Genomic DNA, 57,338 nt, shown 5'->3' on the forward strand with positions numbered 1-57,338 from the left:
GGATCGTGCCGTGCGCCGGCATCGCGACCATGACGAGCTTTCCGCCGCGCCGCAGCCCGGTGTAGGCCGGGTTGCCGAGGCGCCCCCTTCCTCGTAAGCGCCTGTCGGGCCGCTCCTAGGCGTACGTCGCGATGTCCTTGATCATCGCGAAGCCCAGCCCGTACGCGCTCATTCCCCGGCCGTACGCGCCCACGTGGACGCCTTCCTGGGTGGAACCCGCGAGGACCCAGCCGAACTCGGACTCGCGGTAGTGGAAGGTCGTGGGGACGCCGTCCACCGGGAGGGACAGGGTGGACCAGTCCGGACCGGTCAGGTCGTCGGCAAGCACCCACGCGGTCTCGGTCTGCTGGTCCAGCCAGTCGTCGCGCCGTGTGTGGTCCATCTGGCCGGGCCAGGTGAAGGACAGCAGCCCCACACCGGCCAGCCACGCCGCCGAGGACACCGAGGTGGCCTCCAGCAGCCCCGTGCCGTCCGCGCTGCGGCGCACCGGGCTGGCGGCGACGGAGACCACCACCGCGAACCGCTCCTTGTCCTCGGTGGACTCGCCGCGCACCGTCGGCTCGTCACCGTGCCCGATCGAACCTTGCTCGACGGCACCGTCCGCCGAGGTACCCACCTGCATCAGCCAGCGCGGCCCCGTGAAGGCCTCGTCGAGGCCGTACCACGGGAAGGGCGCCAGCAGGTAGCCGTCGACCGTTCGCCGGGCGGAGGGGGCCTGTTGTCCGCCCTCCGCGGCCGGCGCCTGCGCGCCTACCCGACTTGTCGTCTCCATCTGCCGGACGCCTCCTCGCTCTCGTCGGACCGGGTGGCCCGCCCCCCTCGGGCGTCCTTGTCGGTCCGCACAACAACTGGGCAGCATAGCCATACCGCTCCGAACAGCCGCGAAAGCGCCCGGCGCGCGGGGCGTGCGCGCGGCGGAATCGAGCCGCTCGGGGCGTGTCGGCGCACCACGGACAGAGACGTTCCCAGGCCGTGCGGGACCGCGTTGCGAGGCCTGCCGCGGGCAGACGGGCCCGGCCTGCGAGGGCCGTGGATCCCTGGCCGCGCACGGTTCGTGCGGCGGCCCGCCGCGCTGCTCCGTACGGCTCAGAGGGCGTCGTACGGCTCAGGTGGCGTCGGCGTCGTAGGGCGGGCGCTCGTCCGCGTCGAGCTTCTCGCGCTTCTTCGTCATGTCGACGGAACCACCGGCCGAACCGTTGGAGGACCCGGAGGAGTCGGACTCGCGGCCGTGCACCGCGTCCGTGACGTCGGCCATCTCCTTCTTCAGGTCGAAGCCGTTACGGATCTCCTTGAGCCCCAGCTCGTCATTGTCCAGCTGCTTGCGGATGAACGTCTTGGGGTTGAGGTCCTCGAATTCGAAGTCCTTGAACCCCGGGCCGAGTTCGTCGCGGATGTCCGCCTTGGCGCTCTCCGAGAACTCACGGATCTTGCGAATCGTGCGCGTGACGTCCTGAATCATCTTCGGGAGCTTCTCGGGACCGAAGACGAGCACGGCGAGGACGACGAGCGTCACCAGCTCAAGCGGTCCTATGTCATTGAACACCTGGTAGCTCCTTGCGATGTCCTCGGTCCACGGCCCTCGGGAGTCTTCCGTGGTCCGGGCCGGGTCCAAAGGTACCCGGCGTTCCTGTCCGTCCGGAACTGTCCCGGGGCTTCCGACTTCATCTGCGCCGCTGGTTTTCCGCGTACTTTGCCGTCCGGAGCTGCGACATTGCGCTCGGCTGTGAGGTTCGTGTCACTCCCGGGCCGTGTCTCACCGGCTCTCAGTCGCCGCTCGCGGAACCGAGGACCAGGGTGACCGTCTTCTCCGCGCCGCCGCGCCGGAGCGTCAGCCGGAGCCGGTCGCCGGGCCGGTGGGCACGGGTCTTCACGATGAGTTCCTCGCCGGAGTGGACCCGTCGGCCGTCGACCTCGGTGATGACGTCGCCCGGCTTGATGCCCGCCTTCGCACCGGGACCGCCCGCGGCGACGGACGGACCGCCACCGGCGGCCTTGGCGGTGACACGCGCGCCGTCGCCGCCGTATTCCATGTCGAGCATGACACCGATCACGGGGTGGGTGGCCCTGCCGGTGTTGATCAGCTCTTCGGCGACGCGCTTGGCCTGGTTGACGGGGATGGCGAAGCCGAGCCCGATGGAACCGGCCTGGCCGCTCCCCAGGCCGGAGCCGCTGTCGGCGGAGCGGATGGCGCTGTTGATGCCGATGACCCGGGCCCGCGAGTCGAGCAGGGGCCCGCCCGAGTTCCCGGGGTTGATCGGCGCGTCCGTCTGCAGGGCGTCCACGTACGAGACGTCGGTGCCGTCGCCCTTCTCGCCGCCCGCCGTGATGGGCCTCTCCTTGGCGCTGATGATCCCGGAGGTGACGGTGTTGGCGAGGTCGAAGGGCGCGCCGATGGCGACGACGGGGTCGCCGACCTGGACGTTGTCCGAGTTGCCCAGCGGCATCGGAGCGAGACCGCGGACGCCCGAGACCTTGACCACGGCGAGGTCGTAGCCGCTGTCGTGCCCGACGACCTCGGCCTTCGCGGTCTCACCGCCGCTGAACGTCACGGATATCTCGCCGCTGCCGCCGGCCGGTTCGATCACGTGGTTGTTGGTGAGGATGTGTCCCTGGCCGTCGAGCACGAATCCGGTGCCGGTGCCCTCCTCCTTGCTTCCGCGCACATGCAGGGTGACGACGCTGGGCAGCGCGTGCGCCGCGATCCCGGCCACGCTGTCCGGGGCGCGCCCCGGGGCCTCCTTGGCGGCCTGCGGCAGCTCGACGTCCGTCAGCCCTCCGTTGCGCTCCAGATACGCCCCCGCGGCGCCGCCCACTCCCCCGGACACCAGCGCGAGCGCGACGGCCCCGAGCAGCAGGGTCTTCCTGGTCCGCTTGCGCCGCTGCGCCACGGTGGGTACGCCGACGCCGTTCTGCTGGAGGGGTCCGGGCGCGGCCCAGGGGTCGTAGTTCTGCCAGGGGTCGGGGGCGGCGGACGCGGCGGGCTCGGCAAGGCCGGTGGGGCCGGCCGATCCGATTGGGCCGGCGGGGGCCTGTGGCGCGGGAGGCCCGGATATCGGGTTCGGGGGACCGGAGGGGTCCGGTGCGTGGGGCAGGCCGTGCGCGGGGGACTCCGGTACGTGCGCGAGGCCTTGTCCGGCGGGTGCCGGGGGCGGCGCGTCCAGGGGCACGGCGTCGAAGGGCGCGCTCTGGGCCGGGATCCCCCCTGCGAGGTGTGTTCCGTGGGCGGGGGTGGCCGCCTCCGACCGGGAACCCGGCGCGTGCGAGCTCTGAGCCTGCGTGTCCCGCGTGTGCGCGGCCGTCGGGTGCTGGACCGGCGGGGCGGGCGCCCAAGGGCCTGGACGGCCGTAGGGCGGGGTGCTGTAGGGGTCGGGGGCGTGCAGGGGCCCGGGGCGGCGCGGAGCGGGCCGCTCCAGCTCGAAGTCGCCGTCACCGGCGTCATCGGCGCCGTCGTCCTCGGCGTCACCCGCACCGGCGCCGTCATCCTTGTGGAGGCCGACGGGGACAGCCGGCTCGGAGACGGTGGAGGCCGCTCCCTCGGCCGGACCGGGAATCCCCGCGGGGCGGTCCAACTCGAAGTCGCCGTCACCCTCCCCGAGCACGGGAACTCCGCCCCCGGGTCCGGAATCGGCTCCCGTGCCCTGCGGCCGGGGCCGGCTCCACCACTTCGCCTTCGTGGGCTTGCCCTCGTTCATGCTCTCCCCACACCTGGCCCGCGGCACAACTCGCCGACGGTCACCGCAGACTTGCCGACTCCGCGCCCGTGATCCCTCCCGCGGGCGCGGCCCACCCCGGATTCAACCAGGTTCACGGGCCGCGGCGCAGAGGGCGGGGTCAGCGGGCGGTACGAGAGGTGGGGGACGAGGAGGAAGTGGGGGACGGTGCGGCGGCGGGGGCGGCGAGCAGTCCCGGAGTCGTGACGTCCGGGTCGGCGGACCACGAGGTGAGTTCGAGCGGCCGGGCGTCGGTGAGCGGACGTATTAGCGGGGACATCGCGGCGGCACCGGCGACCACCGGTGTCGTCAGCGCGTGCATGGCGTCCTGGCCGCGGCCCGCCGGAGCGGGGACTCCGGGCAGCAGCGGGGCGGACACCTCGGTCGGCGCCACCGGGCCAAGGCCGAGCGCCCGCTCGCCCTGGGCGAGCAGCGGTCCGACGGACCGCCGGCGCTGCGACTCGGGAGCCGTGGCGGCCCCCGCGCCCTGGGAGCGTGACGGCGTCACATTGCTTCCGGTGCCGGATCCTCCGCGCGCGTCCGCGGTGTCCCCCGGCATCCCGGTGGACACCCCGCCGAGCGCGACGGCGGCCAGCGACACCGCGCCCGCCGCGGCGAAGGCGAACCGCAGTCCGCGCGAGGCCGACCGCTCGGCCTCGTGACGGCTGACGTCATGGATACGGAAGCCGCGCCCCGGTGAGGGGGGCAGTACGTCGGCGTGCGGTCCGGCCGGCACGTACCCGAAGGGTTCGCCCCGCATTCCGAAGACGCCGGGCATGCCGGTGCGCGCGGAACCGCCGGGAAGTCCGCCGCCGAAGCTTCCCCCGCCCAGCCGCGAGCTGTCGGAGTCACCTCCTCCGGGAAGCCCCTGGAGACGGGCCAGAAAACTTTCGGAAGGGGGCGGCGGGGCCACTTCCGCGAAGACGTTCTTCAGTCGGCGCTGCGCGTCGGCCTCGGCCTTGCACTTCGCGCAGGTGGCGAGGTGGGCCAGGACGCGGTCGCGCGACTCATGACCGAGCTCTCCGTCCACCAGGGCGGACAGCCGGTCTCCGAGGTGCTGCTCGGCGGGGGTCGGACGGGATCCACTCACGCGGTCGCGCCCCCTCCCCCCAGCACGGGCACACGGGCCGCGAACGAGCGTCGCTCGGCGCGGGCCTCGGGAGACCGGTGAGCCAGGGCTTTGCGCAGCTGGGAGCGGCCGCGGTGGATCCGGGAGCGGACCGTGCCGAGCTTGACGCCCAGGGTCGCGGCGATCTCCTCGTAGGACAGTCCCTCGATGTCGCAGAGGACGACGGCGGCGCGGAACTCGGGCGCGAGGGTGTCCAGCGCCTGCTGGACGTCGGCGTCGAAGTGCGCGTCGTTGAAGACCTGCTGCGGGGAGGGCTCCCGGCTGGGCAGGCGCTCGGCCGCGTCGTCGCCGAGGGCGTCGAAGCGGATGCGCTGCTTGCGCCGCACCATGTCGAGGAAGAGGTTCGTGGTGATGCGGTGCAGCCAGCCCTCGAAGGTTCCGGGCGTGTACGTCGACAGCGAGCGGAAGACACGGACGAAGACTTCCTGGGTGAGGTCCTCGGCGTCGTGCTGGTTGCCCGTGAGGCGATAGGCGAGGCGGTACACCCGGCCGCTGTGCGTGCTGACGATCTCCTCCCAGGTGGGCGGAGTCCACGCCTGCGACTCCGCGTCGGTGGTGAACGTCGCGGTCTGCGCCGGGGCAGCAGCGTGGAGCTGGTCAGCGTTGTCGGTCACGGATTTCGGCTCACCCGCTGATCTGAGTAGGCGCCTCAGCACCCCTCCCCGATCCACAGGCGCAGCCGCACCTCCCCTGTCGGCTCTGGTGGTGTCCAGTGGAGCCCCTACCATAGCCACCTCGCCCGTTAGCTCCGGATAAGCGGTTTTACGCGAATTTGATACAGGCTCATATGGGTGCGTCAACACCTGCCCGCGGCCCCGCTCCGTGTACTGGTCCATCGACTTCCCCCCGCTCGGTTCCCCCACCCCTCTAAACGCCCGGTCCCATCCGCGGGTTCCCAGCACCAACGGATACAGTCACGACCAGGCAACCACGGGGACAGGAGAGGGTCATTACCGGCAACCGGCAGACGAGCTGGGCGTTCGCCGACGCCTTTGTCGCCGAGGACGAGGCGGTGCGCTGGGCCCGGGACCGGGCCCGCGAGGCAGGCCTGCGCTCGGTGTCGCCCGGCACGGGCGCCGCGCTGTGCCTGCTCGCCGCCACCGTGGACGCGAAAGCGGTCGCGGAGATCGGGACCGGGACCGGCGTCTCAGGAATTCATCTTCTGCACGGCATGCGGCCGGACGGGGTACTGACCACGGTGGATCCGGAGCCGGAGCGCCAGCAGTTCGCGCGCCAGGCCTTCCGCGCCGCCGGTTTCGCCAGCAATCGCGCCCGCTTCATCCCGGGCCGCGCACTCGACGTCCTGCCCCGTCTCGCCGACGCCGGCTACGACCTCGTCTTCTGCGACGGCGACCGACTGGAGTGCCTCGACTACCTCGCTGAATCGTTGCGCCTGTTGCGTACGGGCGGGCTCGTCGTCTTCGAGGGAGTCTTCGCGGACGGCCGCACCGTGGACTCGGGACCGCAGCCCGCGGAAGTGGGCCGGCTGCGCGAACTGCTGCGCGCGGTGCGCGAGAGCCAGGAGCTGGTGCCCTCGCTCCTGCCGGTGGGCGACGGCCTGCTGTGCGCGGTCAAGCGCTGACCCGGCCACCCGGCCCGATTTCCGTCGCACGCCTCTGACCAGGCCGTACACCCCTGTCGGCCGGTGCCGAACAAGCGGCGCGGCCCTCCCGTACCCCGAAAAAACGGCTTCCCCGGCACCTGTGCGGTACCGGGGAAGCCGAAGAGGTATGGTCGCGTTCCGCGTCAGCCGACGACCTTCTTGAGGGCGTCGCCGAGCGCGTCAGCCTCGTCAGGGGTCAGCTCGACGACGAGCCGACCGCCGCCTTCGAGCGGAACGCGCATGACGATGCCCCGCCCCTCCTTTGTCACCTCGAGCGGGCCATCGCCCGTCCGCGGCTTCATGGCCGCCATGCTCGTTCCCCTTCCTGAAACCAGCTCATCGTCGCCGACGGCCCCCTCGGAGGGCACGCGCGTCCTCTCATAGGACACACGTCACCGGCATCGAACACATTGCTTCCAGGCCATTATCCCGCATCTCAGGACCCGATGACCAACATCAGTCGGCATCGCTTGCGCAACGCGCTTGAGCAAAACCACTCAATTCGGCGATGTGGCTGCGATACTGCGCCGCCGCATGGACTTCCACGGCCCGGAATTCTTTGACGCAGGTCACATGTCGGCCCCGCGCCACCGCCGGTGATCTCCGCCATGCTGTCATCTGACACAGGACGTACCGCCCGGTACGACGGAGCCGCGACACCGGAGGGGACCCACCATGGCCGACACCGTGCTCTACGAGGTGAGCGACGGACTCGCGACCATCACGCTGAACCGCCCCGAGGCGATGAACGCGATGAACACCGAGACCAAGGTCGCCTTCCGGGACGCGGCGCAGGCGGCCGCGTCGGACGACGCCGTACGGGCGATCCTGCTGACCGCCGCCGGGGACCGGGCGTTCTGCGTCGGGCAGGACCTCAAGGAGCACATCGGGCTGCTGGCGGCCGACAAGCAGTCGGGGTCGGGCCTGACCATGAGCACCGTGCGCGAGCACTACAACCCCATCGTGCGGGCGCTGACCGGCGCCGCGAAGCCCGTGGTGGCCGGGGTCAACGGCGTCGCGGCCGGGGCCGGCTTCGGTTTCGCGCTCGCCGCGGACTATCGCGTGGTCGCCGACACCGCCGCCTTCAACACGTCCTTCGCCGGCGTCGCGCTGACCGCCGACTCGGGGATCTCCTGGACGCTGCCCCGGGTCGTCGGCCCGAGCCGCGCCGCCGACCTGCTGCTCTTCCCGCGCAGCATCAGCGCGCAGCAGGCGTACGAGCTGGGTATCGCCAACCGGCTGGTTCCGCCCGCCGAACTGCACGCCGAGGCCGAGAAGGTGGCGCGGGCGCTGGCCTCGGGTCCGACGCTGGCGTACGCCGCGCTGAAGGAGTCCCTCGCTTTCGGGCTCACCCACTCGCTGGACGAGACCCTGGAGAAGGAGGACGAGCTCCAGGCGCGGGCCGGCGCCTCCGAGGACCACACCATCGCGGTCCAGGCGTTCGTGAACAAGGAGAAGCCGAAGTACCTGGGGCGGTGACGGTCCGGGAGCGGGCGCCGCGGGCCGTCCGCGGCCGGTGGCGCGGCTCCGTGTGTCCCTGGGGCCCGCGGCGTCGCCGCTGCGCCCCTCCGGCCGGGGAGCGGCTCCCGCGCGCCCCCGTGCCCGGTATCCCCGGTGTGATGTCCCCGTGGCCCTCGGCGCCGCTCCCCGCGTTTCCGGGAGGCGCCCACCGATCACGGGGCGTCGCGCACCGTGCAGTCCGCCAGATGGTCGTTGACCAGGCCGCACGCCTGCATGAGGGCGTACGCCGTCGTCGGGCCCACGAAGCGGATGCCGCGCTTCTTGAGGGCTTTGGAGAGGGCGGTCGACTCGTCCGTGACGGCCGGTACGTCGGAGAGCTTCGTCGGGGCCGGGCGGGCGGCGGGGTCGGGGGCGAAGGACCAGATCAGCTCGTCCAGCTCGCCCGGGGACCAGTCGGCCAGCACGCGCGCGTTGGCGACGGTCGCCCGGATCTTGGCGCCGTTGCGGATGATCCCCGGGTCGGCGAGCAGGCGTTCCTCGTCGGCCTCCGTGAACGTGGCGACCTTGGAGATCTCGAAGTCCGCGAAGGCCGCGCGGAAGCCGGACCGGCGGCGCAGGATGGTGATCCAGGACAGCCCCGACTGGAAGGCCTCCAGGCACAGCCGCTCATAGAGTGCGTCGTCGCCGTGGACCGCCCGGCCCCACTCCTCGTCGTGGTAGGCCACGTAGTCCTCGGTGGACAGCGCCCAGGGGCAGCGCAGGGCGCCGTCAGGTCCGGCCAGCGCGTCGCTCACCGCCCCTCCTCCGGGTGCTTGCGCAGCGAGGTGGTGTGGCTCGCCGCGCGGGCGCCGGCGAGCGCGGCCTCCAGGTCGGCGATCCGGGCGTCCCGCTCGCCGATCTCGGCGCCCAGCCGGCCGAGGGCGTCGTCGACGTCCGCCATGCGGTAGCCGCGCACGGCGACGGGGAAGCGCAGCGCGTCCACGTCACCGCGGTGCACCGGGCGGTCGTACGGCAGCGGATCCCGCAGAAGTTCGGGCTCGGCGTCGGGAAGGGGGCTGCTCTCACCGCCGCCCACCACGGACAGGGTGACCGCGGCGACCACGACGGCGAGCGCGACGACCAGGAACAAGAACATGAACATCGCTGAGGTCCCCACGCTCTGGTGCCGGCGCGGGTCGCGTCGGCGCGAAAGTACTGATGCTGACGAAAGCGGTCTGACGCTGCAAGTGTCAGGCTCCGATCGTGCCATGCGAGTCTGACAGTTAAGGTCGCAGGCGGCTCATCAGCGGCACTTACTGGGAGAGGTCATAGGGGATGCTCAGGCTGGGCAGGCGTGAATTCGACGCGCACGAACCGGTGATCATGGCGATCGTCAACCGGACCCCGGACTCCTTCTACGACCAAGGAGCCACCTTCCGCGACGAGCCCGCCCTCGCGCGCGTGGAGCAGGCGGTGTCCGAGGGCGCCGCCATCATCGACATCGGCGGGGTCAAGGCCGGGCCGGGCGAAGAGGTGACGGCCGAGGAGGAGGCGCGCCGGACGGTCGGCTTCGTCGCCGAGGTACGCCGCCGCTTCCCCGACGTGATCATCAGTGTCGACACCTGGCGGCACGAGGTCGGCGAGGCGGTCTGCGAGGCCGGTGCCGATCTGCTCAACGACGCCTGGGGCGGGGTCGATCCGCGACTGGCGGAGGTGGCCGCCCGCTACCGGGTGGGGCTGGTGTGCACGCACGCCGGGGAGTCGGAGCCGCGGACGCGCCCGCACCGGGTCGCGTACGACGACGTGATGGCCGACATCCTGCGGGTGACGCTCGACCTGGCGGAGCGCGCGGTGGCCCTCGGGGTGCCCCGCGAGTCGGTGCTGATCGATCCCGGGCACGACTTCGGGAAGAACACCCGGCACAGCCTGGAGGCGACGCGGCGGCTGGGCGAGATGGTCTCCACGGGGTGGCCGGTTCTCGTCTCCCTCTCGAACAAGGACTTCGTGGGCGAGACGCTCGACAGGCCGGTCAAGGAGCGGGTCGTCGGGACCCTGGCGACGACCGCCGTCTCGGCGTGGCTGGGGGCGCAGGTGTATCGCGTCCACGAGGTCGCGGAGACGCGACAGGTGCTGGACATGGTGACGTCGATCGCCGGCCACAGGCCGCCGGCGGTGGCCCGGCGGGGGCTGGCGTAGCGGACGGGACCGCGCGACGGCACGGGGGCGGTGCGCGGGCCGGCGCGAGGAACGCCTGGCACGTGGACACGCGGCGGAGGGGCCGACCTCTCGGCCCCTCCGCCGCCCGTCAGTCCCTGCTCGGCCCTGCGGCCACTCCCCTGCCGAGGAGAGGCCGGACCGGTCCTAGCGGCCGGCCTCCTTCGACACCAGTGCCACCGCTTCGTCCACCTCGTCGGTCAGGTGGAACAGCATCAGGTCCTTCTCGGACGCCTTGCCCTGGGCGATGAGGGTGTTCTTGAGCCAGTCGACGAGGCCGCCCCAGTACTCCGTGCCGAACAGCACGATGGGGAAGCGGGTGACCTTCTGGGTCTGGACCAGGGTGAGCGCCTCGAAGAGTTCGTCGAGGGTGCCGAGGCCGCCGGGCAGGACCACGAAGCCCTGCGCATACTTCACAAACATCATTTTCCGGACAAAGAAGTACCGGAAGTTCAGGCCGATGTCGACGTACTGGTTCAGCCCCTGCTCGAAGGGGAGCTCGATGCCGAGACCGACGGAGATGCCCTTCGCCTCGCAGGCACCCTTGTTCGCGGCCTCCATGGCGCCCGGCCCACCGCCGGTGATGACGGCCCAGCCGGCCTCCACGAGCGTGCGGCCGAGTTCTACGCCCGTCTCGTACTCCGGCGAGCCCGGCTTGGTCCTGGCCGAGCCGAACACGCTGATGGCAGGCGGCAGTTCGGCCAGGGTGCCGAAGCCCTCGATGAACTCCGACTGGATGCGCAGAACGCGCCAGGGGTCGGTGTGCACCCAGTCCGACGGGGCCCGCTCGTCCAGCAGCCGCTGATCCGTCGTGCTCGCCTGCACCTGATCCCGCCTGCGCAGCACCGGGCCCAGCCGCTGCTCCTCCGGTGGCCGCTTCTTGCCCTCCGGGTTGCCAGTAGCCATGTCCACTCCCTCCGCGTACGGATCTCCCCCGCCCCGGCCGAGGCCGGAGCGGGGGAAGGTCGTTCCGCCCCAGGGTAGATCTCCGCTGGTTACGGCGGGGGGACGTGGGCATGTCCGCCATGAACCGCCAACGGGACGCCTCAGGCGGTGAGCCAGTCGCGCAGCCGCTCCTCACCCGCGAGGATCTTGGACGTTTCCACCCTTTCGTCCCGCTTGTGCGCCAAGTGGGGATTCCCGGGGCCGTAGTTGACCGCCGGAACGCCGAGCCGGCTGAAACGGGAGACGTCCGTCCAGCCGTACTTGGGCTGCGGGGTACCCCCGACCGCCTCGATGAAGGCGGCGGCGGCCGGGTGGGAGAGGCCGGGAAGAGCGGCACCGCTGTGGTCGTCGACGACGAACTCGTCCACGCCGCAGTCGGCGAAGACCTCGCGGACGTGCTCGATCGCCTCCTCCTCGGTGCGGTCGGGCGCGTAGCGGAAATTGACCGTGACGACGCACTCGTCGGGGATGACATTGCCCGCGACACCGCCCGAGATGCCCACCGCGTTCAGGCCCTCGCGGTACTCCAGGCCGTCGATCACCGGGTAGCGCGGCTCGTACGCGGCCAGCGCGGCCAGGATCGGGGAGGCCGCGTGGATCGCGTTCGAGCCCATCCAGCTGCGGGCGGAGTGGGCCCGTTCGCCCCTGGTCTTCAGCAGCACCCGCAGCGTGCCCTGGCAGCCGCCCTCGACCTGCCCGTCCGAGGGCTCCAGGAGGACGGCGAAGTCGCCCTGCAGCCAGTCGGGGTGGGCTTCGGACACATGCTTCAGCCCGTTCAGGTGGGCCGCGACCTCTTCGTTGTCGTAGAAGACGAAGGTGAGGTCCCGGTTGGGTTCGGGGACGGTGGCCGCGATGCGGAGCTGGACCGCGACGCCCGACTTCATGTCGCAGGTGCCGCAGCCCCACAGCACGCCGTCCTCGTCGAGGCGCGAGGGCACGTTGTCCGCGATGGGCACCGTGTCGATGTGGCCGGCGAGGACGACACGCTCGGCACGGCCCAGGTTCGTGCGCGCCACGACGTTGTTGCCGTACCGGTCGACCGTCAGATGCGGCAGGGCGCGCAGGGCGGCCTCCACGGCGTCCGCGAGCGGCTTCTCGTTGCCGCTCTCCGAGGGGAAGTCGACGAGCTGCGCGGTGAGCTCGGCTGCGTCCAGGGTGAGGTCAAGCGGGGTGTCGGCCATGCCGACGACCCTAGCGCGCCCGGCCGAGGGGTCCCGAAAACAGCCGGATGCGGTCGTATCCCCCGGGCGGCACTCCCGTTGTCCACAGCCCCAGGGACCGCCCACAGCGGTCTCCAGTACCTTGTACGCGTGTCAGAGCCGTCCCCCACTCCTGTCCGGCGCCGCGGTCGCCTCCTCCGCTTCGGCGGGGCCGTCGTGGTCCTGCTCGCCCTCGCGGGCTACCTCGGCGTGCAGTACCTCACGGGCGGCACCGGCGCGCCCCGGTGCAAGGTCGTCTCCGGCAAGGGCGACGGCGCGTCGTACGAGTTCACTCCCGAGCAGGCGGTGAACGCGGCGACGATCTCGGCGGTCGGCACCTCCCGCCGGATGCCAGAGCGCGGGGTGGCCATCGCTCTCGCGACGGCTCTCCAGGAATCGGGGCTGCGCAACATCCAGCACGGCGACCGGGACTCCCTCGGCCTGTTCCAGCAGCGGCCCTCTCAGGGCTGGGGCACGAGGAAGCAGATCATGGACCCGACGTACGCGGCGGGCATCTTCTACGAGCACCTGGCCAAGGTGCCCGGCTATTCACGGCTGCCGCTCACCGTCGCCGCGCAGCGCGTGCAGCGCAGCGGCTACCCGCAGGCGTACGCGAAGCACGAGCCGGACGCCACACTGCTCGCCGCCGCCCTGACCGGCCGCGCGGCGGCCACGCTGACCTGCGAGGGGCGCCCGGACGCGACCCCGGCGGGCGGCACGGCCCCGGTGCGGGCCGCGCTCGCACGGGACTTCGGTCGCGATGTGCTCCAGGAGGCGGGCGCCACCGTGGACGCCAAGGGTTCCTCGGCGTCGCCGACAGCCGCCGCCCCGGCCTCGCCGAAGGCCGGCGACCGGACCGTGACGGTGCCCGTGCGCGAGGACTCCACCGCCGGGGCCGGGGTGCTCCGCCGCGGCTGGGAGCTGGCGCACTGGGCCGTGGCCAATTCCTCGGCCCTGCACATCGAGCGGGTGTCGTACGCGGGGCGCGAGTGGACCGCCGGGACCTCGGAGGGCTCGTGGCGCACGGCCGACGCCAAGGGCGGTCCGGCCGGAAAGAAGGCCGCGGCCGAGGTCCGCATCGTCACTGCTCAGTAGTACGGACCCTCACTCGTTGGGGGGACCGGCCTTCGGCGGGCCGGCGACGCGCGGCTTGGGCGTACTCGCTCCCGCGTCCCGGAAATCCCTTGCGAACAAAGGGCCACGAGGATTCGACGGTATGCGGCGGGGTATCGTTTGCCCGTTTTTATCCACAATCGATAATGCGACGCATTGCCAACTCTTTGCGTCGGGCCACCGCAACCTTCGCGGACTTCGAGCGGTAGTCACTGCGTCCGAGCCCGGAACGATCACCGCAGACGCTCGGCGGACGGTGACGCGGTCGGTCGGCAGCCAGCCGGTCAAACCGGGCACGGTCGGACACCTCCCCGTTCTCTCCCGCCATAAGGAGCAACATGTCCCTCCCCCTGACCCGCCGGATCGCCCGTGTCGTGCTGCTCGTCGCAGCCGGAGCGGCGCCCGTGGTCGGTGCGGCCGGCTCCGCCTGCGCGGCCGAACTGCCGGCCGCCCCCAGCCTCGGCGGGCTGACCGCCCTGGACGGGGCGAACGTCGGCAACACCGTCGACGGAGCGGCGCAGAACGTCACCGGGATCGCCGGCAAGTCCGGCGGCGACGCGGTCAAGAAGTCCGTGCCGGCCGCCGGCAAGACCGGTGGGAAGGTCGCCAAGAAGGCGACGCCGGCCGCGCGGAAGGCGGCCAGGAAGGCGGCCGGGCAGGCCGGTGGCCTCCTCGGTGACACCGCGAAGACCGCGACCGGCGGCGGCCTGCCGACGGGCACCGTGCCCCAGGGCGGGCTGCCTACGCAACAGCTGCCGCTGAAGGGCCTGCCGCTGGGCTAGGCACTGCCGTCGCGCCGACGCCCCGGACGCGGGGCGTCGGCAGACGCGTGCGGCGACGGGGGTCCGGGGAACTCGCTTCCCGGACCCCCGTTTCGCTCGGCAGCCCTAAGCCGACGGCGCCTGCCGGAGGCGTTCGACCGCCGCCGCGACGCGCTCGTCCGAGGCGGTGAGGGCCACGCGGACGAACTTCTCTCCCGCCTCGCCGTAGAAGTCACCGGGGGCCACCAGGATGCCCAGGTCGGCCAGGTGGGCCACCGTGGACCAGCAGGACTCGTCCCGGGTGGCCCAGAGGTAGAGGCTCGCCTCGCTGTGCTCGATACGGAAACCGTGGTCCAGCAGGGCGTCGCGCAGCGCGGCGCGGCGGGCGGCGTAACGGTCGCGCTGTTCGCGGACGTGCGTGTCGTCCGAGAGGGCGGCGACCACGGCGGCCTGGGTCGGCGCGGAGGTCATCATGCCGCCGTGCTTGCGGATCGCGAGGAGCTCACCGAGGACGGCGGGGTCGCCCGCGAGGAACGCGGCGCGGTAGCCGGCCAGGTTCGAGCGCTTGGAGAGCGAGTGGACCGAGACGATCCCCTCGTAGGAGCCGCCGCACACGTCCGGGTGCAGTACCGAGACCGGGTCGGCCTCCCAGCCCAGCTCGATGTAGCACTCGTCGGAGAAGACGAGGATGCCGTGCTCGCGGGCCCAGGCGACGATCCGGGTGAGGTCCGCGGCGGACAGGACCTTGCCGGTCGGGTTGGACGGGGAGTTCAGCCACAGCAGCTTCAGGCCCGTCGGGTCCAGCTCCGTCGGGTCGTCGTAGACCACGTGGTCCGCCCGCGCGAGGCGCGCGCCGACCTCGTACGTCGGGTACGCGAGGCGCGGGTACGCGACCTTGTCGCCGGGGCCGAGGCCGAGCTGGGTCGGCAGCCAGGCGACCAGTTCCTTGGAGCCGACGATCGGCAGGACGTGGCGGTGGGTGATGTCCCGTGCGCCGAGCCGTCGCTCCACCCAGCCCGTGAGCGCGTCCCGCAGCTCGGGCGTGCCCCACACCGTGGGATAGCCGGGCGAGTCCGCGGCCGCGACCAGAGCCTTCTGGATCAGCTCGGGCACCGGGTCGACCGGGGTGCCGACGGACAGGTCGACGATGCCGCCCGGGTGAGCGGCGGCGGTCGCCTTGCAGGGCTCCAGCTTGTCCCAGGGGAAGGTGGGAAGCCGGTCGGAGACTCCGGACACGGGATCGGGCTCACTTTCTCGTACGTACGGCCCGTACAGGCGGTCACGGGCTGCTGCACGGATGCCGCACGGGCTGACACGGCAAAACGCCTCGGCCCCGTAAGGCGATCGGAGCGATCAGGCCCTACGGGACCGAGGCGGCGCTCCCCCAGCCACCGCCGGGAGCGGCCCCAGCGGACCGCTTACTGGTTCTGCGGCGGGAGCGCTGCGATGAAGGGGTGGTCGCGCTCGATCAGACCGAGCTTGCTGGCACCGCCGGGCGAGCCGAGCTCGTCGAAGAACTCGACGTTCGCCTTGTAGTAGTCCTTCCACTCTTCCGGAGTGTCGTCTTCGTAGAAGATCGCCTCGACCGGGCACACCGGCTCACAGGCTCCGCAGTCGACGCATTCGTCCGGGTGGATGTACAAGGACCGGGAGCCCTCGTAGATGCAGTCGACCGGGCACTCCTCGATGCACGCCTTGTCCTTGACGTCGACACAAGGCTGCGCGATGACGTAGGTCACGCTGTCGTTCCTCCTCGAATGGGCGCTGGCGGGCCTCTGCAGGCTCCGCCGCCTGGCGCGCGGGAGCGCGGCGTCGTCGATGCCCGCCCCTAGTATCTCCGTTCTTGGGCACGATCCGAACAGGAGGGGTGAACTGACCTGTGGAAATCTCTGCTTCCGGCCGCCTGGAGGTCCGGATCACCGCTGCTGACGTGGGAAAACGTGTCTCCGTACGACGCATGATCGACGACGGAGACACGGGAGGGAAGTTCACCGACACGGTCGGAGTTCTCACATCATGGGACGACGGTGTGCTGCTGATCACACGGCGGACCGGCGAGCGGGTCAGGATCGCGGAATCCTCGCTGGTCGCGGGCAAGGTCGTGCCGTCCGCCCCGGCTCGGCGGCGCGGGCCCGCGGCCTCGTACGAGGAGCTGGCGCGGGTCGCCGCGCGGGCCTGGCGGCCGGTGGAGAGCGAGCGGCTCGGCTCGTGGGAGCTGCGGGCGGCGGGCGGGTTCACCCGGCGCGCCAACTCCGTGCTGCCGCTGGGCGACCCCGGCGTGCCGCTCGACCAGGCACTGGCACACGTGCGGGACTGGTACGCGGCCCGCGGCCTGCCCGCATACGTCCAGACCGCGACCGGCGCCGAGAACACGCAGGAGCTGCTGTGCGCGGAGCTGGAGGCGCGTGACTGGACGCGTGAGGTGACGGCCGAACTGTGGACCGGGGCGCTCGCGCCGATCGGGGACCGGGAGGCGCCCGGGGTCCTGCTCTCCCGCACGGCCGACGAGGCGTGGCTCGGCCGCTACCAGCGCAAGGGCCTGAGCGACGTGGCCCTGAAGGTGCTGGGCAGCGGCCCCTCGGTGTGGTTCGCGACGGTGCCCGGCGCCGAGGGCGCGGCGCCGGCCGCGATCGGACGGTGCGTGGTGGACGGCCGCTGGGCCGGTTTCGCCGCTGTCGAGGTCGACCCGGCGTTCCGTCGCAAGGGCCTGGCCACCGCCGTCATGGCCGCGCTGGCCCGCCGCGCCCTGGACGAGGGCGCCTCGGCGGCCTGGCTCCAGGTGGAGGCGGACAACGCCGGGGCACGGGAGCTGTACGGCCGGATGGGATTCGGGGCGCATCACGCGTATCACCACTACCGCTCGGCGCAGTCGCAACAGGTACCCGGCGACGACCGCTATCGATCGACGTGACGGGGCACGAGCCAGCTATGCGTCCCCCTGAGCCACCGGACCCGGAGCGAGCCGACGAGGTACGGCGGCGGTTCGCCGACGAGGCACGGGCCGAGCGGCCCGATCTGGCGATGCTGTGCCTGCTGGTGGGCGCCGCGGCGGACGGGACGCTGGACGAGGCGGGGATGGACGCGGCGCAGATCGAGCTGGACGGGCTGGCGGGCCGGCTGCCCTTCCGTCCGGGCGACCCCCGCTCCTGGGCGAGCGCCCTCTCCGAACTGCTCGGCGGGCGCTGCGGATACCGGGGGTCACCGGGTGACTACCAGCGGCTGGAGTCCTCCCTGCTGCACGCGGTGCTGCGACGGCGGCGCGGGCTGCCCATCCTGCTCTCGGTGGTGTGGATGGAGGTCGCGCGACGGGCCGGCGCGCCGGTCTACGGGGTCGCGCTGCCCGGTCACTTCGTGGTGGGCTTCGGACCGCCCGGGGAGCAGGTGCTCGCCGATCCCTTCGACGGCGGGCGCGTCCTGACGGGCTCCGACGCCGAGCTGCTCGTCGCCGGCGCGACCGGCGCCCCGCTCGACCCGTCGATGCTCTCCCCCGCCGACCCGCTCGACGTTGTCCTGCGCGTCCTGAACAACATCCGCGCCTGGGCCGCCGCCCGGCCCGAACGCTCCGACGTGGCCCTGTGGTCGGTGGAACTGTCCCTCCAACTGCCCTCGCACCCGGCACGGCTGCGCTACGACCGCGCCCAACTCCTCGTCCAGCGCGGAGACTTCCTGACCGGAGCCGCCGAACTCGACGCGTACGCGGACGTGGTGGCGTCGGTCGACGAACCGGCCGCCGACCGCGTACGCCGACAGGCCCACGCGGCACGGGCGATGCTCAACTGAGGTGGGTCCGCCGGGCTCCGCCCGTGCCCGGCCCGGAACCGCGCCGGGAGCCCGCAGATCCCCTCACAGCCACCCCTTCTCCCGCGCGATCCGTACCGCCTCCGCCCGGTTGCGGACCGCCAGTTTCTGGATGGCTGTGGAGAGGTAGTTGCGGACCGTGCCCTGGGAGAGGTGGAGGGCGGTGGCCAGTTCGGCGTTGGTGGAGCCGTCGGCGGCGGCACGGAGGATCTCGCGCTCGCGGTCGGTGAGCGGGTTGGCGCCCCCGGCCAGCGCGGCCGCGGCCAGCGTCGGGTCGATCACGCGCTCGCCCGCCAGTACCTTGCGTACCGCCTGGGCGAGTTGGGCCGCCGGGGCGTCCTTGACCAGGAAGGCGTCGGCGCCGGACTCCATGGCGCTGCGCAGATAGCCGGGGCGGCCGAAGGTCGTGAGGACGATCAGCTTGAGGGAGGGGAACTCCTTGTGGAGTTCGGCCGCGGCCTCTATGCCCGTCATGCCCGGCATCTCGATGTCGAGGAGCGCCACGTCCACGTCATGGGCGCGGGCCGCCGCCAGTACCTCGTCGCCGCGGGCCACTTGGACGACCACCTCGATGTCCGGCTCCAGTCCCAGCAGGGCGGCCAGCGCCTCGCGGACCATCGACTGGTCCTCGGCGAGCAGGACCTTGATCGTGCGGCTCATGCACCGGATCCTACGGGGTCGTCCGCCGCGCCCACACGGGCTCTGCCGCCTGCGAGCGGCACCCGTGCGACCAGCCGGAATCCGTGCCGGACGCGGCCCGCCTCCAGCGATCCGCCCGCCTTCTCCAGGCGTTCGGTCAGTCCCGTCAGTCCGTTGCCGGGGGCGGCGCCGGAGGAGCCTCCCGAGCCGTCGTCCTCCACCGACAGTTCGAGCACGGGGCCGTCCAGTGTCTGGCGCCGGGCGAGTTCCACCGCGCAGCGCCGGGCGCCGCTGTGCCGTACGACGTTGGTGATCGCCTCGCGCAGCGCCCAGGCCAGCGCGGACTCGCTCTCCTCGGGGACACCCTGGACGTCGGGTTCGGCCGGCAGGTCGGCGATGACGCCCGCCGCGGTCAAGGCGACCTGAGCGCCCGCGAGTTCACCGGCCAGCCGGGGCCGCCGGTAGCCCGTGACGGCCTCCCGTACGTCGACCAGGGCCTGGCGGCTCACCTGCTCGATGTCGGCGACCTGCTGGGCCGCCTTGTCGGGATGGTCCGGGAGCATCCGCCCGGCCAGCTCGCTCTTCAGGGTGATCAGCGAGAGCGAGTGGCCGAGCAGGTCGTGCAGGTCCCTGGCGAGCCGCAGGCGCTCCTCGTTCGCGGCGAGCTGGGCGACGGTGGCCCGTGCCTTGCGCAGCTCCACCGTCGTACGGACCAGCTGCCGTACGCCGGTCATCGCGAAGCCGATCAGGACGACGAGCAGGATCAGGTTGCGTGCGTCCCGCTCGCCGCCGTGCAGGCCGACGAGCAGCATCACGACGGCGGTCAGCGGGATGGTCCAGTACGACACCCGCAGCGGGAACGTCGTACCGCAGGCGACCGAGACGTACACGAACAGGCCGAGCCAGGGCGGTCCGAGCGTCAGGCACAGCACGACGGCGAGCGCGCCGAGGGCCAGGACGAGGGAGGAGACGGCCAGCGTGCCCGCGAAGGCCCTGCCCATGTTCCGGAAGACCAGCGTCAGATAGATCGCGACGAAGGCCGCGAGGCCGATCCAGCCGGCCGCGGTGGCCGCGGGCGTGTGGTTGCCGGAGGCGAGGTCGTGCACCGGCGAGCTGAGGAACACCAGCCAGATGACGATCCACGCCGACTTGCGCAGGGCCTCACGGATGTTGCGGGGGGACTCTCCCATCCGCACCAGCCGGTCCGTGCGGGCCTCGTCGGGCAGCGTGTCTTCCGTCATGGCGCTCACGCCTTCAGCGTGTCCTTCCGGTACAGCCAGGCCGCGCCGCCCGCGAAGAGGGCGAAGGAGACGGCGAGGATGGCGATGTCCTTCGCATGCGGGGCGTCGCCCAGTTCGATGGCCTGCCCCAGGGCAGCGTACGCGTGCGTGGGCAGCCACTTCGCGATGTTCTGCAGCCAGCCGGGGAAGGTCGTCGTCGGCATCCACAGGCCGCCGAGCATCGACAGGCCGAAGTAGACGATCATCGTGATCGGACGGACCGCGTCACCGCTGGCCAGATAGCCGATGGCGACGCCGAGCGCGGCGAAGACCAGGCTGCCGGCCCAGATCACGCCGGTGAGCGCGAGCCACTGCCAGGCGTCCAGACGTACGTCCTTCAACGCCGCGGCGACCACGAAGACGATCACGATCGAGGGCAGGCTGATCACGGCGGCGCCGGCCGTCTTGGCGAACACATAGCCGCGGCCGGGCAGCGTGGTGAGCCTCAACTGCCGTACCCAGCCGCTCTCCCGCTCCTTCGCGATGCGTTCACTGTTGCCCATGAGGACGGCGGTCAGAGCGCCGAAGGAGGCCATGGAGACCATGAAGAAGGTCGGCAGGGTGAGCCCGGTGCCGTCCACCTCGGTGGTGCTGTCGGCGCCGCCCGCGATCAGCAGGAACAGGGCCGAGGGGTAGATCACCGAGAAGAACAGGAACTTCCGGTTGCGCAGGGCGCGGGTGATCTCCAGCTTGATGAGACTGTTCACTTGGACGTGGCCTCCTCGGCGGCGGTGCGGGTGCCCTCTTCGGCGGCGGTGCGAGTGGCCTCTTCGGCCGCCATCAAAGTGGCCTCTTCGGCGGCGGTGATGGCGACGAAGGCCTGCTCGAGACCGAGCCCGGCGACTTCGAGGTTGCGCGGGTAGACGCCGAGCCCGTACAGCGCGTGGACGGTCGCGTCCGCGTCGGAGGACTGGATGCGGACGGTCTGCCCGGACACGTCGATCGCCGTGAGGAAGGGCAGTGCCCGCAGCGGGGCCTCGTCGATCGTGCCCTCCAGGTCGAAGGCGACGCGGCGGGCGCCGGCCCTGGCCTTGATCTCGGCGGCGGTGCCGTCGGCCAGCAGCCGCCCCCGGTGCAGAACGAGCACCCGGTCCGCTATCGCGTCGGCCTCTTCCAGATAGTGCGTGGCGAACAGGACCGTGCGGCCCTGGTCGGCCTGCTCGCGCATGGTGGCCCAGAAGGCCTGCCGGGCGGAGACGTCCATGCCGGTGGTGGGTTCGTCCAGGACGATCAGGTCGCTGTCGCCGGCCGTGGCGAGGGCGAACCGGACGCGCTGTGCCTGGCCGCCCGAGAGCTTGTCGACCTTGCGGTCGGCGATCTGGGTGATGCCGGCGCGGGCGAGGACGTCGGTGGCGCGGTACGGCCTCGGGTGCAGATCGCAGGCGAGCTTCACGAGTTCGGCGACGGTGACCTCGTCCATCAGCCCGCCGCTCTGGAGCATGGCGCCCACCCGGCCGGCGACGATCGCCTCGCGCGGGCCGGTGCCGAACACCCGGACCGTCCCGCTGTCGGCGTTCTTGAGGCCGAGCAGCAGGTCCAGCGTGGTCGACTTGCCCGCGCCGTTGGGGCCCAGGAGAGCGACGGTCTCGCCCGGATGGAGTTCGAGCGTCAGCCCGTCCACGGCCCGGACGTTCCCGTAGGCCTTGGTCACCGATTCGAACCCGACCACCGGTGTGGTGGTGGTCGCCGCAGTCGTTGTCATGTGATCCATCGTGGCGGCGAAGGGGGTGCCCGCGGCAGTGCGCCGTGTCCTCGGTCGCGGATGACAGATGTCATGTCGGCGGCGCGCGCCCGTGCCCCGTGGCGGCACCGCGGTACGGCAAGAGGGCACCCGGCCGGTGAGAACCTGGCCGGGTGCCCTCGACGCGCGCGGTGCGCCCGCTAGTTGGGGTTGGTGGGGATGGTCACGTCGCGATCCGCGGTCGTCTTCCCGGCGAGCGCCCGGCCGACGGCCGAGGCCACGTCCTGCGGACTCACGGCCTTCTTGCTGCCGTCGCCCTTGGTGATCGTCACACCGTCGAAGGCGTGGCCGTACAGCCCCTGGAGCACCTTCAGGTCGTAGTGCTCGACGAGCTTGCCCTGGACCGGCCGGACGCTCAGGAACTTCCAGATGGACTTCTGCGGGCTGAAGGGGATGAAGTGGGTGGCGTCCGTGCGGATGGTGATGTTCGCCGACATGGCGGCCGTCGCGAACGTCGACATCTTCCGGTCCACCTCCGCCTTGGTGACCGTGGGCTCGCGGGTCGTGGTGGCGACCTTCACCGGAGTGGTCGCGTCGGTCTCGACCTGGGCGAGGTAGGCGTCCTTGACGGCCTGGGTCGAGGCCGCGACGTCGATGCCCTTGCCCGCCTTGCCGTAGACGGCGACGGCCTTGCCCGGCTTGAACTGGATCGTGCCGTCGCTCGCCGAACCGGAGCCGCTCGCGGCGCGCTCCAGGGCCGCCTGGAGTTTCTCCTCGTCGACCGGCATCACGGGCGCGACCACGCGCTCCTGGCCGAACAGCGAGCCGATCACCGAGACCGGGTTGTAGTCGCTGCCTGCCGCGGCGCGGACGGTGGCCTGACTGTCCAGCTGGAGTCCGGCCTGGTCGGGCTTGAGCTGGACCGTGTCGCCGTCGACGGACAGCGTGAGGGCCTTGTTCGTACGGTTGCCGAAGGCGTCGTCGAGCTTCTTGACGGCGTCGTCGCGGGTGCCGCCGCCGATGTCGACGCCGAGCACGGTGGTGCCCTTGGGCACGTCCGAGTGGTTCATGAGCAGGCCCGCGCCGTAGGCGCCGCCGACGAGGACCACGGCGAGGACGCCGAGGAGCGCCGGCTTGTTGCGGCCCTTTTTCTTCTTCGCCTGCCTCGACGAGGCGGGCGCAGGCTGGACCGGCTCGGGCAGCTTCGGCGGGGTGTGGGACCTGGGTCCGTCGTTGCGCGCCCCCGCGTCGAACGAGAAGTTCTGGCTGGGCGTCACGACGGGGATGCCGCTGGTCAGGGTGTGCCCGGAGACGTTGTCCGCGGGGGCACCGTAGCCACCGGGTCCCGGATCGGGCGCCGGCTTCTGCGGGGTGAGGATCGCGGTGTCGTCGCTGAGACCGCCGCTCAGACCGCCGTGCGAGCCCGTGCCGGCGCCGGGATAGCCCGCGTTCGGGTTGCCGGAGCCGGAGCCCGGCGCCGCGGCCAGGCTGCCTGGAGCCGCGCCGGGACCGGCCGGAGGCGCCATCGGACCGTTACCGGTGGCGGGACCGCCGGTCGGACCGGCGGGGCCGCCCCGGCCGCCCTCGGAGAAGTACGGGAGGTCGTCGCGGCGCGGTTCGCCGGTTCCGCCGGACGAACCTATGGCCGGGAAGGAGCCGGTGTCGCGCAGCGCCCCGGAGACGTCGAAGGAGCCCGTGCCGCCACCGTGGCCGGGTGCCACGGGTCCGGCGCCGGTGGCACCGGGGAGCCCGGCACCGTTCGTACCGCCGGGCCGGACGCCACCGGTGATGCCCAGCGGGCCGGCGCCGTTGGACGGCGCCGGACGTCCCGCGCCGGGTGTCCCCGCGGGACCCGTGGCGTTCGACGCGCCCGAGGGAGCCGGGGAAGCCGAACCGCCCGGCAGGCCCGCCCCGTTGGTCGACCCGCCTCCCGGCCCGCTCTTGGGCGCGCCGGACTTGCGCGGCGCGAACCAGTCGCTCGTCTTCTCCTCGGCCGGACCGGGCTGGTCCACGGGCGCGGGCGCCGGTGCGGACGGGGCCGGGGTGGTGGCCGTCGTGGCGGAGGTGCCCGCGGGCGAACCGCCGCCGCGCGGCGCCTGCGCGCCCGTGTTCGCGCCGTCGCCGCCCGCGGAAGGCGCGTCGGTGTCGGCGACGGGTGTACGGACGACCACGGGCGGGATGGGCCGCGATCCAGGGATGTTGATCCGGATCCGTGTCGTCAGTGTGGTCTCGGTCTTGCGCTCCTCCGGCGGCTTGCCGGTGGCCGAACGGCCCGCGTCGGCGCCGCCTTCGGAGGCCTTGGGGGTCCCGTACGGCGGCGTCCCCGACGGGTACGCGGCTCCACCGCGCCCGTTGGGCCCGGAGGACGAACTGTCAGTTTCACGACTCAAGGCAGGTTCTCCCGGTTGGCTCCGCCGCCCGTTTACTCGACCTCATCTCGGGCAGCTCGGCGGCGCGCACCACCATACTGGCCATGTCCGGCCCGCAAACCTCGCCCGCGAAGGAATCTCGCACCGGACCCGCACCCGACCGATACGGCGAAGTGGTACGTCACTTGCCAAGTCGGGCACCGGAGGCGCCCGGTTGCCGCCCCTGGCCGAGCGTGGCGCACATCACAGCCACGGCCATGCCTCCGAGCAGGAAGAGGTACGAAACAACTCCCGCGCCGAAGAGGAAGTCCCCTTCCGGGCGACTGGTGGTGAGCAGGACGACGGCGATGATCCAGCCGGCCACGGGGGCGACGGCCCCGGCCCGGGATGCGGTGGCCCGCGCGCCGCCCAGGAAGAGTCCGGCGGCGCCCGCCAGCGCGAGCAGCAGCCCGAGGGGGAACCAGCCGGACTGCACCAGCGCCCCGGCGACTCCCACCACGGCGCCGAGCAGGAAGAGTCCCAGGTAGGCGGCGATCCGCCCGCCCGAGGGCCGTGTCAGTGGCTGGGCGAGCGCACTTCCGCCGCCGCGCTGTCCGTTCGCACTCATCACAGAACCGTCCCTCGCCGATTGGTCGTCTTCCCCGCGTCCGTCACCGGCCGGCCCTCTCGATGCCCCGGATGCCTTCGAACAGGTCCGTCTCCCGCGTCGCGGGGCGCGGGGCGTCGGCCAACTCGTAGTACTCGGTGGTGAAGAGCGGCTGCGCCAGCTCGTTCGAGAGGACGAACCAGGGGCCGTCCACGGTGATCTGGGTGGCGTGCGCCCGCATCGCCGCGGCCTTGGCGGCGGCGTACGCGGTTCCGTCGACCTCGGTGGTGATCGTCGCCTCGTCGGCCACGCCCGGTACGTCGTCGACGGCGGCCACCTGGTCGAACGGCAGCTGCGGGAGTGCCTCACGCAGACGCGCGAACGCCTCCTCGGCGACCGGGCGCGGCACCCGGTTCCAGTAGGTCTTGGTGATCCGCCACGCGTCGCCGAGGTCCTGGCGGTGGGTGGGATCCGCGGCGAGTTCGGCGGCGCGCAGGGCCACACGGTGGGCCTGGATGTGGTCCGGGTGCCCATAACCCCCGTTGGGGTCATAGGTGACGAGCACCTGGGGCCGTACCTCGCGGATCACCTCGACCAGACAGTCGGCTGCCTCGTCGAGGTCCGCGGACCAGAAGGCACCCGGGCGGTGGTTCTGCTCGACGCCCATCATCCCGGAGTCGCGGAACCGCCCGGCTCCGCCCAGGAAGCGGTGGTCGGCGACGCCCAGTTCCTTCATGGCGGCGCTCAGCTCACCGGTCCGGTACGGGCCGAGTCCACCCTCGCGATCGGGGGCGAGATGGGCGAGTTCGGGCGGAATGACCTCACCCTCCTCGCCCAGGGTGCAGGTCACCAGCGTCACATGGGCGCCCTCAGCCGCATATCTGGCCATGGTCGCGCCATTGTTGATCGACTCGTCGTCCGGATGCGCGTGCACCAGGAGCAGACGACGGTCGGGCAGTTCCGTCATGGAACCCACCCTACGAGGCGCCCGCCCCGCCGCCGGTCCGGGCGGCGATCAGAACTTGATGCTGCCGATCATCCCCGCGATGTTCGTGGTCAGCTCGCTGATCGTGGGTGCGACCGTCGAGGAGGCGAGATAGAAGCCGAGCAGCATGCATACGACCGCGTGCCCGCCTTTCAGTCCTGACTTCTTGATCAGAAGAAAGACGATGATCGCCAGCAGCACCACCGCCGAAATCGAGAGTGCCACGGCGGCTCACCTCCAAAGGTCCCAGGGACTTGGGGTCCGGTACGGGGCCGGACATGGGCGGTCGGTAAATCCATACAGCAGCCAGCAGGTTCTTACCCACGCAGCGCTAGTGATCATAACTATCCGTACGCGCGCATCGATCGGCGCACGGCCGCACAAGGGGGCGCATGGCCAATATGGTCGGGGGATGACGAACGAGCCTCTCTCCTTCCCGCGCCGGTACGCCCGCACGCAGCGGTTCACCTCCGGCGCGCCGCGCGCGTTCACCGTGTCCCCCGACGGTTCCCGCGTGGTGTTCCTGCGGTCCCCCTCCGGTACGGAGCGGGCGAATCAGCTGTGGGTCCTCGATGTCACGGAGGGCCGGGAGCGGGTCGCGGCCGACCCCGCGGCGCTGCTCGGCGGCGCCGGCGAGCAACTCTCCCCGGAGGAGCGGGCGCGCCGCGAGCGCAGCCGCGAGGGCGGCGCGGGGATCGTCGGATATGCCACGGACACAGCCGCCGAGTTGGCCTCTTTCGCCTTGTCAGGGCGGCTCTTCACGGCGGAGCTGCGGGCCGGCACGGCGCGTGAACTCCAGGTCCCCGGACCGGTGATCGACCCTCGACCCTCCCCCGACGGCCGGCTCGTGGCGTACGTCGCCGGGGGCGCGCTGAGGGTCGTCGGGGCCGAGGGCGAGGACGACAGGGTGCTCGCGGAACCGGAGCCCACGGCGGAGCCGGGGTCGGTTTCCTATGGATTGGCCGAGTTCATCGCGGCCGAGGAGATGGGGCGTTCGCGCGGTTTCTGGTGGTCGCCGGAGGGGGACCGGCTGCTCGTCGCACGGGTCGACGACACGCCCGTACAGCGCTGGTGGATCTCCGATCCGGCCCACCCGGAAGCCGATCCGCAGCGGGTCGCCTACCCGGTGGCGGGCAGCGCCAACGCGGAGGTGCGGCTCTTCGTGATCGGGCTCGACGGGGTGCGCACGGAGGTCTCCTGGGACCGGGCGCGTTACCCGTATCTGGCGCATGTGCACTGGTCAGCGGCAGGTGCTCCGCTGCTTCTGGTGCAGGCGCGGGACCAGCGCAGCCAACTGTTCCTGGCCGTGGACCCGGATTCCGGGGCGACCCGGATGGTGCACGCCGATGAAGATCCAACTTGGCTGGATCTTTTCCCCGGAGTGCCCTGCTGGAGCCCCGGCGGACAGCTCGTGCGGATCGCCGACGAGGGCGGCGCTCGCGTCCTGGCGTTCGGTGAACGCCCGCTGACCGGCGCCCAGTTGCACGTCCGGGCGGTGCTCGACGTGTCGGCCGACGACGTGCTGGTCGCGGCCTCGGCGGGCGAGGCCGCGACCGCGCCGGAGACCGGCGAGGTGCACGTGTACCGCGTGAACGAACTCGGGCTGGAGCGCCTGTCGCAGGAGCCCGGCGTGCACTCGGCGGTGCGCGCCGGGGGCGTGACCGTGCTCGTGTCGTCCGTGCTCGACCGGCCGGGCGCCCAGGTGCAGGTGCTGCGCAAGGGCGACCGGAAGGAGACGGGAGTCCCCCCGGCCGGAGACTGGGGAAAGACGGCGACCATCGCCTCGTACGCCGAACATCCTGGTTTGTCCCCGCGCGTTACGCTCACACAGGGGGGCGCACAGAAAATCCCATGCGCCGTGCTTATGCCTACTGACTACGACGGTGACACTCCCCTACCGGTCCTGCTGGACCCCTACGGCGGCCCGCACGGCCCCCGGGTGCTGGCCGCGCACAACGCGCACCTCACCTCGCAGTGGTTCGCCGACCAGGGCTTCGCGGTGGTCGTCGCCGACGGCCGGGGCACCCCGGGCCGCTCCCCCGCCTGGGAGAAGGCGATCCGCGACGACCTCACGCTCTCCCTCGACGACCAGATCGAGGCTCTGCACGGTCTCGCGGAGCGGTTCCCGCTCGACCTGTCCCGGGTCGCGATCCGCGGCTGGTCGTACGGCGGGTGGCTCGCGGGACTCGCCGTGCTGCGCCGCCCCGACGTCTTCCACGCGGGTATCGCGGGCGCCCCGGTCGCCGACTGGCGGCTGTACGACACCCACTACACGGAGCGGTACCTGGGCGATCCCGCCGCGAGCCCCGCGACGTACGCGAAGAGTTCGCTGGTCACCGACGAGGGACTGTCCGCGCCCGCCGGGCCGCACCGGCCACTGATGATCGTGCACGGCCTCGCGGACGACAACGTGGTGGTGGCGCACGCCCTGCGGCTGTCCTCGGCGCTGCTGGCCGCCGGCCGCCCGCACGAGGTGCTGCCGCTGTCGGGCGTCACGCACATGACCCCGCAGGAACAGGTGGCCGAGAACCTGCTCCTGCTTCAGGTGGACTTCCTGCGGCGCTCTCTCGGTCCGGCCTGAGCCGCAGCAATACGCAGAACACCGCAACCATCGATTGACCAACCACGACGAAGCGCCGGCCGACTCCGCGAGAGCGGCGCCGGTTCAGGCGCGGAGAACAGCAACGAGCCGGGGTGACATGGCGCACCCCGGCTCGTTTACGGCACCCGCACGGCCGTACGGTGTTCACCTTGGCGTGTCCGTATATCGGTACCGCTTCCGCCAAGTTGCCTGCGTGTTAACGAAGTTCGCTCACATTTGTGGTGCTATGCCACCCCGTCGGAGGGCTCCTCCGGGGGTACGACCTGCTTCTCCTCCGCGAAGTGACAGGCCGAGTCGTGGGCGGTCGGACCCTCCGCGAGCCGGAACTCGGCCGGCACCGCGAGCAGCGGCACCTCCAGCGTGCAGCGCTCCTGCGCCTTCCAGCAGCGGGTGCGGAACCGGCAGCCGGACGGCACGTTCGCCGGCGAGGGCACGTCCCCGGCGAGGATGATCCGCTCCCGGTGCTCGCGGGCCTCCGGGTCCGGCACGGGCACGGCGGACAGCAGCGCCTGGGTGTAGGGGTGCGTCGGATGGTCGTAGATCTCGACGTCCCTGCCGGTCTCCACGATCCGCCCGAGGTACATGACGCCGACCCGGTCGGAGATGTGCCGCACGATCGACAGGTCGTGCGCGATGAACACGTAACTGAGATTGAACTCGGCCTGGAGCCTGTCCAGCAGGTTGATGACCTGCGCCTGCACGGAGACGTCGAGCGCGGAGACCGGCTCGTCGGCGACGATGATCTCGGGCCGCAGCGCGAGACCCCGCGCGATGCCGATGCGCTGGCGCTGACCGCCGGAGAACTGGTGCGGATAGCGGTTGATGTACTCGGGGTTGAGCCCGACCACGTCCAGCAGGTCCTGGACCCTGCGCCGCCGGTCGCCCTTGGGCGCGACCTCGGGATGGATGTCGTACGGCTCCCCGATGATGTCGCCGACGGTCATCCGGGGGTTGAGCGAGGTGTACGGGTCCTGGAAGACCATCTGGATGTTGCGGCGTACGGCCTTCAGCGCCTTGCCGGACAGCCGGGTGATGTCCTCGCCCTTGTACTTGATCGTCCCCTCGGTCGGCTTCTCGAGGTTGACCAGCATCTTGGCGACCGTCGACTTGCCGCAGCCGGACTCGCCGACGATGCCGAGGGTCTCGCCGTGGTCGAGGTGGAAGTCGACGCCGTCGACGGCCTTGACGGCGCCGACCTGTTTCTTGAAGAGGATTCCCTGGGTGAGCGGGTAGTGCTTGACCAGTCCGCTGACCTCGAGCAGGGGTTCAGTGGCTGCTTGTGTCATCGAGGCACTCCCTCCAGAAGAAGCAGGCGCTCCCGCGGTCCGCGTCGACCTCCGCGAGCGGCGGCACCTCGGTGCGGCAGATGTCCTGGGCCATCGGGCAGCGCGGGTTGAAGGCGCAGCCCGGCGGGATGTGCATCAGGTTGGGCGGCAGTCCCTTGATGGCGTACAGCTCCTGGCCCTTCTGGTCGAGCCGGGGGATCGAGTCCAGCAGCCCCCTCGTGTAGGGGTGGGCGGGCGCCTTGTAGATGTCGTGGACCGGCGCCGACTCGACGATCCGGCCCGCGTACATCACCGCGATCCGGTCGGCGACGTCGGCGACCACGCCGAGGTCGTGGGTGATGAGGATGAGCCCCATGTTGAGTTCGCGCTGGAGCTCGGCGAGCAGGTCCATCACCTGGGCCTGCACGGTGACGTCGAGCGCGGTGGTCGGTTCGTCGGCGATGATCAGGGCGGGTTCCAGGGCCAGCGCCATGGCGATCATGATGCGCTGGCGCATACCGCCGGAGAACTGGTGCGGATAGTCGCGCACGCGTTCGGCGGCGCCCGGAATGCGCACCCGCTCCATCAGCTCGATCGCCTTGCGGCGGGCCTCCTTGCGTGACATCCCGCGATGCACGGTGAACATCTCGCCCAGCTGGTCACCGACGCTGATCACCGGATTCAGGGAGGACAGCGCGTCCTGGAAGATCATCGCCATCTCGGCGCCCCGCACCTTGCGCCGCTCCTCCTCCTTGAACTTCAGCAGGTCCCGGCCCTTGAAGAGGATCTCGCCGCCGGTGATCTTCCCGGGGGGCATGTCGAGAATGCCCATCACGGCCTGGGCCGTCACCGACTTGCCGGAGCCGGACTCGCCGAGCACGGCGAGCGTCTCGCCCTCGTCGACGCTGTAGTTGACCCCGTTGACGGCCTTGGCAACACCGTCCCGGGTCCTGAACTCCACGTGCAGATCACGCACTTCGAGCAGCACGGCGGTCACCTCAGCTTCGGGTCGAGGGCGTCGCGCACCGCGTCGCCGAGCATGATGAACGCGAGCACGGTGATCGCGAGCGCGCCGGCCGGCCACAGCAGCATGTGCGGGGCCTGGCGGATGTACGCGGACGCCGAGGAGATGTCGATGCCCCAGCTGACCGTCGGGGGCTTGAGCCCGACACCCAGGTACGACAGCGTCGCCTCCAGCGAGATGTACGTACCGAGCGCGATGGTCGCCACGACGATCACCGGCGCGACCGCGTTCGGGGTGATGTGGCGCAGCAGCATCCGGGAGTTGGAGGCGCCGAGGGCGCGGGCCGCGTGGACGTAGTCGTTCTCCTTGGTGGTGATGACGGAGCCGCGCGCGATGCGGGAGATCTGAGGCCAGCCGAGCAGCACCATGAACCCGACGACCGGCCAGATCGTGTTGCTGGTCACCACGGAGAGGAGGACCAGGCCGCCGAGGACGACGGGAATGGCGAAGAAGATGTCGGTGAGCCGGGACAGGATCGAGTCGCTCGCCCCGCCGTAGAAGCCGGCCAGCCCGCCGAGCAGTGAGCCGAGGAGCGCGACGCCGAGCGTGGCGAGTACACCGACGCTGATCGAGACGCGGGTCCCGTACACCGTCCGTGTGTAGACGTCGCAGCCCTGCCCGTCGTAGCCGAAGGGGTGTCCGGGCTGCGAGCCCTGCTGGGCCTTGGAGAGGTCGCACTGGAGCGGGCTCTGGTCGGTGATCAGGGAGGGCCAGATGGAGATGACGACCAGGAAGAGGATGACCAGGCCCGAGATGATGAAGACGGGGTTGCGGCGCAGGTCCCGCCAGGCGTCCGACCACAGGGAGCGCGGCTTCTCCGTCGGCCCCGTGCCCTCGGGTCCCCCCGGCGTCTTCTCCAGTGTCTCCGCCTCGCTCGAACCGAGATCCATCGTGCCGCCCATGCCGGTCGGGGCGATGGCGAGGTCCTCCGGCGGCGGACCTTCGGGCCCGTGATGTGGGTCTTCCTCGTACGGCGGCTGCTCAGGCATAGCGGATCCTCGGGTCGAGTACGGCGTACAGGAGGTCGACGAGCAGGTTGGCGACCAGGAAGACGAGGACGAGTACGGTCACGAAGCCGACGACGGTCTGGGTGTTCTGGCGGACGATCCCCTGGTAGAGCTGGTAGCCGACACCGTGGATGTTGAAGATCCGCTCGGTGACGATCGCGCCGCCCATCAGCGCGCCGATGTCGGTGCCGATGAAGGTGACCACGGGGATCAGCGAGTTGCGCAGCAGGTGCCGGATGGTCACCCGGCGCCGCGGCAGGCCCTTGGCGACGGCCGTCCGGACGTAGTCGGACCGCTTGTTCTCCGCGATGGAGGTCCGGGTCAGCCGGGTCACGTACGCGAGGGACACCGAGGCCAGCACCAGGCCCGGCACGATCAGCTCGCCGAAGGTGGCGTCCGAGGAGACCGACGGCTGGATCCAGTGCCATTGGACGCCGAGTACCAGCTGGGCCAGCAGACCGGTGACGAAGGTCGGCACGGAGATGACCACGAGGGTGAGCAGCAGGACGCCGGTGTCGACGGGCCGGCCGCGGCGCAGACCGGTGATGACGCCGAGCGTGATGCCGATGACGATCTCGAAGAAGATCGCGACGATCGTCAGCCGGATGGTGATGGGGAAGGCGGACGCCAACAGCTCGGTGACCGGCTGTCCGTTGAACGCGGTGCCGAAGTCACCGGTGAAGATGTTGCCGAGGTAGGTGAGGTACTGCTGCCACAAGGGCTTGTCGAGGCCGAACTCCGTGCGCAGCTGGGCGGCCGTGGCGGGGTCGCACTGACGGTCGCCGCACAGGCCCGCGATGGGGTCGCCCATGACGTTCACCATCAGGAAGATGAGCAGTGTGGCGCCGATGAAGACCGGGATCATCTGCAGCAGACGCCGGATGACGTACCGTCCCATGAGTGCTCCGGAGATAGAGGGGCGGGCCGTGGTGACGGGCCCGCCCCGGGCGGCTCAGTTGACGGTGATCTCGTTGTAGACCGGGACGCTGAACTGGTTGAGCGCCACGTTCGAGACCTTGTCCGAGTAGCCGGCGCTGCCGTTCTGGTACCAGAGCGGGATGGCGGCCATGTTGTCCCGCACGACCCCCTCGGCCTGCTGGAAGAGCTTGATGGCCTTGCTGGTGTCGGTCTCCGCGTTCGCCTGGTTGACGAGGTTGTCGAAGTCCTTGTTCGACCACTGGCCGTCGTTGGACGAGGCGTTCGTGTAGTACAGCGGCTGGAGGAAGTTCTGGATCAGCGGGTAGTCCATCTGCCAGCCGGCCCGGAACGGACCGGGCATCTTGTGCTGGCCGATCTGGTTGCGGAAGTCGGCGAAGGTGCCGATCGGGTTGCCGACACAGGCCTTGTCGTTGCCGAGGGCGTTGTTGATCGAGTTGCAGACGGCGTCGACCCATTCCTTGTGGGAGCCGGTGTCCGCGTTGTAGGAGATCTTGACCTGGCCGCCGGGCAGGCCGCCGCCCTCCTCCACCAGCTTCTTGGCCTCGGACGGGTTGTAGTCGCAGGAGTCGCCGCACAGGCCTTCCTGGAAACCGCCCTTCTCGCCGAGCACCGGTGAGGTCCAGTCGCTGGCGGGCGTCCGCGTCTTCTGGAAGATCGTGTCGGTGATCTGCTGGCGGTTGATCGCCATCGACAGGCCCTTGCGGACCTTCGTCGCTCCGCTGGTGTCCCACTTCGAGTCGTAGAAGGGGAAGGCGAGGGTCTGGATGATGCCGGCCGGGGTGTTGATGTACCGGCCGTTCAGGTCGGTCTTGGCGTTCTTGAGCTGGGCCGCGGGCACGTCGTCGACGAGGTCGAGGTTGCCGGCCAGCAGGTCGTTGTAGGCGGTGTTGTTGTCCGTGTAGACCTTGAGGGTCACGCCGCCGTTCTCCGCCTTGTCATCACCGGGGTAGTCGTCCCATTTCACCAGGGCCATCTGCGAGCCCTTGGCGTACGAGTCGATCGTGTACGGGCCGTTGCCGACGGGCTTCTTCACCCAGGCCGCGTGGTCGTCGAAGAACGCCTTGGGCAGCGGTGAGTAGGCCGAGTAGCCAAGGGTGTCCGGGAAGGTCGAGAACTTCTGGTTGAGCTTGACCGTGAAGGTGTTCGTGCCGGTGACCTTGAGCCCGGAGAGCGTGTCGGCGCTCTGGCTGCCCGTGTCGGGATGCACCTTGTCGTAGCCCTCGATGTACCCGAAGAAGTAGGCGTTCTTCTGGTTGTTCTTCAGACTGGCGCCGTAGTTCCAGGCGTCGACGAAGGACTGGGCGGTGACGGCCTCGCCGTTGCTGAACTTCCAGCCGTCCTTGATCGTGATCGTGAAGTTCTGCGAGTCGGAGGTGTCGATCTTCTGGGCGAGCATGTCCTCGGCGGCGCCGGTCTCGGAGTTGTACCGCTTCAGGCCGCGGAAGATCATGTCGAGGACCTTGCCGCCCTGCACCTCGTTCGTGTTGGCCGGTTCCAGCGGGTTCTGCGGGTCGCCCCAGGAGGCACTGACAGTGCCGGAGCCACCGCCGCCGCCGCTGTCACTCCCTCCGCCCCCGCAGGCGGTCGCCGCGAGGGCTACCGCCGCCGCGCATGCGGCCCATTTGGCGTGCGTGACTCCACGCATGGAGTGCCTCCTCAAGAGTGCGCTGTGCCGCCGGCGCCGGGGTCGTGCGTCCGGCTCCCGGTGCGCCGTGCCTTTAGGGCCCAATATCCGTCCATATGGGGCGCATCGCACATTCACCCCACCCTTCCGGGTGTCGATCCATCCGGAAGGGGGTACTCCGGACACTCCGTCAAAGGATCTTGAAGCCCGGCGCAACAGGTCTCCGCAGTTCGATACGGAACTGTTGATTCCAGTGCACTAGATGTACGCATTCCGAGACTCCGGCGTCCGGTTATCGAACTCATTGCCCGTTTCGCGAAGTTGGCCCGAATCTGGACACGGAACGGCCACAGTGCGCTACACGCGTAGTTACGCTGAGGTCAAATCCAGGCAAAGAAAGTAAAGACAACGCCAAGGCGACCGAGATTTTATTGACCTTGCATGAATTGCGTTGAAAAAGTCCGGCGTAGCCCGTAGGGAGCGCCCTGCGGAGCCCTTGACCCCCTCGGGCCTGGAGCACCATGACCCCCCCTACTCCTTCCGCGGCCGCCCCGCTTGAGGTGACCGACGAGACCGGCAAGATCCCGGCTCCGTCCACCAACCCCAAGGGCTCGGAGAGTCGCTCCCCAGGACGACTCGCCTGGAAGCGGTTCAAACGTGACCGCACGGGCGTCATATCCGCTTATATCGTGATCTTCTTTTTCACGATCGCGATCTGCGCGCCGCTGATAGCGAAGCTGTATGGGAAGAACCCGTACGAGCAGTACGGCCAGGAGTCCGACGGCCTGCTCAACGACTTCGCCTTCCCGGTCAAGCCCAACGGCGGCATCGACGGAAACTTCTGGTTCGGCATCGAGCCCCAGCTGGGCCGGGACGTCTTCACCTTCCTGCTCTACGGCATCCGCACCTCGCTGATGATCGCCACCGCCGCCACGCTGCTGACCACGGTGGTCGGTGTGGTCATCGGCATCACCGCGGGATACCTCGGCGGCAAGACGGACTACTTCGTCGGCCGGGTCATCGACATCCTGCTGTCGTTCCCGTCCACCCTGTTCTTCATCGCCTTCATGCCGGTCGTCTACGCCCTCTTCGTGCCCTTCAACGAAGAGGTCCCGACCTGGCTGCGGGCCACCTGCCTGATCCTCGTCCTCTCCGCCTTCGGCTGGGCCTCCATCGCGCGACTGCTGCGCGGCCAGGTCCTCGGCCTGCGGGAACGCGAGTTCGTCGAGGCGGCAAAGGTGACCGGCGCGTCCTCGCGCCGCATCGTCTTCAAGGAGCTGCTGCCCAACCTGTGGACGCCGATCCTGATCCAGTCGACCCTCATGCTGCCGGCGTACGTCACGGCCGAAGCGGGTCTCGCCTTCCTCGGCGTGGGCATCCAGGACCCGACCCCGGACTGGGGCGTCATGATCCAGCGCGGTGCCGGCTTCTACACGGAAGACATCACCTTCATGATCTTCCCGGGCGTCTCGATGATCATCTTCGTCCTCGCCTTCAACCTGCTCGGAGACTCGGTCCGCGACGCACTCGACCCGAAGTCCAAGCGCTGACTTCCACCCCCAGACCCGGTCGTAGTCGTCCGGCTGGTTACCCGTCTCTCATTCACCCACCACTAGGCAGGTAAGCCATGTCCTTTTCCCGCAGAAACTTCCTCATAGCCACTGGTGTGGCCGCCGGTGCGACCACGGTCCTGAGCGCCTGCAGCAGCGGCAACGGAGGCGGGAGCAGCAGCAACAAGGCTCCGTCCGTGGACAAGGCCAAGGCCGCCACCATCGCCGTCGGTACCAAGGCGGACTCCACCGGTGCGGCCCCCGAGGTCCCCGGCGCGGTCAAGGGCGGCACGATCTACACGCTGGACCAGATCGACTGGGACCACCTCGACCCGGCGCAGCTCTACTCCTCGTACGAGGGCGCCTGCTCGGTCCTGTTCCTGCGCGGTCTGACCGGCTACAAGATCGACTCCAAGGGCGGCACCACGCTCGTGGGTGACCTCGCCACGGACGCCGGCACCGCGGCCGACGGCGGCAAGACCTGGTCCTTCACGCTGAAGGACAACGTGAAGTGGGAGGACGGCGCCGACGTCACGATCGCGGACGTGCGCCACACCTTCGAGCGCCTGTTCGCCTCGTTCGTCACCCAGGGTCCCCGTTACCCGCAGGGCTGGCTCGTCGGTGGCGACAAGTACAAGGGCCCCTACGGCGGCAAGCACCTCGACTCCATCGAGATCGACGGCAAGACCATCACGTTCAAGCTGAAGGAGGCCCACGCCGACTTCAACTTCATGGTCGCCATGCGCGGCTTCTCCATCGTGCCCAAGAAGCACGACACCAAGGAGAAGTACGACAAGCACCCCCTCTCCTGCGGCCCGTACAAGATCGCCAGCCGCAGCATCGGCAAGTCGGCGTCCCTGGTCCGCAACACGCACTGGGTGGCCGAGACGGACCCGCTGCGCAACGCGTACCCGGACAAGTTCGAGTTCCAGTTCGGCTTCCAGTCGCTGGCCTCCACGGACCGCTACATCGCCGACAAGGGCAACGACCAGTACACGCTGTCGCTGCTCAACGAGGTCGCCGCCGAGCGCATCCAGAAGGTGCTGACGAACCCGACCTTCAAGAAGCGCGTCCTGACCCAGGTCGACACCACCTGCTACTACTTCGCGATCAACACCAAGCGCATCACCGACGCCAAGGTGCGCCAGGCGCTCAACTTCGCGTGGCCGTCGAAGCAGCTCCAGCAGATCCGCGGTGGCTCGCTCTCCACGGCGACCGCCACCACGATCATCAGCCCGCTCACCCCGGGTCACAAGGACTTCGACCTCTACGAGAAGAAGACGAAGCCGCTGGGTGACCCCGAGAAGGCCAAGTCCCTTCTCAAGGAGGCCGGCAAGTCGGGCCAGCGCATCGTCGTCGCCATGCAGCAGTCGGACAACGCCGTCAAGCAGGCCGTCGCGATCAAGACCGCGCTGACCAAGGCCGGCTTCACCCCGGTCGTGAAGCAGGTCGACAAGACCTCCTTCTACAGCCAGATCGGCCAGCTGGACAACGAGTACGACATGTTCGCCGCCGGCTGGGGCCCGGACTGGCCGTCCGGTTATGCGGTCATCCAGCCCTGCTTCGACAGCAGCCAGATCGCCGACGGTGGCGTCAACTGGCCGCAGCTCAAGGACACGAGCGTGGACAAGGCGATCGCCGCCGCCACGATCGAGCCCGACGCGAAAAAGGCCGCCACCATGTGGGGCGACATCGACGAGCAGATCATGCGCACCGCCGCGGTGGTTCCGGACTACAACCCGATCCGCAACTACTTCCACGGCTCCAAGGTCGGCGGCGTGATCTACGACTCCGGCAACACCTGCATCGCGCTGGGCAAGGTCTACGCCGCGAAGGCCTGATCCAGCATCGGGGCGGCGGCGACCACCGCCGCCCCGGCCTGATCCCGATCGGGGGCGGCGGCCACCACCGCCGCCCCGGTCCCCTCTCGTACCCTCCCCACACCCGGCGACGGCGCCCCGTCCGGAAAGTCACGCCACATGTTCCGTTTTCTAGTCCGCCGTGTCATCGGCGCACTTGTGATTCTGCTGATCATCAGCGCCGTCACCTTCATGCTCTTCTACGCGATGCCGCGTGACCCGGCCCGCATGGCGTGTGGAAAGGTCTGCACCAAGGAACTCCTGGATCAGGTCAGGATCAACCTCGGGATCGCCGATCCGCTGCCGGTGCAGTACTGGCACTGGCTGGTGGGCATCTTCGCCGGCCGCGACTACGGCGGCCTGGGCAACTGCAACGCCCCCTGCCTCGGCTTCTCGTTCACCAACCGTGAGCCGGTTCTCGGCACGATCATGGACCGTATGCCGACGACGCTGTCCCTCGCGCTCGGTGCCGCGGTCTTCTTCCTCATCCTCGGTGTCGGCACCGGCATGATCGCCGCGGTCAAGCAGGGCAAGGCGGCCGACAAGATCGCCAGCTCGTTCTCGCTGATCGGCTCGTCGCTGCAGATCTACTTCGTCGGCTACATCGCGATGTACTTCCTGGTCCAGCAGCTCGGTATCCTCGAGCAGCCGTCGTACACGCCGTTCACCGACAACCCGGCCGCCTGGGCGAGCGGTCTGCTGCTGCCCTGGCTGACGCTGTCCATCATCTTCACCGCCAACTACACCCGTATGACGCGCTCCCAGCTGGTGGAGCAGCTCAGCGAGGACTACGTGCGTACGGCGCGCGCCAAGGGTCTGTCCCGGCGCTCCGTGTTCTTCCGCTTCGCCTGGCGCGGAGCGATGGGCCCGATCGTCACGATCTTCGGCATCGACCTGGGCACCCTGATCGGTGGCGCCATCATCACCGAGTCGGTCTTCAGCCTCCAGGGCATCGGCAAGCTCGCCGTGAGCGCCGTCGAGGCGAACGACCTGCCGATGCTGCTGGCCGTGACCATGGTCGCGTCCGGGGCGATCGTCTTCTTCAACATCATCGTGGACGCCATCTACGCCTTCATCGACCCGCGGATCCGGCTCGCCTGACCCCGGCGCCCCGCCGCCGTCCACCCGCCGACCCGCAAGCTACCCCCTCGCATCACCCCCCAGGAGCGTCCCCGTGACGAGCACCGATCAGCAGCCCTTCCTGTCCGTCAGGGATCTGAAGGTCCACTTCTCCACCGAAGACGGCGTCGTCAAGGCCGTCGACGGTCTCACCTTCGACCTGGCCAAGGGCAAGACGCTCGGCATCGTGGGCGAGTCGGGTTCGGGCAAGTCCGTCACGAACCTGACGATCCTCGGCCTGCACGACCGCGACCGCACCGCCATCGACGGCGAGATCCTGCTCGACGGCAAGGAGCTGCTGACCGCCTCCGAGCGGGAGCTGGAGAAGCTTCGCGGCAACAAGATGTCGATGATCTTCCAGGACGCGCTGGCCTCGCTGTCGCCGTACCACACCATCGGCAAGCAGATCGGCGAGACGTACCGCAAGCACACCGGTGCCTCCAAGAAGGAGGCCCGGGCGCGGTCGATCGAGATGCTGCGGCGCGTCGGCATCCCGCAGCCGGACGTCCGGGTGGACGACTACCCGCACCAGTTCTCCGGCGGTATGCGCCAGCGCGCGATGATCGCGATGGCCCTGGTCTGCGACCCCGAGCTGCTGATCGCGGACGAGCCGACCACGGCGCTCGACGTGACCGTGCAGGCCCAGATCATGGACCTGCTCAAGGACCTCCAGCAGGAGTTCGGCACGGCGATCATCTTCATCACCCACGACCTCGGCGTCATCGCCGACATCGCGGACGACGTGCTGGTGATGTACGGCGGCCGGTGCGTGGAGCGCGGCACCAAGAAGGAGGTGCTGCGGGCGCCGCAGCACCCGTACACCTGGGGCCTGCTGGGCTCGATGCCGAGTCTGGACGGACCGGTCGACGTACCGCTGTCGCCCATCCCCGGCTCGCCGCCCTCTCTCCTCAACCCGCCGACCGGCTGCCGCTTCCACCCGCGGTGCACCTTCACGGAGAAGATCGCGGGCGGTCTCTGCTCCACCGAGCAGCCGCCGCTCCAGGTCACGGACGGGCGCGGTGCCGCCTGCCACCTCACGGCGGACCAGCGCCGCGACTTCTTCGCCGACTACGCCGCGACCCGGTCGCACTGACGTAACTGAGACGGGACTTCACGATCATGAGCAACACGAACCCCCTCCTGGACGTCACCGGACTGACCAAGCACTTCCCGGTGATGGGCGGCTTCCCCTTCAAGCGGAAGATCGGCGCGGTCCAGGCCGTGGACGGTCTCGACTTCCAGGTCGCCGAGGGCGAGAGCCTCGGCCTGGTCGGTGAGTCCGGCTGTGGCAAGTCGACGACGGGCCGGCTGATCACGCGCCTGCTCGAGCCCACCGGCGGCAGGATCAACTACCGCGGCCAGGACATCACGCACGCCAACCGCAAGCAGCTGGCGCCGGTCCGCTCCGAGATCCAGATGATCTTCCAGGACCCGTACGCCTCGCTGAACCCGCGGCAGACGGTCGGCAAGATCATCGCGGGCCCGATGGAGATCAACGGGATCAACCCGCCCGGCGGCCAGGAGAAGCGCGTCCGCGAACTCCTGGAGACGGTCGGCCTCAACCCGGAGCACTTCAACCGCTTCCCGCACGAGTTCTCCGGCGGTCAGCGCCAGCGCATCGGCGTGGCCCGCGCGCTGGCCCTGGAGCCGAAGCTGATCGTGGCGGACGAGCCGGTCTCGGCGCTCGACGTCTCCATCCAGGCGCAGGTCGTGAACCTGCTCCAGGACCTTCAGCGGGACCTGGGCATCGCGTTCCTGTTCATCGCCCACGACCTCGCGATCGTGCGGCACTTCTCGCAGCGCGTCGCGGTCATGTACCTCGGCAAGATCGTCGAGATCGCCAACCGCGAGGACCTGTACGACAACCCGCGCCACCCGTACACCCGCGCGCTGATGTCCGCCGTCCCCGAGGCCACCGCGGACGACGTCCCGGCCCGCGAGCGCATCCTGCTCACCGGTGACGTGCCGTCCCCGCTCAACCCGCCGTCGGGCTGCCGCTTCCGCACCCGCTGCTGGAAGGCGACGGACAAGTGCGCGAGCGAGGCTCCGCCGCTGGTGCAGATCTCGGGCAGCAGCGACGGTCACCTGACGGCGTGCCACTACCCGGAGACGAAGGAGACCATCCCGGCCCAGCGTCTCTCCAAGGACCCCGAGGCGGCGGTCTGACACACCCCTTTTCGTCAGCCGCCCCCTTCCGGAACCGACTTTCACCGGCCCATTGACCCGAGCCCATGAACGTCAGTTTCAGGGGAACGAAGGCCCGCACCCTCTCGGGTGCGGGCCTTCGCCGTCGGCGGTGTCCAAAAGCCGGTCGCGGGCGGTGTCCCCCATCCGGAGGCCGATCGCGGGCGGTCGCCTCGGCGTCGTCCGGCTCGAGACGGGGCGTCACGTCCCTGAGCGGGGACTCCGGGCCTTCGCCCGCCCGGCGGGCGGCCCGGCGGGCGACAAGGTCACGGTGTCGGCCTCAAGAGCCTCCCGCTAGCCCAACTCCCCGCGCTCCACGCAGAATTCGTTGCCCTCGGGGTCCGTGAGGACGACCCAGCCGCCGCCGTCGGGGCGGGTGTGATCGGCGAACCTGCGGGCGCCGAGGGCCACCGCGCGCTCGACCTCCGCGGCCCGGGTGCGGCCGTGCGGCTGCAGGTCGAGGTGGATACGGTTCTTGGCCGTCTTGCCCTCCTCGACGCGCACGAACAGGAGGGCCGGACCACCGGACGGGTCCACGATCACCGCCTCCGGATCACCGGGCTTGTCGTCGTCGGCGAGCGGGCGGCCCAGCAACTCGCTCCAGAACAGCCCGAGATCGTACGGGTCGCCGGTGCAGTCGAAGGTGATGGTGCGGACTGTGAGGTTCGACAACTCTGCTTCTCCCATGGCCTAGTCGCCCGTCCGGCCGTCCGCCAGTTCGCGCAGGATGTCGAGGTGGCCGTTGTGCCGGGACGTCTCCTCGACGAGGTGGAGGATGATCCAGCGGAGGTCGAAACGGCGGCCTTCGCGACCCGCGCGCTCGGCCTTGGTGTCGAGGTCGCTCCCGGCCACCAACTTGCGGTAACGGGCGCTCTGTTCCTCGTACTCGTCGAGGAGCTGGGGCAGCGGGATGTCGACGGCGATGCGCATCTCGCGGTCGGGATCCTCTTCGGTCCAGGGCCCCTCGTCCTCCTCGCCCAGGAAGACCACCTGGAACCAGTAGTACTCGACCCAGCGCAGATGGTTGATGAGCCCGCTGAGGGTCATCAGAGGGGACCCGGGCAGCGGGGCCTTGCGGGCGTCCTCCGCCGAGACGTCCTCGCACTTGGCGCGGGCGGTGGCGCGGGCATAGTCGAGGAAGGTGGTCAGCTGGGTGCGCTCGTCCCACGCGGAAGGCGTGTCCGTACGTGTTTGTGAAGTCATCGGGATGAAGCATCCCGGTCGGCCCGTTCGATGTCGAGCGATTAAGAGGGCGCGCCCGGGGCCTGTGCCAGGGGCCCCGCCCGCACCCGCCGACGGCGGAGAGACGGTGGTGTCCTGGCCCTCCACCGGCGCGGACGCGTCATCCGCCGGCCCCCTTGACCACGATCTCGGCCTCGAAGCCGTCGGTGTTCTCCAGGTAGGCCGCGCAGTGTTCGGGTCCTCCCGCGTAGGGATGCCGTTCCGGGAACAGGAGCGTCCAGCCGAACGCGGGTGCCTCCTCGACCAGGGTGTCGAGCTCGGCGCGGCTCGCGATGTGGAAGGCGAGATGGTTGAGCCCCGGGCGCAGCCGGTCGTGGCGGTCCCCGGCCAGGGCGGGGGACTGCTCGAACACGAGGTAGGTCTCCCCCAGCCGCCAGCTCCGGCCGTCCGGCCAGTCCTGGTACGGCACGTACCCGAGCCGCTCCAGCAGCCAGCCCCAGGAGCGCACCGCCCGCCCCAGGTCCGGCACCCACAGCTCGATGTGATGCAGCATCTCGTCCCGATTCTCGCGAGCGGTGCCGGAGCCCTGTCCCGGGTTTCCGGTCGGCCTGTTCAACCTGTCACCTTTTCCTCGCACTTGCTCGACCGATTCCTTACCGATCAATGGTTCGACCGGCCCCGCGGGCTGAGAGACTGCTGCGATGGCTGATCGTTCGTTCAGTGATGTCTCGCTCGCCGCCCTGTACGACACGCTGAATCCATGGGGTCCGAGCGACGACTTCTACCTGGACCTGGTGATGTCCGCGCGGTCCGTGCTCGACGTCGGGTGCGGGACGGGGCGGCTGCTGGCACGGGCCCGGGAGGCCGGTCACGAGGGGCGGTTGTGCGGGCTCGATCCCGCCGCGGCGATGCTGGTGCAGGCGCGTCGGCGGACCGCCGGCGAGTGGGTGCTCGGCGATCTCGGATCGGCGCGCTGGGAGCGGGAGTTCGACCTCGTCGTGATGACCGGACACGCGTTTCAGGTGCTCGTCCACGACGAGGAGGTGCGCTCGGCGCTGGCAGCGGTGCGGCAGGCTCTCGCCGACGGCGGCCGGTTCGTCTTCGAGACGCGCAATCCCGCCGTCCGGCCGTGGGAGGCATGGAGGCCCGAGCGGACGATGGAGGTGAGCGACGCGCACGGGGATGCCGTACGGGTCCGGCACGAGGTCGAGGCGCCGGTGCTCGGGGACCGCGTGACGTTCAGCGAGACGTTCGAGCATCCGCGCTGGGAGCGCCCGAGAGTCAGTCGCAGCACCCTGCGGTTCCTGGGGGCCGACGCCTTGCGCGGGTTCCTCGGCGACGCCGGACTCGTCGTGCACGAGCAGTACGGGGACTGGGGGCGGGAGCCGCTCTCCCCCACCGCCCCCGAGATCATCACCGTCGCCGGTCCGGCCTGACCCGAGGGCACGGGCCGAGGGCGTGCGCCGATGCCCCGGGCCGAAAACGCGGGCCCACTCTCACGACGTGTCGTGAGAGTGGGCCCGTACCGCCGGTCGTTCTAGTCGTCGCCCTTCTCCAGCGCCGCCAGCGCCGGGTCCAGCACGATGTCCTCCGCCCGCGCCTCGATGGTCGGGTCCTCAGGGAAGTGGCAGGCCGTCAAGTGGCCGTCGGCGTTGCCCGACAGCTGGACGAGCGGGGGCTCCTCCTGCGCGCACTTGTCCTGCGCCTTCCAGCAGCGGGTGCGGAAGCGGCAGCCCGAAGGCGGCGAGATGGGGGACGGCACATCGCCCTGCAGGCGGATGCGTTCCTTCTTCTCGGCGTCGATGTCCGCGTCGGGGACGGCCGACATCAGGGCGTGGGTGTAGGGATGGCGCGGCCCGGTGTACAGCGACGCGCGGTCGGCGATCTCCACGATCTTGCCGAGGTACATCACCGCGACACGCTGCGAGAAGTGCCGCACGATCGCGAGGTCGTGGGCGATGAAGACGAACGCGATGCCCATCTCCCGCTGGACCTCCTGGAGCAGGTTCACGACCTGCGCCTGGATGGAGACGTCGAGCGCCGAGACCGGCTCGTCCGCCACGATCAGCTTCGGCGAGAGCGCCAACGCCCGTGCCACACCGATGCGCTGGCGCTGACCGCCGGAGAACTCGTGCGGGAAACGGTTGTAGTGCTCCGGGTTGAGGCCGACGGTCTCCAGCAGCTCGCGCACCCGGGCCTCGCGGCCGCCGGGCGGATGGACGCCGTTGATCTCCATCGGGGAGGAGATGATCGTGCCGACCGTCTGCCGCGGGTTCAGCGAGGCGTACGGGTCCTGGAAGATCATCTGGATCTCGGAGCGGATCGGCGCCAGCTGGCGCCGGGTGGAGCGGGTGATGTCCTTCCCGCGGTACGAGATCGCGCCCTCCGTCGGCTCCATGAGCCGGGTCAGCAGCCGTCCCGTGGTGGACTTCCCGCAGCCCGACTCGCCGACCAGGCCGAGGCTCTCACCGGGGAAGACGTCGAAGGAGACGCCGTCGACGGCCTGTACGGCGCCGACCGTGCGGCGGATCGGGAAGCCGCCCTTCACCGGGAAGTACTTCTTCAGGCCGCGTACCCGCAGCAGCGGTTCGGCCGGGTCCCCGTCCCGCTGAGCGGGGATCGGGTCGGCCACGACCGTGGTTTTCTCGTCGCTCACAGTCAGTCCCCTCAGCCCAGCCTGGGTCGGATCGTCTCGGTGAAGATGCGGCTCTTTTGATCCAGGGTCAGATGGCAGGCCGCGCCGCGTCCCGTGGGCAGTTCGGGCCGGACGTCCACACACCGGTCGGAGCCCTCGACCTCGTCCCGGAAGGTGCACCTCGGGTGGAACGGGCACCCCGAGGGCGGGTTGAGCAGCGAGGGAGGCGCGCCCGGGATGGGCGTGAGCGGCTCGTCGACGTCCGCCGTCAGGCGCGGCATGGACCCCAGCAGGCCCCAGGTGTAGGGGTGTTGGGGAGCCTTGAGCACCTCGCGGACGGTGCCGCGTTCCACGGCCCGGCCCGCGTACATCACCAGCAGGTCGTCGGCCATGTTCGCGACCACACCGAGGTCATGGGTGATCATGATGATCGCGGAGCCGAACTCCTGCTGGAGGTCCTTGAGGAGGTCGAGGATCTGGGCCTGGACGGTCACGTCCAGGGCGGTGGTCGGCTCGTCGGCGATCAGCAGGTCCGGGTTGCAGACGAGGGACATCGCGATCATCGCGCGCTGCCGCATACCGCCGGAGAACTGGTGGGGGTAGTCGTCCACACGCTGTTTGGGGTGCGGGATGCCGACCTTCCCCAGCATCTCGATCGCCCGGTCCCGCGCCTCCCTCTTGGAGGCACCGGTGTGCTTGCGGAACGGCTCGCCGATCTGCCGCCCCACGGTGTGGTACGGCGACAGGGCGGTCAGCGCGTCCTGGAAGATCATCGCCATCTTGTTGCCGCGCAGCCGTTCCAGCTCGGCCTCGGTGGCGGTGACGAGCTCCTTGCCGTCGAGGACGATCTCGCCCTCGATCTGCGTGTTCAGCGGGCTGTGCAGGCCGAGGACGGTCAGGTTGGTGACGGACTTCCCGGACCCTGACTCGCCGACGATGCCGAGCGTCGTACCGCGTTCGAGGTCGAAGGAGAGGCCGTCGACCGCTTTGACGACGCCGTCCTCCGTGGAGAACCGCACATGCAGGTCGCGGACCGACAGGAACGCGTCTGATCCGGTGGGAGCCGGGGCGTCCTCCGGCTTGGTGAGTGTGGTCACTGCGGTTTCTCCCAGGGCGCGACAGGCACTACGACAGACGTACGCGGGGGTCGATCACGGCGTACATGGCGTCCACGATGACGTTGAGCAGAAGGATGAACGCGGCGCTGAAGAGCATCACGCCCATGAGTTTCGGCAGGTCCTTGCCGACGACGGACTCCACGGCGAGCCGGCCGATCCCGGCGAGTCCGAAGGTGAACTCGGTGACGACGGCGCCGCCGAGGAGGGCGGAGAGGTCCATGCCGAGAATGGTGAGGATGGGGATGAGGGAGCCGCGCCAGGCGTACCGGAAGAAGACGTACCGGCCCGCCATGCCCTTGGCGCGGGCGGCGCGCACATGCTCCTCCTGGAGCTGCTCGATCATCGTCGAGCGCGCCATACGGGTGTAGTTGGCGGTGAAGATCACGGACATGACGATCCACGGGATCAGCAGGCCCATGAACCACTGGGCCGGATTCTCCGAGATCGGCACGTACTTGGGCTTGTCCAGCCAGCCCGTGCTGTAGACGAAGATGCCGAGGACGACCGGGCCGAGGAAGTAGATCTGGAACGAACTCAGCACCAGCGAGACGCCGCTGGCGATCTTGTCGAGCCAGGTTCCCCGGTAGCGGGCGGCGATCATGCCGGTGCCGAGACCGACGATGAGGAAGACGATCAGGCCACCGATCGTGAGGGACAGCGTCAGCGGGAAGCGGTCCATGATCGTGTCCCAGACCATCTGCTGGTCGCGGAAGGAGACGCCGAAGCAGGGGGCCGGGCAGTGGCCCACCGCGAAGTCGCGTCCGGCGAAGATGCCGACGAGGAACTTCCAGTACTGCACCGGGATCGGCTGGTCGAGCCCCAGGTTCTTGTGGATGATCGCCAGCGCGTCGGGGGTGCAGTTCTTGCCGCACGCGAGCGTGGCCGGGTCCTGGGGGATCGCGTAGTACATGAAGAACGTGAAGGCGCTGATCAGCAGGAGGATGAGCACCGCGCCGAACGTCCGGCGAAGGAGGAATCGAAGCATGGCGGAACGCTGCTCTCAGGACGGCGGCCAGGGACAGGAGCGCCCGGGGCGCACTGCGCGCAGTGCGCCCCGGGAGGGTGGTCAGCTCTTGAGGAAGACCCGGGTCGGGTCGGTGTAGCTGGTGACCGTGGAGTAGCGCAGGCCGCCCACGTTGGTGCCGGCGATCTGGAACGTCTTGGTGTAGTAGATCGGCGCCGCCGGGTTGATCTTCTCGCTGATGTACTGGTTGAGCGCGGTCCAGGCCTTGGTGGCCTCGGCGGTGTCGGTGATCTTCAGGATCCGCTGGATCTCGGAGTTCACGTGGTCGTCGTTGATGTGCGCGTAGTTCGACGCACCGTCCTGGATCTGCTTGCCGTCGTACAGCGGCGGGAAGACGGTGGCGGCGGAGGGCCAGTCCTGGCCCCAGCCGGTCATGTAGATGTCGAAGCCGTTCTGGACCTTGCCGACCTGCTCGTACCAGGTCGCGGCGTCGATCTCCTTCTTCTGGACGTCGAGACCGATCTTGCTCAGGGCGTTCTCGACGAGGACGGCCTGCTGCTGGCGGACCGGGGTGTTGGCGTAGGCGTAGACGATCTTCTTGCCCTTGGCGCCGGCTTCCTCGACCAGCTTCTTGGCCTTCTCGATGTCACCGTTGGGCTTCTTGGACCGGTCGAAGGGGTCGTAGTCCTTCTGGTAGCCCGGAGTGGTGGGCGACATCAGGCTGTTGGCGACCTCGCCGCCGTACGCGCCGCCGTCCGTCTTGTACATCGAGGTGGACGGCATGGCGTAGGTGATCGCGTCGCGGAGCTTCTTGTCCTTGATGCGGTCCATGTTGAAGTTCATCTGCCACACGTACGGGGCGTAGCCCTGGATCGTGCGCTTCATGGCCGCGGGGTCGGAGACGACCTTCTGGACCTGGGTGGTGGCGACCTGGCCGGTCATCATGATGGAGTTCTTGGCATCGCCGCGGTCGGCGAGGATCGTCTTGGTCTGGTCCTCGTCGTCGTGGTTGATCTCGATGTTGAACCCGTCGACGTACTGGTGACGCATGGCGTCCGACTTCGGGTCCCAGTTGGTGTTCTTGACCAGCTTGACGCTCTTGCCGGCCTTGAACTCCGAGATCTTGTACGGGCCGACGGCGACCGGCTTGGTGTCGTACTTCGCCTTGGTGTCCGTCTTCTCGGGGACGACGGAGTAACCGGCCATGGCCAGGGCCTGCGGCAGGTCGGGCTGCGCCTCCTTGAAGTGGAAGACGATCGTCTTGTCGTCCGGGGTCGCGAGGACGGTGTCCGGGAGGTGCTTGCCCTTGAACGGACCCGCGTAGGCCTTGCGGTAGGCGGTGCCCGTGCCGGACAGCCACTGCTGGATGAACGACGGGCCGTCCGTGATGAACGGGTCGTAGAGCCGCTCGAAGGAGTGCCGGATGTCGGCCGAGTCGATCACATGACCGGTCTCGTCCTTGATTCCGTCCTTCAGCGTGTACGTCCAGGTCTTGCCGCCGTCCGAGAGCTTGCCCGGGTCGGTCGCGAGGTCGCCGACGACGGTGAGGCCGCCCTTGTCGTCCTCCTTGTACGTGGTCAGACCGCGGTAGATGAGCTTGGAGAGCAGGCCGGCGTCGCTGACGTAGATCTGGCCCGGGTCGAGGTGCGAGAAGTCGTCCTCCTCGTAGACCTGGATGGTGCCGCCGGGCTTGGCGCCCGTGACCTCCTCGGCGGGACCCGCCGAGTCCGCCGCGCTGCCCATCTTCACCGCCGCGGACTGGGCCGCGGCTTCCTTCTTGCCCTTGCTCTTGCCATTTCCGTCGCCGCTGTCGTTGCTGCTGCAGCCGGCCAGCGCCAGGGCGCCGGCCGCGACCGCGACAACGGCGGTCCGCCCTCTGCGGGAACTGAGGATGCTCATGGAGTCGAGTCCACCTGCCTGTGAGTTGTGATCAGTGATCCACTAGGTGCTGCCTGGCAGTGCACGGCCGGTCGTGCCGGCTCCCGGGTGGCAGCGGCCTCCCGCACTCGGGTCAGCGGCCCGTCTTGGGATCGAAGGCGTCCCGGACCGAGTCACCGAGGAGGTTGAACGCCACGACGAAAACGACCATGGCGACACCCGGGAAGAACATGTAGACCGGGTCCAGTTCGTAGATGTCCGACCCGATGGCGAACATCCGGCCCCAGTCGGGGGTCGGTTCGGTGTAGCCGACGCCGACGAATGAGAGAAACGCGACCGACAGGATGGTGCTCGGCAGCATGTATGTGCCCTGCACCAGGATCGGTGTGACGAGGTTCGGCAGCAGTTCCTTGCGGATGATCCGCCAGGGAGAGGCGCCCGCGACCCTCGCGGCCTCGACGAACTCTCGCTCACGCAGCGAGAGGGCGACCGCCCGGATCAGCCGGGCGAGGCCCATCCAGCCGAGGAACCACAGCACTCCGATGATCGCGAGCGCGTGGATGTAGGTGGGTGTCTCCTCGTCGGGGGCGACGAACACCGCGGTGATGACGGGCATCGAAGCGATCATGAACAGCTGCTGCGGGAACGCGAGCAGGAAGTCCGTGAGCCGGCCGAGCCAGTAGTCGACCTTGCCGCCGAAGTAGCCGCCGACCAGGCCGATCACCACCCCCATGAGCACCATCGCGACGGTCGCCGCGAGCGCCGTGTACAGCGAGGTGCGCATGCCGTACAGGAGCTGCATGAACACATCGCGCCCGAGGGTGGGTTCGATCCCGAACCAGTGCTCCGACGTGATGCCGCCGTTGGGGCCCGCCGGCATGTTGAAGTCGTTCAGGAGCGTGGGGTCGTCCTGCCCGTACAGCGTGTACGGGTTCTTGCCGTAGAGCTTCGAGATCAGCGGAGCGAGCGCGGCGATCAGGAAGAAGAAGATCACGATGTACGCGGAGACGACACCGCTGCGGTCGCGTTTGAACCGGCGCCACATCAGCTGGCCGGGCGATCGGCCCTCCAGCTTTGCCGACGCGTCGGAAGGTTTCCGTTCGGCCGGTTCGTCGACCTCGGGGGAGGCTTCCGCGCCCTCGATCTCGATCGGACTCGTCATGATTCGTCCATTTCATGGGTGCGCCGAGTCCACGGCCGCCACAGGGTAGGGGTAGCCGCGTTCGGACCATGCGGATCAGGAGAGACGTATGCCTAGCGGTCGCTGCGCGCCAGAGCGCTGCTTGCGACAACTCGCAGATGAACACGCGTAGTTGGCATCTGGTGCCTCCTCATGACTCAACCGTTGCACGGACAGGAGGGGCTTCTGATTGACCTCCGACACCCCTGACGGAGGATCAAACACCCCACTGTGCTCGTGAGTCGGCACTGTCCCCGCAGCGCATGACCCATTGACCCGAGCGTTACGCGGCTAACTATCTGACATGAGCCAGATAACCGACCACAGCCTTTAGGTCTCGGTTCCATCACAGCTAGCGCGTACATCTTCCAAAATCTGGACAAAATGATCTGCGGGAGAAGCCCGCGAAACGGACGTGTTACATGCCTATCGGTCGGGGGGATCCGCATTTCGGACACGGGAGGGCGGAAAACGGGTTGCAAAAAGCCCGGGTGCCCCCATGCTTGGGGACACCCGGGCTCGGTTGCCGGTGGATCAGCCGGCCAGGCCGGTGGATCAGCCGTGCTTGGCGCGGCTGGCGCTGCGACCGCGCTCCTTCTGGTCGAGGACGACCTTGCGGATGCGAACGGACTCCGGGGTCACCTCGACGCACTCGTCGTCGCGGCAGAACTCGAGGGACTGCTCCAGGGAGAGCTTGCGCGGCGGGACGATCGCCTCGAACGAGTCGGCGGCGGCGGACCGCATGTTGGTGAGCTTCTTCTCCTTGGTGATGTTCACGTCCATGTCGTCGGCGCGGGAATTCTCGCCGACGATCATGCCCTCGTACACCTCGGTGCCGGGGTCGGTGAACAGCACACCGCGCTCCTGGAGGTTCGTCATCGCGAACGCGGTGACGGCGCCGGCGCGGTCGGCGACCAGCGAACCGTTGTTACGGGTCGTCAGGGTGCCGAACCACGGCTCGTGGCCCTCGTGGATGGAGTGGGCGATGCCCGTACCGCGCGTACCGGTCAGGAACTCGGTCCGGAAGCCGATGAGGCCGCGGGACGGAACGACGAACTCCAGGCGGACCCAGCCGGAACCGTGGTTCGACATGTTGTCCATCCGGCCCTTGCGGACGCCCATGAGCTGCGTGACCGCGCCCATGTGCTCCTCGGGGACGTCGATCGTCATGCGCTCGACCGGCTCGTGGACCTTGCCGTCGATGACCTGGGTGACGACCTGCGGCTTGCCGATGGTCAGCTCGAAGCCCTCGCGGCGCATCTGCTCGACCAGGATGGCGAGCGCGAGCTCACCGCGGCCCTGGACCTCCCAGGCGTCCGGGCGCTCGGTCTCGAGCACGCGGAGGGAGACGTTACCGACCAGCTCGCGGTCGAGGCGGTCCTTGACCTGACGGGCGGTGACCTTGCGGTCCTTGTCCTTGACCGCGGCCTTGGCGTCCGCGCCCTTGCCCGTGCCGCCACGGCCGACCAGCGGCGAGGTGTTCGTGCCGATGGTCATGGAGATCGCCGGCTCGTCGACCGTGATCAGCGGCAGCGCGACCGGGTTCTCGGGGTCGGCGAGGGTCTCGCCGATCATGATGTCCGGGATACCGGCGACGGCGCAGATGTCACCGGGGCCGGCCACCTCGGCGGGCTTGCGGGTGAGCGCCTCGGTCATCAGCAGCTCGGTGATGCGCACGTTGGACATCGTGCCGTCGCGCTTGATCCACGTGACGGTCTGGCCCTTGCGCAGCTCGCCCTGCTCGACGCGGAGCAGCGCGATACGGCCGAGGAAGTTGTCGGCGTCCAGGTTGGTCACGTGGGCCTGGAGCGGCGCGGACTCGTCGAAGGACGGGGCCGGGACGGACTCCAGGATCGTGGTGAAGAACGGCTCCAGGCTGTCGCTGTCGGCCGGGACGGTGCCGTCCTCCGGCTTGGTCAGCGAGGCCACGCCGTCACGCGCACACGCGTAGACGATCGGGAACTCGATCTGCTCCTCGTCGGCGTCCAGGTCGAGGAAGAGGTCGTACGCCTCGTTCACGACCTCTTCGATGCGCGAGTCCGGGCGGTCCGTCTTGTTGATGCACAGGATGACGGGCAGGCGGGCCTGCAGCGCCTTGCGCAGCACGAAGCGGGTCTGGGGCAGCGGGCCCTCGGAGGCGTCGACCAGCAGGACGACCGCGTCCACCATCGACAGACCGCGCTCGACCTCACCACCGAAGTCGGCGTGGCCGGGGGTGTCGATGATGTTGATCGTGATGGCGTCGCCGCCATCCTTCGGGTGGTACTTGACCGCCGTGTTCTTCGCCAGGATCGTGATGCCCTTCTCACGTTCCAGGTCGTTCGAGTCCATCATGCGGTCGTCGAGCGACTCGGCGGCGTGCGCGGCGAAGGCACCGGCCTGCTTGAGCATGGCGTCGACCAGTGTGGTCTTGCCGTGGTCGACGTGGGCGACGATGGCGACGTTGCGGATGTCGTGGCGCGTGGCCATATTGAGGCGCTTCTCCCGGAGTGAGTGGACGGCCTCCGCAGCGCGGGGCCTGCCGGGCTGAACACGCCACGGCCTTACCCCATGGTACGTGGCCCGGACGGAGGCGGCCTCCGCAGGGCCACGCGGTCCGGGGCCGGCCGGGGCCCGCCACTGTGCGGGCCCCGGCCGTTCACTCGCGGGTCACCCGCTCTTCGACGGGCTCGCCGAGGGGCGCGCGCCCTTCTTCAGGAAGCCCATGTCCTCGTACACCGGGGTCTGGAATCCGAAGGCGCCGGCGTTCACGACGTCCTTGCGCGCCGCCGTGAGCTGGGGGCGCTGGTACAGCGGAATGGAGCCGGCCGCGGCCCAGATGCGGGCGTCCGCCTTGCGGACGAGGGAGCGCTCCTCGTCCGCGTCCAGGGTGGACAGTGCCTGATCGAACAGTTGATCGACCTGGTCGGTGCCCACGCGGGTGTAGTTCTGCTCGACGCTCAGCGAGCCGTCGGCCGCCGGAACGGGCTTGGCGTAGATCGGGCGGGCGTCGGTGGCCGGGAAGGCGGAGGCAGGCCACGAGTAGAGCGCCAGGTCGTACTGGCCCGAGGCGATGTGGTCCGTGAAGTAGCTCTCGTCGGAGACCTTCGAGATGTCCGTACGGATACCGATACCCCGGAGCATCCGAGCGATCCGGTCGGCGACGGCGCGCAGGGACTCCGAGCCCGGCCCGGAGGGCAGGACGAAGCGGAGCGACAGCGGCTTGCCGTCCTTGGCGAGGGCATTGGCCGCCGCGCCTGCCGGAGCGGCCGTCCCCTTGGGCGCGTACGCTCCCGGAACCCCGCCCTGCTTGGCGTACTGCCTGCCGTCCAGTTGCTTGGCGGCCTGCTCGTCCGTGTGCGGGCCCGACCTCACGCCGGCCTGCTGCTCCTGCTTCCGCGCGTGCTCCCTGGGGTCCTGGCGCAGCTCCCGGTCGGCCTCGGACGGCTTGTCGTCCTCGCCGACGATGTACGTCCCGCCGTCGCCCGGGCTGTCGTCGGTGTCCGTCTTCTTGCCCTTGGACCCGGCCGCCTTCTCCGTCTTCTTCTTCTCCTTGACCGGCCCGCCGGGCACCCACCCGGCGTCCGCGAGCAGCGCCCTCGCCTCGGCGGTGTCCTGGTCGCCGAGGGCACCGCTGTTGTCGGCGTACGCCTCCTGGCCGATGAGGGCGAGATGGCTGCCGACCGGCTCGGCGGGCAGGCCGAGCGGCTGGAGGACGACCCGGGCGAGTTCCTTGCGGTCCAGGGCACGGGCCACCGCGCGACGGACGCGTTCGTCGGCGAGGGGGCCCTCGGAGCCGTTGAGGGCGAGCTGGGTGAAGGCGGGCTCGAGGGACTTGCGGACCACGAAGGCGCTCAGCGCCGACTGCCGGCGGGCCTCCTTCGCCTTCGCCTCGCTGCCCTTCGCACCTGCCGTGTCCTTCTCGCTCTTCTCCTCCTCGCCCTCGCCCTCGTCCTCGTCCTCGTCCGCCGGGGCCTTCCCGTCCTCCTCCGCGACCTTGCTCTTCTCGCTCTTCTCGCTCTTCTCGCTCTTCTCGCTCTTCTCGCTCTTCTCGCTCTTCTCGCTCTTCTCGCTCTTCTCGCTCTTCTCGCTCTTCTCCGAGGACTTGCCCTTCTCGCCCTTCGCGCCCGCCGTGTGCGTCGCGTCCGTCGCGGAGGCCCCCTGCAACGGGGCACCGTCCTTGTGCCGGGCGGCGAGGGTGATGCGTTCGGCCTCGGCGGGATCGACCTCGGCCAGATCGAGCTTGTCGTCGGCGAGCGCGGTGGCCCGCTTGTCACGGGCGACGGCCACCAGGTCGATCTCGGCGAGCTTGCCGGGGCGGCCCCACCAGCGCGGGTTGCGCGTGAGGCTGACCTTGCCGGCCTTGCGGTCGACCTTCTTCACCGCGAAGGGCCCCGCGGTGACCTTGAGCTTGCGCCGCGCGCCGTCGTTGAACGAGTCCGCGGTACCCATGACGTCCTTCGGGTACAGCGGCGAGAACAGCGCCTTCCAGTCGGCGTAGGGCCGGCTGAACGTGACGCGGACCTCCAGGTTGTTCTTGCCCCGCTCGATCTTCTCGATGCGGTCGTAGCCGGCGTTGCGGGCCGTCCAGTAGGCGGAGTCCTTGCCGGACAGAGCACGCCACTGGGCGGCGAAGTCGGCGGCGCCGATCTCGCGTCCGTCGCTCCACACGGCCTGCTGGTTGAGCTTGTACAGCACGACCTGCTTGGGCTCGGTGTCGACGACCTTCGCCGATTCCAGATAGTTGGGGTTGATCTGCGGTCGCCCGTTGGCGTCGAGCCGGTACATCGACGGCAGTACGGCACCGGCGACCCGGGAGGTCGCGGCGTCGGCGTCCGCCTGGAACGCGTTCAGCGTCTCCGGTACGGCGTCCACGGCCCAGCGCAGGGTGCCGCCGTCGGCGATCAGGTCACGGGACGCGGGTGCGATGTCCTGCGCGGCCGCGGGCCTGTCCGCCTCGTCCTCCGCGCTGCACGCGGCCAGGGCGGGTACCGCGAGCACGCCCGCGGTGAGGAATGCGGCCGAGCGCATCACCGCGCGCAGTCCGACGCCGTCGTGGGACATCACTGCAACCTCCGGGGGACGCTCCGCTGTGTGGGGCAGGCCTGCTGCTGAACACATTTGGCCCGCTGGTCACATTTGGTCGTATTTGGAGCTGATCTGATGTATGCGCCCACTGAAGGGGAGCGCGGCCGGACGGAAGCGACGACACGGCGACGGACATCCGGAACCCCACCCGTGCGGCGCAATCCGGGGCGGCTCCCCGGGGCCCGGCCCGCGCCGGGCCCTTGCCGCGCCCGCGGTGCGCCCGTCGCGGGCCGGGCCCCTGGCCACGTGAGGCCCCGTCACCCGCTTTCCCCTCGCCGCGCCCCGGGCGCGCGGGAAAAGCGGACGGCGCACGGGAAAGGCGGTCGGCGCGCCGGGAAAACGGACGGCGCGCGAGGCGCGTTCTGGAGCGTGTGAGCCCTCAATCCGTGCACACGCCTTCACACGGGTACGTGTGACGCGCAACACTCGCAGGCGCATGAACGTTGCCGCCTGGGGCCGCAGGGCCCGCGGAAGTGAGGGCAAGTCATGTCCGTGCACGACGACCTGACGTCAGTCCAGCGCTGCCTCGACGATCTGCAACGGTCGGTGCGGCGCCTGGAACAGCAGATGGGCGCCGGTCTGGAGATGCGCCGCGTACGCGCCGACGCCGACCACCTGCGCGAGAGCGTCGCGCTGCTGCGCGAGGCCACCGCGGGCTCCTCCCGGCTCCCGGCCGCGCCCGGACCGGCGGGACCCGCGTCCGGCCGACGGCCCGACCTGGTGCCCATCCCCGACACCCCGTACGACAGCTCCCTGTGGACCGATTCCGACGACGAGGGTCTCGGCGCGCACCACGGTCCCTCCCACTGAGCGCCCTCGACACCGGCGCGCCCCCGAACCCGACCGGAGTGCGAAGTTGGCCACTGGTACGGAACCCCATCTGAACAGCGGCGGTGTACGAACCGGTACGCGCGCCGCGATCGCCGCCCCGCATCTGCGGACCGACCGCTGGTGGCTGGCGCCCGCCGCCACCGCGGCCGGGTTGCTGGCCTTCGTCGTGTACTCGACCTGGCGGGCCTTCTCCGACACGCACTACTACGCTGCGCCGTACGTCTCGCCGTTCTACTCGCCCTGTCTGGCGGAGCGCTGCGAGACCATGCGCGCCGGACCGAACACGGATCTGTTCGGGAGCTGGTGGGGCATCTCCCCCGCGATCATCATCCTGATCTTCCCGCTCGGTTTCCGGCTGACCTGCTACTACTACCGCAAGGCCTACTACCGGGGCTTCTGGGCGAGCCCCCCTGCCTGTGCGGTCGCCGAGCCGCACAAGAAGTACACCGGCGAGACCCGCTTCCCGCTGATCCTGCAGAACGTCCACCGGTACTTCTTCTACGCGGCCCTCGTCGTCGCCGGGATCCTGACGTACGACACCGTGCTGTCCTTCCGCGACGAGCACTACGCGTGGGGCCACATGGGCCTCGGCACCCTGGTGTTCCTGGTCAACATCACGCTGATCTGGGCGTACACCCTCTCCTGCCACTCCTGCCGGCACATCGTCGGCGGGAAGCTCAAGCACTTCTCCAAGCATCCCGTGCGCTACCGGATGTGGCAGTGGGTCGGGAAGCTGAACGCCCGTCACATGCTGCTGGCCTGGGCGTCGTTGGTGAGCGTGGCGCTCGCCGACTTCTACGTGTACCTGGTCGCGTCCGGCGCCTTCGACGATCCGCGCTTCTTCTAGATTGGGTGGAGCCCCCTGATGTCCGTGGTCGACCGACAGGAGTGGGACGTCGTCGTGGTCGGTGCCGGTGGCGCCGGACTGCGTGCCGCCATCGAGGCACGCGAGCGCGGTGCCCGTACGGCGGTGATCTGCAAGTCGCTGTTCGGCAAGGCTCACACGGTGATGGCCGAGGGCGGCATCGCGGCCGCCATGGGCAACGTGAACTCCGGCGACAACTGGCAGGTCCACTTCCGCGACACCATGCGCGGCGGCAAGTTCCTCAACCAGTGGCGGATGGCCGAGCTGCACGCCCGGGAAGCCCCGGACCGCGTATGGGAGCTGGAGACCTGGGGTGCGCTGTTCGACCGCACGAAGGACGGGCGGATCTCGCAGCGCAACTTCGGCGGCCACGAGTACCCGCGCCTCGCCCACGTCGGCGACCGCACCGGACTCGAGCTGATCCGCACGCTCCAGCAGAAGATCGTGTCCCTCCAGCAGGAGGACATGAAGGAGACCGGTGACTACGAGTCACGCCTGAAGGTCTATCAGGAGTGCACCGTCACACGGGTGTTGAAGGACGGACAGCGCGTCTCCGGAGCCTTCTGCTACGAGCGGGAGTCCGGCCGCTTCTTCGTCCTCGAAGCGCCCTCCGTCGTGATCGCCACCGGCGGCATCGGCAAGTCCTTCAAGGTGACGTCCAACTCCTGGGAGTACACGGGGGACGGGCACGCGCTGGCGCTCCTCGCCGGGGCGCCGCTGCTGAACATGGAGTTCGTGCAGTTCCACCCGACGGGCATGGTCTGGCCGCCGTCGGTCAAGGGCATCCTCGTCACCGAGTCGGTGCGCGGCGACGGCGGAGTCCTCCGCAACTCCGACGGCAAGCGGTTCATGTTCGACTACATCCCCGACGTCTTCAAGGAGAAGTACGCGCAGTCGGAGGAGGAGGGCGACCGCTGGTACGAGGACCCGGACCACAACCGGCGTCCTCCGGAGCTGCTGCCGCGCGACGAGGTCGCCCGGGCGATCAACTCC

General features: G+C 69.9%; 52 protein-coding genes (1 of these 52 running past the window's edge). 17 read left to right on the forward strand and 35 right to left on the reverse strand.

Annotation, left to right across the window (positions count from 1 at the left end; all coding sequences use genetic code 11):
- Positions 1–115: 115 nt before the first annotated feature.
- The 5 genes from ACWD68_RS26015 to sigE all read right to left on the reverse strand — a co-directional run bounded on the left by ACWD68_RS26015 (position 116) and on the right by sigE (position 5,495).
- Positions 116–772, reverse strand: coding sequence for a hypothetical protein (locus tag ACWD68_RS26015; protein ID WP_451808871.1), 657 nt, complete (start codon positions 770–772; stop codon positions 116–118).
- A 333-nt stretch (positions 773–1,105) separates the two neighbouring features.
- A complete protein-coding gene (locus ACWD68_RS26020; protein ID WP_451808872.1) occupies positions 1,106–1,543 on the reverse strand; it encodes a sec-independent translocase in 438 nt (145 codons plus the stop codon).
- A 220-nt stretch (positions 1,544–1,763) separates the two neighbouring features.
- Positions 1,764–3,692: a trypsin-like peptidase domain-containing protein gene (locus tag ACWD68_RS26025; RefSeq protein ID WP_451808873.1), complete on the reverse strand. Its 1,929-nt coding sequence runs from the start codon at positions 3,690–3,692 to the stop codon at positions 1,764–1,766.
- Between the two features lie 139 nt (positions 3,693–3,831).
- Positions 3,832–4,800, reverse strand: coding sequence for an anti-sigma factor family protein (locus ACWD68_RS26030; RefSeq protein WP_451808874.1), 969 nt, complete (start codon positions 4,798–4,800; stop codon positions 3,832–3,834).
- Positions 4,797–5,495 carry an RNA polymerase sigma factor SigE gene (sigE, locus tag ACWD68_RS26035; protein ID WP_451808875.1) on the reverse strand — a complete coding sequence of 233 codons (699 nt, stop codon included), beginning with the start codon at positions 5,493–5,495 and terminating at the stop codon, positions 4,797–4,799. Before sigE ends, ACWD68_RS26030 begins: the two co-directional genes overlap by 4 nt.
- Positions 5,496–5,722: 227 nt before the next feature.
- Here sigE and ACWD68_RS26040 point away from each other — a divergent pair, with 227 nt between their 5' ends.
- Entirely contained in the window at positions 5,723–6,421 is a 699-nt protein-coding gene (locus ACWD68_RS26040; RefSeq protein WP_451808942.1) for an O-methyltransferase, read from the forward strand.
- Positions 6,422–6,585: 164 nt separating this feature from the next.
- On the opposite strand, the gene ACWD68_RS26045 is transcribed toward ACWD68_RS26040, so the two are convergent.
- Complete coding sequence (locus ACWD68_RS26045) at positions 6,586–6,753, reverse strand: DUF3117 domain-containing protein (RefSeq protein ID WP_003966491.1); 168 nt, start codon at positions 6,751–6,753, stop codon at positions 6,586–6,588.
- A gap of 364 nt (positions 6,754–7,117) precedes the next feature.
- Here ACWD68_RS26045 and chcB point away from each other — a divergent pair, with 364 nt between their 5' ends.
- Positions 7,118–7,921: a 2-cyclohexenylcarbonyl CoA isomerase gene (chcB, locus tag ACWD68_RS26050; RefSeq protein WP_451808876.1), complete on the forward strand. Its 804-nt coding sequence runs from the start codon at positions 7,118–7,120 to the stop codon at positions 7,919–7,921.
- Positions 7,922–8,115: 194 nt separating this feature from the next.
- Here the strand turns inward: chcB and ACWD68_RS26055 are convergent, their stop codons facing one another.
- Positions 8,116–8,697 (reverse strand): DNA-3-methyladenine glycosylase I, encoded by a 582-nt coding sequence (locus ACWD68_RS26055; RefSeq protein ID WP_451808877.1) that lies wholly within the window; start codon positions 8,695–8,697, stop codon positions 8,116–8,118.
- Positions 8,694–9,044, reverse strand: a complete 351-nt coding sequence (locus tag ACWD68_RS26060; RefSeq protein WP_451808878.1) for a DivIVA domain-containing protein — start codon at positions 9,042–9,044, stop codon at positions 8,694–8,696. Before ACWD68_RS26060 ends, ACWD68_RS26055 begins: the two co-directional genes overlap by 4 nt.
- 173 nt (positions 9,045–9,217) lie before the next feature.
- Here ACWD68_RS26060 and folP point away from each other — a divergent pair, with 173 nt between their 5' ends.
- On the forward strand, positions 9,218–10,078 hold the full coding sequence (gene folP, locus ACWD68_RS26065; protein WP_451808879.1) for a dihydropteroate synthase: 861 nt from the start codon (positions 9,218–9,220) through the stop codon (positions 10,076–10,078).
- Positions 10,079–10,243: 165 nt separating this feature from the next.
- On the opposite strand, the gene ACWD68_RS26070 is transcribed toward folP, so the two are convergent.
- Positions 10,244–11,002, reverse strand: coding sequence for an LOG family protein (locus ACWD68_RS26070; RefSeq protein WP_451808880.1), 759 nt, complete (start codon positions 11,000–11,002; stop codon positions 10,244–10,246).
- Positions 11,003–11,142: 140 nt separating this feature from the next.
- On the reverse strand, positions 11,143–12,222 hold the full coding sequence (gene dapE / locus ACWD68_RS26075) for a succinyl-diaminopimelate desuccinylase (RefSeq protein ID WP_451808881.1): 1,080 nt from the start codon (positions 12,220–12,222) through the stop codon (positions 11,143–11,145).
- 129 nt (positions 12,223–12,351) lie between these two features.
- Between dapE and ACWD68_RS26080 the strand changes: the two genes are divergently transcribed.
- Together ACWD68_RS26080 and ACWD68_RS26085 are read left to right on the forward strand one after the other, a co-directional pair.
- Complete coding sequence (locus tag ACWD68_RS26080) at positions 12,352–13,335, forward strand: heavy metal transporter (RefSeq protein ID WP_451808882.1); 984 nt, start codon at positions 12,352–12,354, stop codon at positions 13,333–13,335.
- A 356-nt stretch (positions 13,336–13,691) separates the two neighbouring features.
- Positions 13,692–14,135: an ATP-binding protein gene (locus ACWD68_RS26085; protein WP_451808883.1), complete on the forward strand. Its 444-nt coding sequence runs from the start codon at positions 13,692–13,694 to the stop codon at positions 14,133–14,135.
- A gap of 105 nt (positions 14,136–14,240) precedes the next feature.
- Here ACWD68_RS26085 and ACWD68_RS26090 read toward each other — a convergent pair whose 3' ends face one another.
- Positions 14,241–15,350: a bifunctional succinyldiaminopimelate transaminase/glutamate-prephenate aminotransferase gene (locus ACWD68_RS26090; protein ID WP_451808884.1), complete on the reverse strand. Its 1,110-nt coding sequence runs from the start codon at positions 15,348–15,350 to the stop codon at positions 14,241–14,243.
- 182 nt (positions 15,351–15,532) lie between these two features.
- Complete coding sequence (fdxA, locus tag ACWD68_RS26095) at positions 15,533–15,853, reverse strand: ferredoxin (protein WP_018089397.1); 321 nt, start codon at positions 15,851–15,853, stop codon at positions 15,533–15,535.
- Positions 15,854–15,993: 140 nt separating this feature from the next.
- Between fdxA and ACWD68_RS26100 the strand changes: the two genes are divergently transcribed.
- A complete protein-coding gene (locus tag ACWD68_RS26100; RefSeq protein WP_451808885.1) occupies positions 15,994–17,025 on the forward strand; it encodes a GNAT family N-acetyltransferase in 1,032 nt (343 codons plus the stop codon).
- A gap of 17 nt (positions 17,026–17,042) precedes the next feature.
- On the forward strand, positions 17,043–17,894 hold the full coding sequence (locus ACWD68_RS26105) for a transglutaminase family protein (protein ID WP_451808886.1): 852 nt from the start codon (positions 17,043–17,045) through the stop codon (positions 17,892–17,894).
- A 63-nt stretch (positions 17,895–17,957) separates the two neighbouring features.
- Here ACWD68_RS26105 and ACWD68_RS26110 read toward each other — a convergent pair whose 3' ends face one another.
- The 8 genes from ACWD68_RS26110 to ACWD68_RS26145 form a co-directional block, all read right to left on the reverse strand.
- Positions 17,958–18,572, reverse strand: a complete 615-nt coding sequence (locus ACWD68_RS26110; RefSeq protein ID WP_451808887.1) for a response regulator — start codon at positions 18,570–18,572, stop codon at positions 17,958–17,960.
- Positions 18,569–19,792, reverse strand: a complete 1,224-nt coding sequence (locus ACWD68_RS26115) for a sensor histidine kinase (RefSeq protein ID WP_451808943.1) — start codon at positions 19,790–19,792, stop codon at positions 18,569–18,571. The genes ACWD68_RS26110 and ACWD68_RS26115 overlap by 4 nt, the downstream gene beginning before the upstream one ends.
- A 5-nt stretch (positions 19,793–19,797) precedes the next feature.
- Positions 19,798–20,538: an ABC transporter permease gene (locus ACWD68_RS26120; RefSeq protein ID WP_451808888.1), complete on the reverse strand. Its 741-nt coding sequence runs from the start codon at positions 20,536–20,538 to the stop codon at positions 19,798–19,800.
- The gene (locus tag ACWD68_RS26125; protein ID WP_451808889.1) at positions 20,535–21,533 is read right to left on the reverse strand and encodes an ABC transporter ATP-binding protein; all 999 of its coding nucleotides are present in this window, start codon (positions 21,531–21,533) and stop codon (positions 20,535–20,537) included. Before ACWD68_RS26125 ends, ACWD68_RS26120 begins: the two co-directional genes overlap by 4 nt.
- A gap of 179 nt (positions 21,534–21,712) precedes the next feature.
- The gene (locus tag ACWD68_RS26130; RefSeq protein ID WP_451808890.1) at positions 21,713–23,902 is read right to left on the reverse strand and encodes a hypothetical protein; all 2,190 of its coding nucleotides are present in this window, start codon (positions 23,900–23,902) and stop codon (positions 21,713–21,715) included.
- 160 nt (positions 23,903–24,062) lie between these two features.
- Positions 24,063–24,488, reverse strand: coding sequence for a DUF6113 family protein (locus tag ACWD68_RS26135; RefSeq protein WP_451808891.1), 426 nt, complete (start codon positions 24,486–24,488; stop codon positions 24,063–24,065).
- 43 nt (positions 24,489–24,531) lie between these two features.
- On the reverse strand, positions 24,532–25,434 hold the full coding sequence (mshB, locus tag ACWD68_RS26140; protein WP_451808892.1) for an N-acetyl-1-D-myo-inositol-2-amino-2-deoxy-alpha-D-glucopyranoside deacetylase: 903 nt from the start codon (positions 25,432–25,434) through the stop codon (positions 24,532–24,534).
- A gap of 48 nt (positions 25,435–25,482) precedes the next feature.
- Positions 25,483–25,677, reverse strand: coding sequence for a hypothetical protein (locus ACWD68_RS26145; RefSeq protein WP_150947166.1), 195 nt, complete (start codon positions 25,675–25,677; stop codon positions 25,483–25,485).
- A gap of 187 nt (positions 25,678–25,864) precedes the next feature.
- Between ACWD68_RS26145 and ACWD68_RS26150 the strand changes: the two genes are divergently transcribed.
- Positions 25,865–28,033, forward strand: a complete 2,169-nt coding sequence (locus ACWD68_RS26150) for a prolyl oligopeptidase family serine peptidase (protein WP_451808893.1) — start codon at positions 25,865–25,867, stop codon at positions 28,031–28,033.
- A gap of 245 nt (positions 28,034–28,278) precedes the next feature.
- On the opposite strand, the gene ACWD68_RS26155 is transcribed toward ACWD68_RS26150, so the two are convergent.
- Genes ACWD68_RS26155 through ACWD68_RS26175 form a run of 5 tightly spaced genes read right to left on the reverse strand, consistent with a single transcriptional unit; the run spans position 28,279 to position 33,934 of the window.
- The gene (locus ACWD68_RS26155) at positions 28,279–29,340 is read right to left on the reverse strand and encodes an ABC transporter ATP-binding protein (protein ID WP_451808894.1); all 1,062 of its coding nucleotides are present in this window, start codon (positions 29,338–29,340) and stop codon (positions 28,279–28,281) included.
- Positions 29,321–30,307 carry an ABC transporter ATP-binding protein gene (locus tag ACWD68_RS26160; protein WP_451808895.1) on the reverse strand — a complete coding sequence of 329 codons (987 nt, stop codon included), beginning with the start codon at positions 30,305–30,307 and terminating at the stop codon, positions 29,321–29,323. The genes ACWD68_RS26155 and ACWD68_RS26160 overlap by 20 nt, the downstream gene beginning before the upstream one ends.
- Before the next feature lie 5 nt (positions 30,308–30,312).
- A complete protein-coding gene (locus ACWD68_RS26165; protein WP_451808896.1) occupies positions 30,313–31,332 on the reverse strand; it encodes an ABC transporter permease in 1,020 nt (339 codons plus the stop codon).
- Positions 31,325–32,248 (reverse strand): ABC transporter permease, encoded by a 924-nt coding sequence (locus ACWD68_RS26170; RefSeq protein ID WP_451808897.1) that lies wholly within the window; start codon positions 32,246–32,248, stop codon positions 31,325–31,327. The genes ACWD68_RS26165 and ACWD68_RS26170 overlap by 8 nt, the downstream gene beginning before the upstream one ends.
- Before the next feature lie 54 nt (positions 32,249–32,302).
- Entirely contained in the window at positions 32,303–33,934 is a 1,632-nt protein-coding gene (locus ACWD68_RS26175) for a peptide ABC transporter substrate-binding protein (RefSeq protein ID WP_451808898.1), read from the reverse strand.
- A 500-nt stretch (positions 33,935–34,434) separates the two neighbouring features.
- On the opposite strand from ACWD68_RS26175, the gene ACWD68_RS26180 reads away from it, so the two are divergent.
- From ACWD68_RS26180 to ACWD68_RS26200, 5 genes are all read left to right on the forward strand, one after another.
- The gene (locus ACWD68_RS26180; RefSeq protein ID WP_266762394.1) at positions 34,435–35,463 is read left to right on the forward strand and encodes an ABC transporter permease; all 1,029 of its coding nucleotides are present in this window, start codon (positions 34,435–34,437) and stop codon (positions 35,461–35,463) included.
- 77 nt (positions 35,464–35,540) lie between these two features.
- A complete protein-coding gene (locus ACWD68_RS26185) occupies positions 35,541–37,304 on the forward strand; it encodes an ABC transporter substrate-binding protein (protein WP_451808899.1) in 1,764 nt (587 codons plus the stop codon).
- Positions 37,305–37,442: 138 nt separating this feature from the next.
- Positions 37,443–38,423: an ABC transporter permease gene (locus ACWD68_RS26190; RefSeq protein WP_451808900.1), complete on the forward strand. Its 981-nt coding sequence runs from the start codon at positions 37,443–37,445 to the stop codon at positions 38,421–38,423.
- 73 nt (positions 38,424–38,496) lie between these two features.
- Complete coding sequence (locus tag ACWD68_RS26195; RefSeq protein WP_451808901.1) at positions 38,497–39,534, forward strand: ABC transporter ATP-binding protein; 1,038 nt, start codon at positions 38,497–38,499, stop codon at positions 39,532–39,534.
- Between the two features lie 26 nt (positions 39,535–39,560).
- A complete protein-coding gene (locus ACWD68_RS26200) occupies positions 39,561–40,607 on the forward strand; it encodes an ABC transporter ATP-binding protein (protein WP_451808902.1) in 1,047 nt (348 codons plus the stop codon).
- Between the two features lie 312 nt (positions 40,608–40,919).
- Here the strand turns inward: ACWD68_RS26200 and ACWD68_RS26205 are convergent, their stop codons facing one another.
- The 3 genes from ACWD68_RS26205 to ACWD68_RS26215 form a co-directional block, all read right to left on the reverse strand.
- Entirely contained in the window at positions 40,920–41,297 is a 378-nt protein-coding gene (locus ACWD68_RS26205; protein WP_451808903.1) for a VOC family protein, read from the reverse strand.
- A gap of 18 nt (positions 41,298–41,315) precedes the next feature.
- Positions 41,316–41,828: a DinB family protein gene (locus ACWD68_RS26210; RefSeq protein WP_451808904.1), complete on the reverse strand. Its 513-nt coding sequence runs from the start codon at positions 41,826–41,828 to the stop codon at positions 41,316–41,318.
- A 139-nt stretch (positions 41,829–41,967) separates the two neighbouring features.
- Positions 41,968–42,360 (reverse strand): VOC family protein, encoded by a 393-nt coding sequence (locus tag ACWD68_RS26215; RefSeq protein WP_451808944.1) that lies wholly within the window; start codon positions 42,358–42,360, stop codon positions 41,968–41,970.
- A gap of 148 nt (positions 42,361–42,508) precedes the next feature.
- Here ACWD68_RS26215 and ACWD68_RS26220 point away from each other — a divergent pair, with 148 nt between their 5' ends.
- On the forward strand, positions 42,509–43,243 hold the full coding sequence (locus ACWD68_RS26220) for a class I SAM-dependent methyltransferase (RefSeq protein WP_451808905.1): 735 nt from the start codon (positions 42,509–42,511) through the stop codon (positions 43,241–43,243).
- Positions 43,244–43,344: 101 nt separating this feature from the next.
- Here ACWD68_RS26220 and ACWD68_RS26225 read toward each other — a convergent pair whose 3' ends face one another.
- The 7 genes from ACWD68_RS26225 to ACWD68_RS26255 form a co-directional block, all read right to left on the reverse strand.
- Entirely contained in the window at positions 43,345–44,439 is a 1,095-nt protein-coding gene (locus tag ACWD68_RS26225) for an ABC transporter ATP-binding protein (protein ID WP_451808945.1), read from the reverse strand.
- Between the two features lie 35 nt (positions 44,440–44,474).
- Positions 44,475–45,539, reverse strand: coding sequence for an ABC transporter ATP-binding protein (locus ACWD68_RS26230; RefSeq protein ID WP_451808906.1), 1,065 nt, complete (start codon positions 45,537–45,539; stop codon positions 44,475–44,477).
- Between the two features lie 28 nt (positions 45,540–45,567).
- Entirely contained in the window at positions 45,568–46,545 is a 978-nt protein-coding gene (locus tag ACWD68_RS26235) for an ABC transporter permease (protein ID WP_451808907.1), read from the reverse strand.
- 81 nt (positions 46,546–46,626) lie between these two features.
- The gene (locus ACWD68_RS26240; protein WP_451808908.1) at positions 46,627–48,423 is read right to left on the reverse strand and encodes an ABC transporter substrate-binding protein; all 1,797 of its coding nucleotides are present in this window, start codon (positions 48,421–48,423) and stop codon (positions 46,627–46,629) included.
- Between the two features lie 112 nt (positions 48,424–48,535).
- The gene (locus tag ACWD68_RS26245; RefSeq protein ID WP_451808909.1) at positions 48,536–49,564 is read right to left on the reverse strand and encodes an ABC transporter permease; all 1,029 of its coding nucleotides are present in this window, start codon (positions 49,562–49,564) and stop codon (positions 48,536–48,538) included.
- Positions 49,565–50,137: 573 nt separating this feature from the next.
- Positions 50,138–52,051 carry a translational GTPase TypA gene (gene typA / locus ACWD68_RS26250; protein ID WP_451808910.1) on the reverse strand — a complete coding sequence of 638 codons (1,914 nt, stop codon included), beginning with the start codon at positions 52,049–52,051 and terminating at the stop codon, positions 50,138–50,140.
- A 180-nt stretch (positions 52,052–52,231) separates the two neighbouring features.
- Complete coding sequence (locus tag ACWD68_RS26255; RefSeq protein WP_451808911.1) at positions 52,232–54,625, reverse strand: ABC transporter family substrate-binding protein; 2,394 nt, start codon at positions 54,623–54,625, stop codon at positions 52,232–52,234.
- A 510-nt stretch (positions 54,626–55,135) separates the two neighbouring features.
- Here ACWD68_RS26255 and ACWD68_RS26260 point away from each other — a divergent pair.
- The 3 genes in view from ACWD68_RS26260 to ACWD68_RS26270 are tightly spaced (at most 46 nt apart) and all read left to right on the forward strand, a layout consistent with a single transcriptional unit that may run on beyond the window.
- Entirely contained in the window at positions 55,136–55,459 is a 324-nt protein-coding gene (locus tag ACWD68_RS26260) for a hypothetical protein (RefSeq protein WP_451808912.1), read from the forward strand.
- A gap of 46 nt (positions 55,460–55,505) precedes the next feature.
- Positions 55,506–56,327, forward strand: coding sequence for a hypothetical protein (locus ACWD68_RS26265; protein WP_451808913.1), 822 nt, complete (start codon positions 55,506–55,508; stop codon positions 56,325–56,327).
- A gap of 18 nt (positions 56,328–56,345) precedes the next feature.
- Positions 56,346–57,338, forward strand: the 5' portion of a protein-coding gene (locus ACWD68_RS26270; RefSeq protein WP_451808914.1) for a fumarate reductase/succinate dehydrogenase flavoprotein subunit. 975 nt of this gene lie beyond the right edge of the window; the window shows 993 of its 1,968 coding nt (coding positions 1–993); its start codon is at positions 56,346–56,348; its stop codon lies off the right edge, out of view.

Source organism: Streptomyces sp. NPDC005141 (genome assembly GCF_053599975.1).

Bases quoted from the DNA above. Each gene is read 5' to 3' on its own strand.
- ACWD68_RS26085 (WP_451808883.1), top strand. From the start codon at position 13,692: ATGTCCCTCCCCCTGACCCGCCGGATCGCCCGTGTCGTGCTGCTCGTC.
- ACWD68_RS26155 (WP_451808894.1), bottom strand. From the start codon at position 29,340: ATGACACAAGCAGCCACTGAACCCCTGCTCGAGGTCAGCGGACTGGTC.
- ACWD68_RS26135 (WP_451808891.1), bottom strand. From the start codon at position 24,488: ATGAGTGCGAACGGACAGCGCGGCGGCGGAAGTGCGCTCGCCCAGCCA.
- ACWD68_RS26060 (WP_451808878.1), bottom strand. From the start codon at position 9,044: ATGTTCATGTTCTTGTTCCTGGTCGTCGCGCTCGCCGTCGTGGTCGCC.
- ACWD68_RS26165 (WP_451808896.1), bottom strand. From the start codon at position 31,332: ATGCCTGAGCAGCCGCCGTACGAGGAAGACCCACATCACGGGCCCGAA.
- mshB (WP_451808892.1), bottom strand. From the start codon at position 25,434: ATGACGGAACTGCCCGACCGTCGTCTGCTCCTGGTGCACGCGCATCCG.
- ACWD68_RS26255 (WP_451808911.1), bottom strand. From the start codon at position 54,625: ATGTCCCACGACGGCGTCGGACTGCGCGCGGTGATGCGCTCGGCCGCA.
- ACWD68_RS26070 (WP_451808880.1), bottom strand. From the start codon at position 11,002: ATGGCTACTGGCAACCCGGAGGGCAAGAAGCGGCCACCGGAGGAGCAG.
- ACWD68_RS26260 (WP_451808912.1), top strand. From the start codon at position 55,136: ATGTCCGTGCACGACGACCTGACGTCAGTCCAGCGCTGCCTCGACGAT.
- ACWD68_RS26220 (WP_451808905.1), top strand. From the start codon at position 42,509: ATGGCTGATCGTTCGTTCAGTGATGTCTCGCTCGCCGCCCTGTACGAC.
- ACWD68_RS26045 (WP_003966491.1), bottom strand. From the start codon at position 6,753: ATGGCGGCCATGAAGCCGCGGACGGGCGATGGCCCGCTCGAGGTGACA.
- ACWD68_RS26125 (WP_451808889.1), bottom strand. From the start codon at position 21,533: ATGACAACGACTGCGGCGACCACCACCACACCGGTGGTCGGGTTCGAA.
- ACWD68_RS26215 (WP_451808944.1), bottom strand. From the start codon at position 42,360: ATGCTGCATCACATCGAGCTGTGGGTGCCGGACCTGGGGCGGGCGGTG.
- chcB (WP_451808876.1), top strand. From the start codon at position 7,118: ATGGCCGACACCGTGCTCTACGAGGTGAGCGACGGACTCGCGACCATC.
- ACWD68_RS26200 (WP_451808902.1), top strand. From the start codon at position 39,561: ATGAGCAACACGAACCCCCTCCTGGACGTCACCGGACTGACCAAGCAC.
- ACWD68_RS26240 (WP_451808908.1), bottom strand. From the start codon at position 48,423: ATGAGCATCCTCAGTTCCCGCAGAGGGCGGACCGCCGTTGTCGCGGTC.
- dapE (WP_451808881.1), bottom strand. From the start codon at position 12,222: ATGGCCGACACCCCGCTTGACCTCACCCTGGACGCAGCCGAGCTCACC.
- ACWD68_RS26245 (WP_451808909.1), bottom strand. From the start codon at position 49,564: ATGACGAGTCCGATCGAGATCGAGGGCGCGGAAGCCTCCCCCGAGGTC.
- ACWD68_RS26105 (WP_451808886.1), top strand. From the start codon at position 17,043: ATGCGTCCCCCTGAGCCACCGGACCCGGAGCGAGCCGACGAGGTACGG.
- ACWD68_RS26150 (WP_451808893.1), top strand. From the start codon at position 25,865: ATGACGAACGAGCCTCTCTCCTTCCCGCGCCGGTACGCCCGCACGCAG.
- ACWD68_RS26180 (WP_266762394.1), top strand. From the start codon at position 34,435: ATGACCCCCCCTACTCCTTCCGCGGCCGCCCCGCTTGAGGTGACCGAC.
- typA (WP_451808910.1), bottom strand. From the start codon at position 52,051: ATGGCCACGCGCCACGACATCCGCAACGTCGCCATCGTCGCCCACGTC.
- ACWD68_RS26025 (WP_451808873.1), bottom strand. From the start codon at position 3,692: ATGAACGAGGGCAAGCCCACGAAGGCGAAGTGGTGGAGCCGGCCCCGG.
- ACWD68_RS26185 (WP_451808899.1), top strand. From the start codon at position 35,541: ATGTCCTTTTCCCGCAGAAACTTCCTCATAGCCACTGGTGTGGCCGCC.
- ACWD68_RS26190 (WP_451808900.1), top strand. From the start codon at position 37,443: ATGTTCCGTTTTCTAGTCCGCCGTGTCATCGGCGCACTTGTGATTCTG.
- ACWD68_RS26170 (WP_451808897.1), bottom strand. From the start codon at position 32,248: ATGGGACGGTACGTCATCCGGCGTCTGCTGCAGATGATCCCGGTCTTC.
- ACWD68_RS26175 (WP_451808898.1), bottom strand. From the start codon at position 33,934: ATGCGTGGAGTCACGCACGCCAAATGGGCCGCATGCGCGGCGGCGGTA.
- ACWD68_RS26210 (WP_451808904.1), bottom strand. From the start codon at position 41,828: ATGACTTCACAAACACGTACGGACACGCCTTCCGCGTGGGACGAGCGC.
- ACWD68_RS26110 (WP_451808887.1), bottom strand. From the start codon at position 18,572: ATGAGCCGCACGATCAAGGTCCTGCTCGCCGAGGACCAGTCGATGGTC.
- ACWD68_RS26115 (WP_451808943.1), bottom strand. From the start codon at position 19,792: ATGACGGAAGACACGCTGCCCGACGAGGCCCGCACGGACCGGCTGGTG.
- folP (WP_451808879.1), top strand. From the start codon at position 9,218: ATGCTCAGGCTGGGCAGGCGTGAATTCGACGCGCACGAACCGGTGATC.
- ACWD68_RS26235 (WP_451808907.1), bottom strand. From the start codon at position 46,545: ATGCTTCGATTCCTCCTTCGCCGGACGTTCGGCGCGGTGCTCATCCTC.
- ACWD68_RS26015 (WP_451808871.1), bottom strand. From the start codon at position 772: ATGGAGACGACAAGTCGGGTAGGCGCGCAGGCGCCGGCCGCGGAGGGC.